Origin of the sequence: Arthrobacter sp. PM3, from assembly GCF_003352915.1 — a bacterium.
Lineage (GTDB): Bacteria > Actinomycetota > Actinomycetes > Actinomycetales > Micrococcaceae > Arthrobacter.
The window spans coordinates 1867371-1920911 of the sequence record NZ_CP022314.1; the positions used below are offsets into that span (position 1 = coordinate 1867371).

General features: G+C 67.1%; 46 protein-coding genes and 1 pseudogene. 23 read left to right on the forward strand and 24 right to left on the reverse strand.

The window, feature by feature from the left end:
* Positions 1-113 precede the first annotated feature (113 nt).
* From CFN17_RS08700 to CFN17_RS08730, 7 genes are all read left to right on the forward strand, one after another.
* A complete protein-coding gene (locus CFN17_RS08700) occupies positions 114-677 on the forward strand; it encodes a DUF6286 domain-containing protein (RefSeq protein ID WP_222612683.1) in 564 nt (187 codons plus the stop codon).
* Positions 674-1285: a hypothetical protein gene (locus tag CFN17_RS08705; RefSeq protein WP_208751008.1), complete on the forward strand. Its 612-nt coding sequence runs from the start codon at positions 674-676 to the stop codon at positions 1283-1285. The genes CFN17_RS08700 and CFN17_RS08705 overlap by 4 nt, the downstream gene beginning before the upstream one ends.
* Positions 1286-1453: 168 nt before the next feature.
* Positions 1454-2737 (forward strand): ABC transporter substrate-binding protein, encoded by a 1284-nt coding sequence (locus CFN17_RS08710; protein ID WP_208751009.1) that lies wholly within the window; start codon positions 1454-1456, stop codon positions 2735-2737.
* A gap of 7 nt (positions 2738-2744) precedes the next feature.
* A complete protein-coding gene (locus CFN17_RS08715) occupies positions 2745-3782 on the forward strand; it encodes a carbohydrate ABC transporter permease (RefSeq protein ID WP_208751010.1) in 1038 nt (345 codons plus the stop codon).
* Positions 3779-4678, forward strand: a complete 900-nt coding sequence (locus CFN17_RS08720) for a carbohydrate ABC transporter permease (protein ID WP_208751011.1) — start codon at positions 3779-3781, stop codon at positions 4676-4678. Before CFN17_RS08715 ends, CFN17_RS08720 begins: the two co-directional genes overlap by 4 nt.
* 26 nt (positions 4679-4704) lie before the next feature.
* Positions 4705-4980: a hypothetical protein gene (locus CFN17_RS08725; protein WP_208751012.1), complete on the forward strand. Its 276-nt coding sequence runs from the start codon at positions 4705-4707 to the stop codon at positions 4978-4980.
* Positions 4981-5075: 95 nt separating this feature from the next.
* Positions 5076-6146: a LacI family DNA-binding transcriptional regulator gene (locus tag CFN17_RS08730; RefSeq protein ID WP_208751013.1), complete on the forward strand. Its 1071-nt coding sequence runs from the start codon at positions 5076-5078 to the stop codon at positions 6144-6146.
* Between the two features lie 3 nt (positions 6147-6149).
* Here the strand turns inward: CFN17_RS08730 and CFN17_RS08735 are convergent, their stop codons facing one another.
* Both CFN17_RS08735 and CFN17_RS08740 read right to left on the reverse strand, forming a co-directional pair.
* The gene (locus CFN17_RS08735; RefSeq protein WP_208751014.1) at positions 6150-7097 is read right to left on the reverse strand and encodes a hypothetical protein; all 948 of its coding nucleotides are present in this window, start codon (positions 7095-7097) and stop codon (positions 6150-6152) included.
* A gap of 31 nt (positions 7098-7128) precedes the next feature.
* A complete protein-coding gene (locus CFN17_RS08740; protein ID WP_208751015.1) occupies positions 7129-7935 on the reverse strand; it encodes an exodeoxyribonuclease III in 807 nt (268 codons plus the stop codon).
* A 132-nt stretch (positions 7936-8067) separates the two neighbouring features.
* Here CFN17_RS08740 and CFN17_RS08745 point away from each other — a divergent pair, with 132 nt between their 5' ends.
* From CFN17_RS08745 to CFN17_RS08760, 4 genes are read left to right on the forward strand one after another with little or no spacing between them, the layout of a single operon-like run.
* On the forward strand, positions 8068-9567 hold the full coding sequence (locus CFN17_RS08745) for a CoA-acylating methylmalonate-semialdehyde dehydrogenase (RefSeq protein WP_208751016.1): 1500 nt from the start codon (positions 8068-8070) through the stop codon (positions 9565-9567).
* Positions 9567-10697 (forward strand): enoyl-CoA hydratase/isomerase family protein, encoded by a 1131-nt coding sequence (locus tag CFN17_RS08750; RefSeq protein ID WP_208751017.1) that lies wholly within the window; start codon positions 9567-9569, stop codon positions 10695-10697. The genes CFN17_RS08745 and CFN17_RS08750 overlap by 1 nt, the downstream gene beginning before the upstream one ends.
* Positions 10690-11652, forward strand: coding sequence for a 3-hydroxyisobutyrate dehydrogenase (gene mmsB / locus CFN17_RS08755; RefSeq protein WP_208751018.1), 963 nt, complete (start codon positions 10690-10692; stop codon positions 11650-11652). The genes CFN17_RS08750 and mmsB overlap by 8 nt, the downstream gene beginning before the upstream one ends.
* Positions 11649-12428 carry an enoyl-CoA hydratase gene (locus CFN17_RS08760; RefSeq protein ID WP_208751019.1) on the forward strand — a complete coding sequence of 260 codons (780 nt, stop codon included), beginning with the start codon at positions 11649-11651 and terminating at the stop codon, positions 12426-12428. Before mmsB ends, CFN17_RS08760 begins: the two co-directional genes overlap by 4 nt.
* On the opposite strand, the gene CFN17_RS08765 is transcribed toward CFN17_RS08760, so the two are convergent.
* The 4 genes from CFN17_RS08765 to CFN17_RS08780 all read right to left on the reverse strand — a co-directional run bounded on the left by CFN17_RS08765 (position 12415) and on the right by CFN17_RS08780 (position 18973).
* Positions 12415-12696 (reverse strand): recombinase family protein, encoded by a 282-nt coding sequence (locus CFN17_RS08765; protein ID WP_315968664.1) that lies wholly within the window; start codon positions 12694-12696, stop codon positions 12415-12417. The genes CFN17_RS08760 and CFN17_RS08765 overlap by 14 nt on opposite strands.
* A 362-nt stretch (positions 12697-13058) precedes the next feature.
* Positions 13059-14000: a UvrD-helicase domain-containing protein gene (locus CFN17_RS08770; protein ID WP_395926680.1), complete on the reverse strand. Its 942-nt coding sequence runs from the start codon at positions 13998-14000 to the stop codon at positions 13059-13061.
* Between the two features lie 130 nt (positions 14001-14130).
* Complete coding sequence (locus tag CFN17_RS08775; protein WP_208751021.1) at positions 14131-15747, reverse strand: ATP-dependent endonuclease; 1617 nt, start codon at positions 15745-15747, stop codon at positions 14131-14133.
* A 1330-nt stretch (positions 15748-17077) separates the two neighbouring features.
* The gene (locus tag CFN17_RS08780) at positions 17078-18973 is read right to left on the reverse strand and encodes a hypothetical protein (RefSeq protein WP_222612665.1); all 1896 of its coding nucleotides are present in this window, start codon (positions 18971-18973) and stop codon (positions 17078-17080) included.
* 170 nt (positions 18974-19143) lie between these two features.
* Between CFN17_RS08780 and CFN17_RS20075 the strand changes: the two genes are divergently transcribed.
* Together CFN17_RS20075 and CFN17_RS08790 are read left to right on the forward strand one after the other, a co-directional pair.
* A complete protein-coding gene (locus CFN17_RS20075; protein ID WP_395926879.1) occupies positions 19144-19389 on the forward strand; it encodes a hypothetical protein in 246 nt (81 codons plus the stop codon).
* Positions 19390-19452: 63 nt separating this feature from the next.
* Positions 19453-20031 carry a hypothetical protein gene (locus tag CFN17_RS08790; protein WP_208751023.1) on the forward strand — a complete coding sequence of 193 codons (579 nt, stop codon included), beginning with the start codon at positions 19453-19455 and terminating at the stop codon, positions 20029-20031.
* On the opposite strand, the gene CFN17_RS08795 is transcribed toward CFN17_RS08790, so the two are convergent.
* On the reverse strand, positions 20024-23197 hold the full coding sequence (locus CFN17_RS08795; RefSeq protein WP_208751024.1) for a bifunctional cytochrome P450/NADPH--P450 reductase: 3174 nt from the start codon (positions 23195-23197) through the stop codon (positions 20024-20026). The genes CFN17_RS08790 and CFN17_RS08795 overlap by 8 nt on opposite strands.
* A 181-nt stretch (positions 23198-23378) precedes the next feature.
* Between CFN17_RS08795 and CFN17_RS08800 the strand changes: the two genes are divergently transcribed.
* From CFN17_RS08800 to CFN17_RS08815, 4 genes are all read left to right on the forward strand, one after another.
* On the forward strand, positions 23379-23810 hold the full coding sequence (locus tag CFN17_RS08800) for an Lrp/AsnC family transcriptional regulator (protein WP_208751025.1): 432 nt from the start codon (positions 23379-23381) through the stop codon (positions 23808-23810).
* A 173-nt stretch (positions 23811-23983) separates the two neighbouring features.
* Positions 23984-25012, forward strand: a complete 1029-nt coding sequence (locus CFN17_RS08805; protein ID WP_208751026.1) for an ornithine cyclodeaminase — start codon at positions 23984-23986, stop codon at positions 25010-25012.
* A gap of 160 nt (positions 25013-25172) precedes the next feature.
* Entirely contained in the window at positions 25173-25451 is a 279-nt protein-coding gene (locus CFN17_RS08810; RefSeq protein WP_208751027.1) for a hypothetical protein, read from the forward strand.
* Positions 25452-25530: 79 nt separating this feature from the next.
* The gene (locus CFN17_RS08815; protein ID WP_208751028.1) at positions 25531-25779 is read left to right on the forward strand and encodes a hypothetical protein; all 249 of its coding nucleotides are present in this window, start codon (positions 25531-25533) and stop codon (positions 25777-25779) included.
* An 11-nt stretch (positions 25780-25790) separates the two neighbouring features.
* Here the strand turns inward: CFN17_RS08815 and CFN17_RS08820 are convergent, their stop codons facing one another.
* Positions 25791-26297: a MarR family winged helix-turn-helix transcriptional regulator gene (locus CFN17_RS08820; RefSeq protein WP_208751029.1), complete on the reverse strand. Its 507-nt coding sequence runs from the start codon at positions 26295-26297 to the stop codon at positions 25791-25793.
* Between the two features lie 2 nt (positions 26298-26299).
* Complete coding sequence (locus CFN17_RS08825; RefSeq protein ID WP_208751030.1) at positions 26300-28042, reverse strand: AMP-binding protein; 1743 nt, start codon at positions 28040-28042, stop codon at positions 26300-26302.
* 268 nt (positions 28043-28310) lie between these two features.
* On the opposite strand from CFN17_RS08825, the gene CFN17_RS08830 reads away from it, so the two are divergent.
* Positions 28311-29444 (forward strand): acyl-CoA dehydrogenase family protein, encoded by a 1134-nt coding sequence (locus CFN17_RS08830; RefSeq protein ID WP_261792453.1) that lies wholly within the window; start codon positions 28311-28313, stop codon positions 29442-29444.
* On the opposite strand, the gene CFN17_RS08835 is transcribed toward CFN17_RS08830, so the two are convergent.
* The 9 genes from CFN17_RS08835 to CFN17_RS08875 form a co-directional block, all read right to left on the reverse strand.
* On the reverse strand, positions 29441-31246 hold the full coding sequence (locus tag CFN17_RS08835; protein ID WP_208751032.1) for a diguanylate cyclase: 1806 nt from the start codon (positions 31244-31246) through the stop codon (positions 29441-29443). The two genes, CFN17_RS08830 and CFN17_RS08835, sit on opposite strands and share 4 nt — an antisense overlap.
* A gap of 74 nt (positions 31247-31320) precedes the next feature.
* Positions 31321-31995, reverse strand: coding sequence for a response regulator (locus tag CFN17_RS08840; protein WP_208751033.1), 675 nt, complete (start codon positions 31993-31995; stop codon positions 31321-31323).
* On the reverse strand, positions 31992-34667 hold the full coding sequence (locus CFN17_RS08845; protein WP_208751034.1) for a DUF4118 domain-containing protein: 2676 nt from the start codon (positions 34665-34667) through the stop codon (positions 31992-31994). The genes CFN17_RS08840 and CFN17_RS08845 overlap by 4 nt, the downstream gene beginning before the upstream one ends.
* A 12-nt stretch (positions 34668-34679) precedes the next feature.
* Entirely contained in the window at positions 34680-35306 is a 627-nt protein-coding gene (gene kdpC, locus CFN17_RS08850; RefSeq protein WP_208751035.1) for a K(+)-transporting ATPase subunit C, read from the reverse strand.
* Positions 35307-35316: 10 nt separating this feature from the next.
* Positions 35317-37455, reverse strand: a complete 2139-nt coding sequence (kdpB, locus tag CFN17_RS08855; protein WP_208751036.1) for a potassium-transporting ATPase subunit KdpB — start codon at positions 37453-37455, stop codon at positions 35317-35319.
* Positions 37452-39119 carry a potassium-transporting ATPase subunit KdpA gene (gene kdpA, locus CFN17_RS08860; RefSeq protein ID WP_208751037.1) on the reverse strand — a complete coding sequence of 556 codons (1668 nt, stop codon included), beginning with the start codon at positions 39117-39119 and terminating at the stop codon, positions 37452-37454. The genes kdpB and kdpA overlap by 4 nt, the downstream gene beginning before the upstream one ends.
* 7 nt (positions 39120-39126) lie before the next feature.
* A complete protein-coding gene (locus CFN17_RS08865; RefSeq protein WP_208751038.1) occupies positions 39127-39225 on the reverse strand; it encodes a potassium-transporting ATPase subunit F in 99 nt (32 codons plus the stop codon).
* 273 nt (positions 39226-39498) lie between these two features.
* Positions 39499-41475: an amino acid transporter gene (locus CFN17_RS08870; protein ID WP_208751039.1), complete on the reverse strand. Its 1977-nt coding sequence runs from the start codon at positions 41473-41475 to the stop codon at positions 39499-39501.
* A gap of 133 nt (positions 41476-41608) precedes the next feature.
* A complete protein-coding gene (locus tag CFN17_RS08875; protein ID WP_208751040.1) occupies positions 41609-42229 on the reverse strand; it encodes a hypothetical protein in 621 nt (206 codons plus the stop codon).
* Positions 42230-42540: 311 nt separating this feature from the next.
* Here CFN17_RS08875 and CFN17_RS08880 point away from each other — a divergent pair, with 311 nt between their 5' ends.
* Entirely contained in the window at positions 42541-44517 is a 1977-nt protein-coding gene (locus CFN17_RS08880) for an amino acid transporter (protein ID WP_208751041.1), read from the forward strand.
* Between the two features lie 147 nt (positions 44518-44664).
* On the opposite strand, the gene CFN17_RS08885 is transcribed toward CFN17_RS08880, so the two are convergent.
* From CFN17_RS08885 to CFN17_RS08910, 6 genes are all read right to left on the reverse strand, one after another.
* Complete coding sequence (locus CFN17_RS08885; RefSeq protein ID WP_009357211.1) at positions 44665-44868, reverse strand: cold-shock protein; 204 nt, start codon at positions 44866-44868, stop codon at positions 44665-44667.
* A 173-nt stretch (positions 44869-45041) separates the two neighbouring features.
* Entirely contained in the window at positions 45042-45989 is a 948-nt protein-coding gene (locus tag CFN17_RS08890) for an alpha/beta fold hydrolase (RefSeq protein WP_208751042.1), read from the reverse strand.
* A 34-nt stretch (positions 45990-46023) separates the two neighbouring features.
* Positions 46024-48759, reverse strand: coding sequence for a PEP/pyruvate-binding domain-containing protein (locus CFN17_RS08895; protein ID WP_208751043.1), 2736 nt, complete (start codon positions 48757-48759; stop codon positions 46024-46026).
* Between the two features lie 122 nt (positions 48760-48881).
* Positions 48882-49199 (reverse strand): hypothetical protein, encoded by a 318-nt coding sequence (locus tag CFN17_RS08900; protein ID WP_208751044.1) that lies wholly within the window; start codon positions 49197-49199, stop codon positions 48882-48884.
* Positions 49200-49368: 169 nt separating this feature from the next.
* A complete protein-coding gene (locus tag CFN17_RS08905; protein WP_208751045.1) occupies positions 49369-50424 on the reverse strand; it encodes a zinc-dependent alcohol dehydrogenase family protein in 1056 nt (351 codons plus the stop codon).
* Positions 50425-50464: 40 nt separating this feature from the next.
* On the reverse strand, positions 50465-51043 hold the full coding sequence (locus CFN17_RS08910) for a TetR/AcrR family transcriptional regulator (protein WP_208751046.1): 579 nt from the start codon (positions 51041-51043) through the stop codon (positions 50465-50467).
* An 83-nt stretch (positions 51044-51126) separates the two neighbouring features.
* Here CFN17_RS08910 and CFN17_RS08915 point away from each other — a divergent pair, with 83 nt between their 5' ends.
* The 4 genes and pseudogenes from CFN17_RS08915 to CFN17_RS08930 form a co-directional block, all read left to right on the forward strand.
* Positions 51127-51528, forward strand: a complete 402-nt coding sequence (locus CFN17_RS08915; protein ID WP_208751047.1) for an MFS transporter — start codon at positions 51127-51129, stop codon at positions 51526-51528.
* Entirely contained in the window at positions 51525-52337 is an 813-nt protein-coding gene (locus tag CFN17_RS08920; RefSeq protein ID WP_208751048.1) for a hypothetical protein, read from the forward strand. Before CFN17_RS08915 ends, CFN17_RS08920 begins: the two co-directional genes overlap by 4 nt.
* Positions 52338-52348: 11 nt before the next feature.
* The gene (locus CFN17_RS08925) at positions 52349-53209 is read left to right on the forward strand and encodes a 3-hydroxyacyl-CoA dehydrogenase family protein (protein WP_208751049.1); all 861 of its coding nucleotides are present in this window, start codon (positions 52349-52351) and stop codon (positions 53207-53209) included.
* A gap of 82 nt (positions 53210-53291) precedes the next feature.
* Positions 53292-53541: pseudogene (locus tag CFN17_RS08930) on the forward strand (IS30 family transposase); the annotation flags it as partial.

Below are 53541 nucleotides of genomic sequence, written 5' to 3' on the forward strand. Positions count from 1 at the left end.
CGTGGAACCCCAGTGCCGCTCCCGGCCCGTCCGACGGGAGTCCGCTCGACGGCGGTGCAGTGCCGCCCGGCGCGGTACCGCCGGAGGCACCGCCGGATTCCGGCTCGGCCGGGATGGCGCGGATCCTCCGGCGGGAGACACATTCATCCAGGGCCGTCGTGTCCGTGATCGCCGCCGCCCTGATCATGCTGGTGTTCGGCTACGCCTTGCTGGAGACCGCGGTCCGGGCGATCGGACAGCCGCCATGGCTGGTGGATCCGCAGACCGCGGCCGAGCGGGTCGTCGCCCTCCCGGCCGGTGTCACGCCGCTTCTGCTCGGCGTCTCGGGCGCGGTGGTGGCCGCGGCCGGAGTGTTCTTCTTCCTCAACGCAGTCCTACCGGGACGGCGGGCCCGCCACCTGCTCCCGGACCGCCGGGCCGCCGTCGTGGTGGACGACGAGGTGATGGCCGCGGCCCTGGCCCGCCGGGCACGGCTGGCCGCCAATGTGACCCAGGGCCAGGTGATGGTGGTGGTGTCGCGGAACCGGGTGGTGGTCAATGTCCGGCCGACCTCCGGTGTGCCGCTGCGCCCGGACGCAGTCCTGGAGGCCGTGCGCAGGGAGCTGCAGGATATGGGTCCCACGCCCACTCCGGACGTGCGGATCAACGTTGCCACGGCAGGGGTGGTGGGAGCATGACCAGCACTCCCCGGGTGCTCAACCGCATCCTGATCGGCCTCCTCGGCCTCGCACTGATCGCCATCGGCGTCCTCCTGATACTGCTGGCGACCGTCCCCGCCGTCGGTGTCTGGTGGCACATCTGGGCAGGCGGGGTGCTGAGCTACTGGCTCGATCTGTTTGAGCGGACGCAGTATCCGGGCCGGCCGGGCAGCTGGCTGTGGCTGGTGATCTGCCTCGCGCAGGTGCTGGTTCTTGCCTTGATGGTCGCGTGGATTGCACAGCAAGGCAAAGGCCGGACCAGCCTGATCGTCACGGAGGAGGACCCCGGCGGCGTGCCGGGCACCATCGGGATCGGCGGCGGTGTGCCGGAGCAGGCCTTGCGTGCGGCCCTTGCCGACCGGCCGGACCTGGCCGGCGTCACTGTGGCCACCTATGAGGTCCGCGGGGAACCTGCCCTGAAAATCCGGGTGGAGCCGCGCCAGGGCGTCGCCCCGCATGCGCTCGCCGCCGAAATCTCCGCGCTCGTGGAGGCCCTCGACGTCGTCATCGGCAAACGCACCCCGGTCCTGATCCATATCGGGTCCGGAACACGGTCGCGGTTCGGCCGGGCCGAACGCGTCCGCTAGACGCAACCGGAGGGCGGCCGCGCCGGCCGTTTAATAAGCCAACTGTCTAATTTGTGTAAAGATTTGATGTAAGCGCTTGCATTCCTCGCTGCATGTTGGCTACTGTGATGGGCGACACACCAACTGTATGGCCGTTTTTCACCGGTACTCAGCGAGGAGCACTCCAGTATGAAAACCCGCAACTTCCTACTTCCCGTCGCCACAGCAGGCATTTTGGCCCTCACCCTTTCGGCCTGTGGCGGCGGAGGTGGCGGCACCACCGGCGGCGGCGACGCCGCTTCGCAGGGCCTCGATGGCCGTGGCCCGATCACGTATGTCCAGGGCAAGGACAACAGCAACGTGGTCCGCCCGCTGATTGAGAAGTGGAACGCCGCGCACCCGAACGAGAAGGTCACCTTCAAGGAGCAGACGGACCAGGCCGATCAGCAGCACGATGATCTCGTCCAGCACTTCCAGGCCAAGGACGCCGGTTACGACGTGGCCAGTGTTGACGTTGTCTGGACCGCCGAATTCGCCGCCAAGGGCTGGCTGCAGCCGCTGAAGGACAAGGCCGCGCTCGACACCTCGGCCATGCTCAAGCCGACCGTTGACGCCGCCTCCTACAAGGGCACGCTGTACGCGGCGCCGGTCTCCTCCGACGGCGGCATCCTGTACTACCGCAAGGATCTGGTGCCGACGCCCCCGAAGACCTGGGACGAGATGATGGGCATGTGCTCGGTNGCNAAGGCCAACAACATGGGCTGCTACTCGGGCCAGTTCAAGAAGTACGAGGGCCTGACGGTCAACGCGTCCGAGGCGATCAACTCCGCCGGCGGCGCCGTGCTGGATGCCAACGGCAAGCCCAGCCTGCTGACCGCGGAAGCGAAGGCCGGCCTGGCGAATCTGACCAAGGCCTACGCCGACGGCAGCATCCCGAAGGAGGCGATCACGTTCCAGGAGGAGGAGAGCCGCCAGGCGTTCCAGGACGGCAAGCTGCTGTTCCTGCGCAACTGGCCCTACGTGTACAACCTGGCCACCACTGAGGGTTCCTCGAAGGTCAAGGACGTCCTGGGCATGACCGCCCTGCCGGGCAAGGACGGCCCGGGCGCCTCGTCCCTGGGCGGGCACAGCGCCGCGATCAGCGTGTACTCGAAGAACAAGGCCACGGCGCTGGACTTCCTGAAGTTCCTCACTTCGGAAGAGAACCAGAAGTTCTTCGCCACGCAGGGTTCCCTCGCTCCGGTGCTCGGGAAGCTCTACGATGACCAGGAGCTCGTCGCCAAGCTGCCGTACCTGCCGGTGCTGAAGACCTCGATCGCGAACGCGGTCCCGCGTCCGGTCACACCGTTCTACCCGGCCGTGACCAAGGCCATCCAGGAAAACGCCTACTCCGCCATCAAGGGTGAGAAGACCGTAGACGCGGCCCTGTCCGACATGCAGAAGTCCATCGAGTCCGCCAGCGCGGGACAGTAGGTCAATCATGGCAACCGAACTGGGCCCGACGTCGGTCAAGGCACCGGCGTCGGGCGGGGCCCCGATCCACCACGGCCCCAAGGGTGTGGGTGAGGACAACCGCATCGCGACGCAGGGGCGCTGGGCAGCCTGGCTGCTGGCGCCGACCATCATCGCCTTGTCCGTGGTGATCGTCTACCCGATCATCACCGCCGTGGTGATGTCGTTCCAGAAGGACGCCGGGCTGGACCCGGCCACGGGTCTGTTCGTCGAAGGCGGTCCGGCCGGCTTCTCGAACTATTACAACTGGCTGTTCCAGCAGTGCCCGGCCCCGGANGGCGGAACCGTNGACTGCCCGCCCGGCACCCTGGGCGCGCAGTTCTGGTCCGCCACCGGCACCACTTTCTTCTTCACCATCGTGACCGTGGGCCTGGAAACGGTCCTCGGGTTCTGGATGGCCGTCATCATGGCACGGGCCTTCCGGGGCCGCAGCCTGGTCCGCGCCGCCGTNCTGGTNCCGTGGGCCATCCCCACCGCCGTGACCGCCAAGCTGTGGCTGTTCATCTTCGCCTTCGAAGGCATCGGCAACAAGCTNTTCAACACCACCATCCTNTGGACCGGCAGCGANTGGCCGGCCCGGTGGGCGGTCATCATCGCCGACGTCTGGAANACCACGCCGTTCATGGCGCTGCTGATCCTCGCCGGCCTGCAGATGATCCCCGCNGANGTNTACGAGGCGGCCAAGGTCGATGGNGCCACGGCCTGGCAGCGGTTCCGGATGATCACCCTGCCGCTGGTCAAGCCGGCCCTGATGGTCGCNATCCTGTTCCGCACCCTGGACGCGCTGCGCATGTTCGACCTGCCCTACATCCTCACCGGCGGGGCGAACAACACCACCACGCTTTCCATCCTGGTCATCAACCAGATCAGGCAGGGCTTCAACGCGGCCGCGGCCCTGTCCACCATCACATTCATCATCATCTTCCTGGTCGCTTTCATCTTCGTCCGCTTCCTNGGAGCGAACGTCGTGGAGCANCAGACCGGGACAGGTAAGGGGAAGAAATGACCGCCGCAACGAGCGCCGCGACCGAACTCCGCGCCGCACAGGACCGGGGGCGCCAGGCGGCCCGGAACCGCGAAAAGTGGGCCCACGCCCGCACCTACCTCAGNGCGGCCGTGATCCTCATCTGGTGTCTGGCCCCGGCCTACTGGATGGTCGTGACCGCGTTCCGCGACGTCGGCTACACCTACGACACCACCCTGGTCCCGACCCACATCACGCTGGACAACTTCAANACAGCCTTCGACACCTCGTTCGGCAACCACTTCGGCCAGGCCCTGCTCAACAGCCTCTTCATCGGCACCGTCGTGACCCTGGTGTCGCTGCTGATCGGCGTGTTCGCCGCGTACGCGCTGGCCCGGCTGAACTTCCGGTTCAAGTACCTCGTGCTCGGCTTCATCCTGGGAGCCTCGATGTTCCCCGGCGTCGCCCTCATCACGCCGCTGTTCCAGCTCTTCACGAACATCGGCTGGATGGGCACCTACCAGGCCCTGATCATCCCGAACATCTCGTTCGTGCTNCCGCTGACCGTCTACACCATGACCTCCTTCTTCCGCGAAATGCCGTGGGAGCTGGAAGAATCGGCCCGGGTGGACGGCTGCACCCAGGGGCAGGCGTTCCGGCGGGTCATCATGCCGCTGGCCGCGCCGGCCATCTTCACCACGGCCATCCTGGCGTTCATCTCCTCCTGGAATGAATTCCTCATCGCCAGCCAGCTCTCCTCCGACGCCACCCAGCCGGTCACCGTGGCCATCGCCAGCTTCGCCGGCGCCCAGCCCAACCAGATCCCGTACACCGCGATCATGGCCGCGGGCACCATCGTGACCATCCCGCTGGTCATCCTGGTCCTGGTGTTCCAGCGCAAGATCGTCGCGGGCCTCACCGCCGGCGCCGTCAAATGACGGCCCCGGCCAGGGAAGACGGCGCCATGACCGGGCAGGTCAACAACAACAACGACAACGACAACCAGGGCCACGTGCCGGCTTCGCGCCGGAAGGTGCGTTCGGGCGAGGACTTCGACATCATCATCGGGTTCATCGGCTTCTGGGCTATGGTGCTGTTGATCATCACCGTGTGGATGGAAGTCACCGCCCAGGACGCCCTCGGCTGGGCCCTCGGGCTCCTGGCAGCACTGCTGGCCCTCTACGGCATGATCAGGCTGCGCCGCAGACTGCCTGGCCGCACCGCCACCCGGCGCCGCTAGGCAGCCGCAGGCAGGACGATTGAACTGCCGCGGGAAGGCGGGACGCAGCATGCCTGCGGCCGGCCTTCCCGCGGACCATCAGCAAGGGGACAGACGTGGCACGGACATCCGAAAGGGCGCAGCGGGGCGGCCACTCCGGCGTCAGCATTGAGGACGTCGCCGCTGCGGCCGGGGTTTCCACGGCCACCGTTTCCCGGGCCGTCCGGGGACTGCCCCGCGTGTCCCCGGCGACGCGGGAGAAAATCCTCGCGATTGCCGAGAACCTTGGATACGTCGCGTCGTCGTCGGCGTCCGGCCTGGCGACGGGCCGGACCAAGACCATCGGCGTGCTGGCCCCGTTCGTCAGCCGCTGGTTCTTCTCCAAGGCCATCGAGGGCGCGGACCGTGAACTGCATGCCCGCCAGTACAACCTCTCGCTCTTCAACCTCGGCGGCCACGGCAGCCACCGTGAACGGCTCTTCAGCAAGACCATGGTCTATAAGCAGATCGACGCCCTGCTGGTGCTCTGTATGGCGCTGACCCATGAGGAGATCGATCACCTCCAGAAGATCGATATTCCGCTGGTGGTCGTGGGCGGCCATGTCGAGGAGTGCCCCTACATCGGCATCGACGACTACGCCGCGGCCGCCACGGCGGTCCGCCACCTGATCGGCCTGGGCCACACGGACATCGCCCTGCTGCACGGCGACGACGAAACCGACCTGAATTTCGACGTCCCCCGGGTCCGGATCCAGGCGTTCCAGGACATCATGCGGGAAGCCGGGTTGCCCGTCCGGCCCGAATGGGACGAGTGGGGCGACTTCACCGTGCGCAGCGGCCAGGAAGCGTTCCGCCGCCTCTGGTCCGCGAACGGCTCCAAGCCCACGGCAATCTTCTGCGCTTCGGACGAAATGGCCATGGGCGTCATTTTCGAAGCCAACGCGGCCGGAGTGCGGGTACCGGAGGACCTGTCGGTGATCGGCATCGACGACCACGACTTCGCCGACGCCATGGGTCTCACCACGGTCGGGCAGCGCCCGGACGAACAGGCCGAGCTCGGCACCAGGATGCTGCTTGACGAGCTCGACGGCATCGCCGGCTCCGTGCAGTCCGCGGTCGCACCGCACCGGCTGATTGTGCGCAGGACGACGGCGCCGCCGGGCCGTGCAGCCGCCCGGCCCGCGTAGCGCTTAGGAGGCGCGGGCCAACTGCCGGATCGGCACCCAACGGGAGGCCAGCCGGCGGTAGGCCGCGGCAGCCCCGGTCATGTCGCCTTCGGCCAGGCATTCGATGCCCAGGCGCACGTCCAGCGGTGAATCGTCGGGGTAGACCTTGTCCGCTACCGCGCCGTAGTCGAGTTCCACGACGGAATCGGGGTGGAAGAGTTCGAGCCACTCCGCGAGCTGGGTCAGGTCCTCGAGCATGTCCAGATCGGGTGCGGCGATGGCCAGGTGCGCCACCGCGTAGCTCACGCGCTCGAGCGCCTTGCCGATACCGGCCCGGATGCGGACCGTAACGATGTGGCCCTCGGATTCGACGACGTCGGTGGGGTCCGATTCCTGGAACAGGCAGAACCAGCTGAACGGAATGCCCCACGTGGACGCCCGGGTGTGGACCCGGCTCACGCCGTCCTGGGCCCGCACCTCATCGATGCGTTCCTGGTGCTTGTCCCGCTGTTCTTCCGGGATCAGGAGCTGGGCCAGCGGCCCGTGAATGCCCTCCATCAGCGCGTTGGCGGCCAGCCCCGCCCGCAGCACCAACTGGCTGGGGCAGTACAGCAGCCGGTCGGCGCCCGCGGCGGCAGCACCGGCACCGGCGGAACCTGTGCCGGACTCCGCGGAGCCGGTGGTCCCGGCGCCATCGTGTCCAGCGCCTCCCGGCGCCAGTTTGGCCGCGGCCGGGACCACGCGCACCAGGTCCGTCCGGCCGGTGGGGAACGGGTCGCCGTCGGAGCGGGTGATGCGGCCCAGGGATGCCAGCAGCTCGGCATTTTCCACGGCCGCGCGGGACGCCTGCCGTGCGCCGGCTGCCTTCAGGGATTCCTGCTGCGCCTCCGGGAACGCCCCGAGGGGTTCGTAGATCCGGAGCGCGGAGGAGAACGGCAGCCCGACCTGGCCGCGGTAAATGTTCCCCGTCATGGGATCACGACGTTTCCCTGGGCGGCAGTCATCAGTCCGCCAGTTCCGCAATCACCGGGGCGTGGTCCGAGGCGCCCTTGCCCTTGCGCTCCTCGCGGTCGATCATCGCGCCGGTCACCCGCGCGGCCAGCGCCGGGGAGGCGAGAATGAAATCGATCCGCATTCCTTCCTTCTTCGGGAAGCGGAGCTGCGTGTAATCCCAGTAGGTGTAGACGCCAGGACCCGGGGTGTGCGGGCGGACGACGTCCTGGAAGCCGGCCTCTTCGAAGGCATGGAAGGCGGCGCGCTCGGGCTCGCTGACGTGGGTCAGGCCCTCGGAGCGGAAGTAGTCGATGTCCCAGACGTCCTCGTCCTGGGGCGCGATATTGAAATCGCCCATCAGTGCGATCTGCGCCTGCGGGTCTTCCTTGACCCAGCTGCCGGCGTGGGTCTTCAGGGTGTCGAGCCAGCTGAGTTTGTACGGCATATGCTCATCGTCCAGGGCCCGGCCATTGGGGACGTAGAGGCTCCAGACCCGGATGCCGCCGCAGGTGGCGCCGATGGCCCGGGCCTCCTGCACCGCGTCCTTACCATTCTTGCCGAACACGGGCTGGTCCAGGAAGGTGCGTTCGACGTCGTCGAGCCCCACCCGGGAAGCGATCGCCACCCCGTTCCACTGGCTCAGTCCGAAGTGGGCCACCTCGTAGCCCATGTTTTCGAACAGCTCCCACGGGAAGTTCTCGTCCTTGCACTTCGTTTCCTGAATGGCCAGGACGTCACAGTCGGTGCGCTGAAGCCAGGCCTCCACGCGGTCGGCGCGGGCGCGGAGCGAGTTCACATTCCAGGTAGCAATCTTCACAGTCCCTAACTTACCGAACTTGGCCACCAGGCGAAGCGGCAGCCGCCTCCCGGTCCTCTGGAAATTAGTAGGAAGTCCGAGTATATTCGGCTGGAGAGATGATCTGGGTCACATGCAAAGGAGCATTAGGTCATGGTTCGAGAGCTATCCCATTACATTGACGGGCAGCGGGTGGACGGCACCTCCGGCCGGTTCAGCGATGTGTACGATCCTTGCACCGGCGAGGTCCAGGCCCGGCTGCCGCTGGCCAGCGCGGAGGAAGTCGGCAATGTCATTGCCAGCGCGGAAAAGGGCCAGCTCGAATGGGCCGCCATGAACCCGCAGCGGCGCGGCCGGATCCTGCTGAAGTTCGTGGACCTGGTCAACGAGAACATGGACGAGCTCGCCACGCTGCTTTCCTCCGAGCACGGCAAGACTTTCCTGGACGCCAAGGGCGACATCCAGCGCGGCATCGAGGTGGTGGAGTTCGCCGCCGGCGCCCCGCACCTGCTCAAGGGCGAGTTCTCCGACAGCGCCGGAGCCGGCATTGACGTGCACTCCATGCGCCAGCCGCTCGGCGTGGTCGCCGGCATCACGCCGTTCAACTTCCCCGCCATGATCCCGCTGTGGAAGTCCGGGCCGGCCCTCGCCGCCGGCAACGCCTTCATCCTCAAGCCCTCCGAACGGGACCCCTCCGTGCCGCTGCGCCTGGCCGAGCTCTTCACCGAGGCAGGCCTGCCGGACGGCGTGTTCAACGTGGTCAACGGCGACAAGACCGCCGTCGATGCGCTGCTGGAGGATCCCCGGGTCCAGGCCATCGGCTTCGTCGGGTCCACGCCCATCGCCCAGTACATTTACGCCACGGCCGCCGCGAACGGCAAACGCGCCCAGTGCTTCGGCGGGGCCAAGAACCACATGGTGATCATGCCGGACGCGGACCTGGACATGGCCGCGGATGCCCTGATCGGGGCCGGCTTCGGCTCCGCGGGGGAGCGCTGCATGGCCATTTCGGTGGCCGTCCCGGTAGGCCGGAAGACCGGCGACGCCCTCGTCGCGAAGCTGCAGGAGCGCATTGCCGGCCTCAAGGTGGGCCACAGCCTCGCCAAGGACTCGGACTTCGGCCCGGTGGTGGCGGCCTCGGCCAAGGAACGGATCGAAGGCTACATCGCCTCCGGCGTGGAGGAAGGCGCCAGCCTGCTTACCGACGGCCGCGGACTGAAGGTCGAGGGCTACGACGGCGGCTTCTGGGTGGGCCCCACCCTGTTCGACAACGTCACCAAGGACATGAAGATCTACAAGGAGGAGATCTTCGGCCCCGTGCTTAGCGTGCTCCGGGCCGAGGACTACGACGAGGCCCTCCGGCTCTGCAGCGAACACGAGTTCGGCAACGGCGTGGCCATCTTCACCCGCGACGGCGACGCCGCCCGCGACTTCGCCAGCCGGGTCCAAGTGGGCATGGTGGGCATCAACGTCCCCATCCCCGTGCCGATCGCCTACTACACCTTCGGCGGCTGGAAGGCGTCCGGGTTCGGCGACCTCAACCAGCACGGCGCCGACGCCTTCCGCTTCTACACCAAGACCAAGACGGTCACCACCCGCTGGCCTTCGGGTATCCGCCAGGGCGCCAGCTTCGTCATGCCGGAAGGCAGCTGATGGCGGCGGAGCCGGCGCGGGGAACGGCCGGCGGGGCAGCGAACGGCGGAGCCGTCAATGACGAGGTCCTGTTTGAACGGCGCGGCAGGCTCGGCATTGTGACCCTCAACCGGCCCAAGGCCGTCAACGCCCTCACTGCAGGGATGGCGGCCGCGATGCTGGACCAGCTGGCGCTCTGGGCGGAGGACGACGCCGTCGCGGCGGTCCTGGTCCGCGGCGCCGGCGACCGGGGCCTCTGCGCCGGCGGCGATATCGTGGCCATCTATCAGGACATGCTCGACGGCGGGGACGCCACGGCGGACTTCTGGGCTGTCGAATACCGGCTCAACCTGTTGATCGCCGACTACCCCAAGCCCTACGTGGCCTTCATGGACGGGCTGGTCCTGGGCGGGGGAGTGGGCATCTCCGCGCACGGCTCGGTACGGATCGTCACCGAACGTACCCGCACCGGCATGCCCGAAACGACCATCGGGTTCGTGCCCGACGTCGGCGGCACCCTGCTGCTCTCCCGCGCACCGGGGGAGACCGGCACGCACGCGGCGCTGACCGGCGCCCACCTGAGCGGTGCGGACGCGCTGTTCCTGGGCCTCGCCGACCACTTCGTGCCCTCGGAGCTGCTGCCGGAGCTGGCGGCGGCGCTTGAGACCGAACCCGCGGAGACCGCCGTCGGACGCTTCACCGCGCCGGCGCCGGCATCTGTCCTCGCGGAACAGCGCGACTGGATCGACGTCTGCTACTCCAGTGACGACGCCGGCGAGATCGTCCGCCGGCTGCGCACTTTTGGGGGAGAAGCAGCCGCCGAGGCCGCCGAGACCATCACGGCGAAATCACCGACGGCCGTGAAAGTGGCGCTCGAATCCCTGCGCCGGGTACGCGGGCTCAGCCTGGCGCAGGCGCTGGAGCAGGAATACCGCGTCGGCGTGCATTTCCTCGCCGGCCCGGATTTCCGCGAAGGGATCCGGGCCCAGGTGGTGGACAAGGACCGCAGCCCCCGTTGGAAGCCCGCCACCCTGGCGGAGGTCACCGGCGACGACGTCGCGGGCTACTTCGCCCCGCTCGGCGGCCGCGAACTGAGGCTCTCTCCGCGGGAGAGGGACGAGGAAAAGGACCAGGAGAAGGACAATGTCTGAAGCAGCATCCTCGGCACCGGCGCCGGCCGAAACAGGCACCATCGCGTTCCTGGGCCTCGGCCACATGGGCGGCCCGATGGCCGTCAACCTGGTCAGAGCCGGCTATGCGGTGACCGGTTTCGACGTCGTGCCCGCCGCGCTGGACGCCGCCCGGGAGCACGGCATCCCGACCGCCGGGACGGCCGCCGAAGCCGCGGCGGGCGCCGGCGTCGTGCTGACCATGCTGCCCAGCGGCCGGCACCTCCTGGACGCCTACCGCGGCACCGACGGTGCCCCCGGCCTGCTGGAGGTGGCCGCCCCGGGGACCATGTTCCTGGACTGTTCCACGATCAACGTGGACGAGGCGCGCGAGGCCGCGGAACTTGCCGTGGCGGCCGGGCACCGTGCCGTCGACGCCCCGGTGTCCGGCGGAGTCGTCGGGGCCGAGGCAGGCACACTGACGTTCATGGTCGGCGCCCTCCCGGAGGATTTCGAGGCCGTCCGGCCGCTGCTGGACGTCATGGGCAAGCGGGTGGTCCACTGCGGCGCCCACGGCGCCGGGCAGGCGGCCAAGATCTGCAACAACATGATCCTGGGCGTCTCCATGATCGCCGTCAGCGAGGCCTTTGTGCTCGGCGAGAAGCTCGGCCTGACCCACCAGGCGCTGTTCGACGTCGCCTCCGCCGCCTCGGGGCAGTGCTGGGCGCTGACCACCAACTGCCCCGTGCCGGGCCCGGTCCCGGCCAGCCCCGCCAACCGGGACTACCAGCCCGGGTTCGCCGGAGCGCTGATGGCCAAGGACCTCAAGTTGGCCCTCAACGCGCTCCAAAGCACCGGCGTCGCGGCCCGGCTCGGCCCGCTCGCCTCGGAAATTTACGATACGTTTGCCGCGGAGGGTGGTGCCGCCCGGGATTTCTCCGGCATCATCACCGATATCCGTGAAAAGTCGGAACACCAGCCGGAGGAACCCGCATGACCGAACAGTACGCGAACATCCTGGTCGAGCGCCGCGGCCGCGTGGGCCTCGTGACCCTCAACCGGCCCGAAGCCCTGAACGCCCTCAACAAGGCCACCATGGACGAGGTCGTACAGGCCGTCACCGTGATGGACACGGACCCGGACGTGGGGGCCGTGGTGGTGACCGGGTCGGCGAAGGCGTTCGCGGCCGGCGCGGACATCAAGGAAATGCAGTCCAAGGGCTACATGGACATGTACGCGGCGGACTGGTTCCGCGGCTGGGAGGACTTCACCCGGCTCCGAATTCCCGTGATCGCCGCCGTGTCCGGCTTCGCCCTGGGCGGCGGCTGTGAACTGGCGATGATGTGCGACTTCATCATCGCAGGGGACAACGCCAAGTTCGGCCAGCCGGAAATCAACCTCGGCGTGCTTCCCGGCATGGGCGGCTCGCAGCGCCTCACGCGCGCCGTAGGAAAGTCCAAAGCCATGGACATGATCCTGACCGGCCGGTTCATGGACGCCGGGGAAGCCGAACGCGCGGGCCTCGTGTCCCGGGTTGTTCCGGCCGCCGACGTCGTCGACGAGGCCCTGAAGGCCGCCGCCGTGATTGCCTCCAAGTCCAAGCCTGTGGCGATGGTGGCCAAGGAAGCCGTGAACGCGGCCTTCGAGACCGGCCTCGCCCAGGGCGTGCTGTTTGAACGGCGTGTGTTCCATTCACTCTTTGCCACCGCGGACCAAAAGGAAGGCATGGCCGCCTTCACCGAGAAGCGGCAGCCGGAGTTCAACCACCGCTGAAGAATGCCGGCCGGAAATGGGGATTTGATCGCTCTGCGGCGGCATTCTGTGATCCCCTGGTGTGGCCGACGGCGCCACCGCCGAGGTTCAGGACGCGTCGGCCCGCAGCCCGGCGGTGCAGTTCGTTAGCGAAGGCGAGCATGTCCAGGGTGTATCGCCAAAGCCGATCCAGCGTCCTCATAACGAGGTTGTCTCCGTCGATCAGCGCCCGGAGTGGGCGATCGAAGTGTGGACGTGAGACCCGCGCCCCGAGCGCGCCGCGATCAATGTAGAGGTCATCGCGTCATATGCCGCCGGCGGCCAGCAGGACCACCTGCTGCCGCGTCGAAACACGTGCGTAGCCGATAAGCCCCGTCATAGGCCTCTCGTATGTGTCTCGTAACTGGCGATGAACACACCGATTCAGCCAGAAAGATTCGAGACATAGTTACGAGAATCGCCAGCCACGGACGACCCCACACCATTCCGCGAAATATGAGAATTGTGCTGCCCCAGCAGTCGCCCGGTCGGTTAGACGTCTCGTATCCCAAGGGTTTCGAGACATTCGTCGTGCCGCGGATTTGGAAGGGACGATACTCAGCGGCCAGTTAGGCCCAGCTGAAGTTCAAATCTCATGACGCTAGGGACGACCTAATCCACCCTCCGCCAATACGGGTGTTGGCTGTCTCCAGCCTCATCGAGTACGAACGCGACGCTCTGCTCAGCACGAGTCACTCCGACGTATAGCTTCGCCGCTGCTAGGTCCTCCAGCGGCGTTCCCCTCTGGAGCAGCCTCTGCATCTTGTCTGTCGGAAAGATCAGCACTCGTTCACGTGTAAGTCCCTTGGCGGCGCCGAAGTTCATAAAATTTAAGTGATCGTGGCTTTTCCAGGAATTGGCACCCCAACGCAGATTCTGCGGGGCGAACCCTTCGACGTACGCCACGACGTCTGCAGTTCGCACGAGAAACACGCCGTCATGGCCTGTAGTGGTCGCATTCAATGACACTGTTTTCGGGAACGCCCAGCCGCTGTCGAAAAGCGAGTCGGCGAACGCGGCGATTTCAGGTCGGCACCGCCACGTTTCCGACCGATGCGTGATGACCAGTCTGCCGGCTGCCTCTTGGCGGCGGAACCAGTTCCACACCTGCATGTTCTTATACTGCTTGTGCTTCCGTTCTAATGGGCTAGTCGCGACGACCGCCTGTCGTACGTCCCCCACCATTGTTAACGGAACGGTGGAGCGCAGCAGAGCATCCAGGACTTCCAAGTCGTACCCGCCCAGGTCCTGCACCTCGTCGATGTAGACATGATCGTAGATGGCTTCCAGTCGGCGTATTGGGAGCGAACGCGATGCCTCGATCAGGAGAGTTGCCAGGTGCGCGGCGTGAACCGCGCGCAGTAGATCTGATTGGGTGAAGTATCGTCCCCGTGCTGTCACAGGCACTCGCTCCTGGTACAGGCTCTTGTCATCGAGGCCGTTAAGGTCCTGGCCCGGAAACAGGAACGGAAGATAAGGGCGGATGAATTGGCCGATGAGGAACGTGAACCATCCAGACACTTCTACGTCGGCGGTCGGATTCGCTTCGGTCACTCGTCGACGTAGTTCTGCCTGATTGTTAAGAGTGAACGTGAGAACGAGGATTCGCTGCCCCTGCGAGGCGGCGGCACACGCCTCGACGATGCTCTGCGTTTTCCGCGATCCCGCCACGGCGAGAACGAGTTCACCTCCGACTGGCATGGATGAACTCCAGGGCTTCGGTGAAATACGAAGGAGGTGTAATGGTCGTTGCTGACGAGAATATCTTTAAGGCCGCGTCGGTCTTGTTATTGCCCATCCAGGTTTCAAGGTTTGCGCGGGGCGTTCCCAAAATGGCCCGTAATGTGGTGGCATCATTGGCGTTTATGACCTGCGGCTCGAGGGTTCGCCCATGTGTGACGTCGCCGAAGAGCAGCACCCGGTCTTCGTTGAGTAGGTCGCCGAGGTCGGTGCGGGCGTCGTCGATTTCGGTCTGGGTACGGCCATCGTTATCGCTGAGGATAACGCAGCGCTTGCCTACGAGTTTCGCCAGTTCCAGGAACCGGCGATGTGACAGCCCGCGCATGGAGAACACCTCGATGCCGTCGTCGATTGGGCGGCAGTGCCACCTATCCCGATAGAACCGTTCAAACAGGATTTCGTCCGATGGCCCCTCGACCAGCACCACCCGTTGAGCCAGAACGAGGCGGAGGGTGTCGAATCCGGGGAGTTTCCGGAAGTATTCAACAGTGTCCCCAGAGAGGTCGACGAATGGTCGGACGTCGCCGTCAGACACGAGTCGGAGCCTGCTGAGACCGAGTCGGTTGAGGACAAAAGAGCTGTGAGTTGAGACGAAGACCTGCTGGTCGTCGTGGCTCAAGGCGTCAATGCGGTCCAGCAGCACGTTCAAGTTTGTGTGTGACAGGTGATTCTCGGGTTCTTCGATCATGACAGCGCCGGCTTCGTTCGCATGGCGGCGCATTGCGAGGACGATCTTCGTCACCGCTTGTTGTCCGTGCCCGGCTAGGAGGAATGGAACGTCGTCAACGTGCGGGATCACGCTGCTGTCCCACGACGTGCGGGACGAGTGGTCCATTGCCAGTGCCACGTGGCCGCCATCGAGGAGCTCGTCGGTGGCTGCGAGTTTCGCGTTGACGTCGCCGAGATGTTCGGCGGTCATATTTTCTTTGACCTTACGGAACGCAGCTGAAACCGCCGCATGTTCCTCGTTGCTGAGGTTATCCCCTATGACCTGTCGCAGGTGATAATCCACCCCTGCCGTTGAGCGGACAGTTCGGGAATCGATGAGGGCGACGGCGAGAGCACGCGGCCGCTGAGTCAGGTGGTTTCCCTGGAACGAACGCCAGTCGACAGTGAAGTACTCCGTCGGTAGCAGTTTCGTTCCGGGTTCAGCGACGTACGCGTCGAATTCGTCCCGGTACTCCGGGTTGAGTCGAATGCGTAGGCGCACGCCGGGAGCGTGATCGCTTGGCTTGTCGAGATCATCGGCGCCGATGAGAGGGGCGAAGTCGGATCGCTCCTGGAGGGTTATCTCGATGAAGATCTCGGGTGGCGGCGGATTCTCCCCCCGAGCACGTGCCGCGAGATACTCTGCCACGGTCTGGGCGTGAAACCAGTACGGGTTCAGTTCCTCGGAGACTGTGCGGCCGTTGATCCGGCCGGTCACTGCCATTCCAATGGCTTCCAGAAGAGTCGACTTCCCTGCCTGATTGTTCCCGACGAGGATGTTGAACGTCGGGTGGGGCCGGAAGTCGAGTGCTCTAAACTTCCGGTAGCCGCGGATGCGGACTCTGGCGATCAAGTGGTTCCCCCAAAAAAAGTGCGTCTTAGTTAGAGAATCGCGAATGTCTCTGCCACGAGTCTGGCATGGCTCACCGACAAGCTTGCGCGGCGCACCGTAAGAGTCATGTGGTGCGTCGAATACAGCAGCCCATTCTGGCGACTACCTACAGCCCGGGAACGTCCTGACAGTCACTGATCTGACCCGGTTGGGCCGCAGTACTGAGACCGCACCGAGGGTTTACTGCCGGCTCATCCGCTCGGGGAGACGGTCGAGAAGAGGCAGCACGTCCGGAAGATCGTGCATTTGGTCGAGCCAAGGCTGCTTCGTCCATGGGAATGGGCTCTGCGGCCGAGCTTCGCCGTCGAGGGCGTCCGCCAGTACGGCTGGGAGCGCGTTGTCATGCGCCACTCCTCACCCACTACCAAGACATTTTCCCTGCACTCTGGGCATGTCGGGGGAAGAACTCCGCGAATCCCCTCGGTTCAGCTCAAAACGCCGTAACTGTCCGCAGCCTGGAATCAAACGTCGTGCGGCACAATGCAAAATTGTCGTTGTCACTGGATATGCTGCGGTGATGGCTTCCTCAAATATATGGCCCAGAGACAATTACAGTGGTGTCGGTGGCGGCCTCTACACCGGAGTTGGCGGCGGTTTATACACAGGCGTGGGGGGCGGTGCCTATTCCGGCGTCGACGGCGGAGCTTATTCCGGCGTGGGCGGCGGAGCCTATACCGGGGTTGGTGGCGGCCTGTATACGGGTGTCGGTGGCGGCCTGTATACGGGTGTCGGTGGCGGCCTCTACACCGGAGTTGGCGGTGGCTTGTATACCGGGGTGGGCGGTGGCCTCTACACCGGGGTTGGTGGAGGTCTCTATGCTGGCCCCGGTGGTGGCCTTTATGCGGGTCCCTGCGACCAGCCTTATCGCAGTAATTGGCCGCCTGCCTTCATTCTTCTGCCGTACATGAGGCAAGTTGGACTCGGAAGCTACGCGGACGTGCTCGAAAGGTACGGCTGGCGCTAACGCTGGGCCCCTCCCCAAAGGATGCTACATTGCTCCGGGTGAACGATCCCCTTAGGGACAACGCGCCTGAACCCGATCCAACTCGAAGTGTCTCGAAACCTTGGCGCCTCAAGAGCCTAGGGTTACGAGACCTCAGGGGTGGGGCAGTTGGGGCACCTTCACCGGGCATTTATCGGGCGCGGTATACGGGCACGTCAGCTCCAGCATCCGTACAGACAGCCTTTAAGTGCTGAGGCGCCGGATGATCGACCGGCTTACGGGCGTGGTGAACTGAGCACCGCCGGTAAGTCGGTCCCCCAATGCAACGCTTGCGGGAGCGGAAGGGGATTACCCCCTCGCAGCGGTTCTTGCGCGCCAGAAGTTTGCAGCATCCTGCCCGCCTTGCATCGCCCGGAACTCATCCGTCCTTGTCACCAAAGCGATGGCGGGAGCTATATCCTCGACGAAGGCCTCAAGCACCAGATTGAGTGCACCGCCGCCTAGAAACTCGGCGTACTCACGTACGGATTGCACAACGGCGAAGCTCGCAGGATTGCCGTGCACCAGTGCGTTGCGCACGCGGCGCCGACGAGCCTCTAAGACCGTGCCCTCGTTCGTGTAGCCGTTGATGAGCGCGGTGTAAGTCGGGTGATCACCAATGCTGGCGAACATGTGGCCAATCCAAGCGCGCTCGTGCTCGAGGAGGCAGAGCGACAGGAAGTCGTCGGCCCGATCAGCGAGAAACAAGATCCAAGGGCGTGTCGCGCGATCGGACATCCACTCGCCCGTCAGCTCGTTGAGCAGCTCATTACGACGGCCTCCGCCGAGTAGGCACATGCCAGCCGCGCGCTGAAGGTTGGCGAGCCAGCTGGCGTGAGCCCACCGCTCGCCTAGGAGCGTGAACAATTCATTCGGGTTCATCGCGGCATGCGCCGCCACGTGTTGAACGACACGGTCCGAGAGCGGAACCACGCTGCTGATGTCTGCCTCCGACGGCTTACGTAGCGCCATGTCTCGACTGAATGGATAATCGGCAGTGGTCTGCACCTGAACTGCCGCAGCCAAGAACCGGGGCAGCTCTTCGCGAGCAAGTGCCTCCGCAAGTCGCGGACCGTGCCGCCCTATTGCCTCAGCAGTCATGCTCGCACCCCAGGTGTCATTTGCGAACCCTGTCCGGTTCCAGACAGCCCGGCGTCCGGAACCCGCGTGCTGCCCTGAGCGAAGGACCGCGTGCTCCGCGAGCTGCGGGCGGATCCCGCCAGAACGGTGGATCGAGACACCCATGATGATGTCGACTATCTCAATGGCTCGCTCCAGCGCACCCGCACCAGTGGTTACACCGAGGTCAACGCGCACAATGGTGTCGACGTCGTCTTCTTCGTCCACTCGCTCCGATATGCGAAAGGTGTGGCCGTGCTGTACCAGCTCCCAGAGTTCCTCTTTATGGTCGAACTCGAATCGGCCCGGCTGGGCGTTCGGAATCGCCCACTGCGCCGCGTAGAACGAGACCCGGCCAGCAGAGAGGTGCACGTGGATGCGTCCTTTATAGCCCAACCAGACCACTGTGGGTTCGACATCGGCCGGCGTCCCCACCAAGGTGCGTGCCTTAGATAGACGATCATCGAGGGGCGTGTCCTTCTCTCCGATCGGAATATCGTCAGGATCACGGCCGTACGCGACGATCGAGATGAGGTCGCGGGCGGTTTGCTCTGCACTCATTCCTCGTCGCTCCACCTGATCAAACAGGAGTTCGGCGATTGGGCGATACTCGCGTCGCACCAAGGTTCGATCCTGTGACACTGCAACGAGATCATCCCAGCTGGCGCGTACTGCTTCGTCCTCGACCAACACTTTCTGAAGATGGGCCGCGGTGCTATCTGCATCAGTCCATACCGCGTCTGTGCGAGTACCAGGAGGATGCTCGAGGACAGCTTTCGAACTTCCAACGAGACGATCAAAGGCCTCATTAAAGGCCGTGAGCGGCCTAGCTATGTGTGCTTTGAGGGATGAGCCAATCGCTTCAATGGATTCTTTCAGGTCGAGCCGCAACGAGTTACGGTTCGGGGCTGGCTTCCAAGCCTCACTCCCGCTCGCCAGCTGAACCCATTCGGAGATCTCACTCACGATGGTTGTAAGCGGAAGGACTGCACTCGATCCGTGGCGAAGGTCAAGAGAGGAGACGAGGGCTTTAAGCCAGTCTGGGTCGTCAGCAGACCAGTGATCGCTGACGTTGTAGTCGGTCATCACAACCTTCTCCTCCTTGGGAGTCCGTGCCCGGTGCGGCGTAGATATGTCTCCATGTCGACTTTCGACTATCGACTATGAAGTAGTACACCATCTGTTACTGGGGCCCGGTGTGCAGTGGCGCCGCTGGCGCACTCCGGACGGCGGCCATCGACCAGGTCGCCGAGCTGGTGCAGGTCCTGAAAAACAATTCCGATTCCCGCCGGGACATCATGTCCGTCTGGAATTTGTTCGAGCTCCAGGAGATGTCGCTGCCGCCGGAACCAAAGCGCCAGCTTTCGGAAACTCGATTTCCGCAATGCCCGGTAAAGAATTCCCTGGCGGGCGGGCCTGCTTCCTCTTCTCAGCGGGCCGGTGTCTCGAAACTTCCGTGTCTCGTATCCCATGCGATGCAAGACAACTCAACGCCTGGTTGAGCGACACTAAGTGATAGCAGAGCGCCGCGACGAAGCTCTGAACTCCGCCGGGAGGAGGAAGCCATGAACACCGGATTCCTGGGCGTCGGCCCGTCGCCGGAGGAGCTCCGTGCCTGGGTTCCGGGCGACCGGCTGGTGCCCGCCCCGGACGTGGTGATGGACCGCGGGTTCGACCTCCCGGCCCCGCCGGCTGCCGTCTGGCCGTGGATCGTCCAGCTGGGCAAGGAACGCTCCGGCTGGTACCTGCCGCGCTGGGCGGAGGCACTGATCCCGGCCGGGCGCCGCGCGCTCCGGACCATTGACCCGGCGTTTCAGGACCTCAAGGCGGGAGACGTCATTGCCGACTGGGGCGGACCGGGGGCCACCTTCGAAATCGCGGCCGTGGACCCGCCGCGGGCGCTGGTCCACCGCTCCCAACGCGGCGCGCTGGCCATCAGCTGGGCGATCGTCCTGCGGCCGGCGCCGGGCGACGGGGCAGGCCAGGCTGGCGGCCCGGGGACCGGAACCAGGGTCCACCTCCGGCTCCGGCTCGCCGGCGTCAAACACCGCCGGTTCGTCAGCATCGGCGGGGGCCTGTTCGACCTCCTGACGATCGCCGGGCTCGCAGCGGGGCTGCGGGAGCGCCTGGGCGGCATCATGTGAAGATGTCCGCCACGTACCTGCCGTGCGTGCGCTCCACCTCGTCCATCCACGCCCCGGCGTCCGCCGCCGACGCGCCGGTCGCCTCCCGGTAGATCCGCACACACGTGTCGCGGACCGCCGGTGCCATGTGCTCGCCGTCGCCGCAGACGTACACCGTGGCGCCCTGCCGGACGAGCCGCACGACGTCGGCCCGGTCCGCCCACAGCCGGTCCTGGACGTACTTTTGGCCGTCTTCGGGGGCCGTGGAAAAGACCGGCCGGAGGTCGAGATTGGCCGCTTCCGCCCACGAGGCCAGCTCCGCGTGGTACAGGAAATCGGTGTCCGGGGCCCGGCAGCCGAAAAACAGCAGCGCCGGCGCCGGCGCCGCACCCTCGGCCTGGGCCCGCAGCGCCCGGTCCTGGACGAACCCGCGGAACGGGGCCAGCCCGGTCCCGGCGCAGACCATGACCAGCGGAACCGTCAGGGATTCCGGCGGGTGGAACGCGGCATTCGACGGGCGGACGGTCACCGCAATCCGGGACCCGGGCCTGGCCTGGGCCAGGAATGTTGAGGAGGCGCCCTCGAAGACGCCGCGGCCCGACCACGCCGGCGCCTGCACGACGGCGAAGGTCAGGGTCGCGTGGTCGGGGCTCCAGAGGGGGGACGAGGAGATGGAGTACCGCCGGGGCGTCAGCTGGGTCAGCATCTGCAGGAACGTGGTGAACGACAGCTGGCAGGACGGGTACGTTTCCAGCAGATCCCGCAGGGAGACGCGCTTGTCCAGGATCTCGGCCGCATGGCGCTCGCGGTCCTGCGCCAGGGCCGCCAGCTCCCTGCGGTGGGCAGGGTCCGCGGTGACGTCGGCCAGGTCCTCAAGCTGGGTGCGTGTGGCCGGGACGGAGAGTTCGACGTAACTGCTCAGCAGCTCGCCCACGGCCACGGGCGTGCCGGTGGGCAGGAACGTGTCCCCGCGCTCCATGCCCAGCAGGACGTGCGAGTCGTAGTCGAGGTTGAACCGGGCCAGGGCGCGCTGGACGAGTTCGCTGGGATTCAGCGGCAGCACGGCCAGGTAGTCGCCGGTCCGGTAGCTCATCCCCTCGGGCAGCGCGATCTCCACATGCCGTTTGGACCGGGCGCCGGGTTTGGTCAGGTCCACCAGTTCCCGGTTCGCCACCACGGTGCCGAGCGCCAACCCGTTCTGGCGCAGCAGCGGGTCCCTGACGTTGCCCACGAACTGGAGCTCAAGCTGCGGCTGTGCGGCCGGCGGGCTGGTCTTCTGCCCGAGCGCCGCGTCCACCGCGGGCCAGAACCCCGCATACCATTCGTCGAAGTCGCCAAAGAAGTCGCCGCGGGCGTTGGCCTCGCCCCTGGCGTAGATCCGCCCGGCCCCGGCGGCGTCGAGCCGCGCGTCGATGGTCTTGGGGACCTCCTGGTAGGTCCGGGCCCAGTCCCTGTTGCCGTTGCCGAAGACCGTGTACCGGACGCCGGCGAGGCTGCCGGGCTGCAGGCTTTCGGTCCAGGCCAGGAACTTCCGGGCATTATCCGGCGGCTGTCCCTCGTAGGAGGAGGACACGATCGTGACGAGCCCCGCCGTCGGGAGCCCGCCGGCTGCCTCGTCGAGCGGGCCGATCGTGGGGCTGTAACCGCGCCGGCCGGCGTCATTGGCAATGCGCTGGGCGAAATCCTTGGACGTGCCGGCGTTGGACCCGTACAGCACACGGATGGGGATGCCGTTGGGGGCGGCGGCCGGCGCCTCGGCCTGCCGGGTGTGTTCGACGGCGGCCGGGACCGCCGTCTCGATCCGCCGGTCCCGCCTGCGCACCTGGATGAACAACCCCTCAGGCTTCATGGTCAGGGTGTGCTTGATCTGCAGCTCATAGCCGGGATCCGCCGACGAAATCTCGAAGCGCTGCAGCAGCTTGGCCAGGAACAGGAGGGCTTCCTGCAGGGCAAAGCCCCGGCCGATGCAGGAACGCTGGCCGTTGCCGAACGGCTTCCAGGCGTTGGCGGGAATGGCCGCGGCGCGTTCCGGTGAGAACCGCGCCGGATCGAAAATCCCGGCGTCGTCTCCCCATGCCGCCTTGTCCCGGTGCAGTTGCGGGAGCAGGACCAGGATGGGCTGGCCGGCGGGGACGTCGTACCGGCCCCCGAGCGTCGTGTCCTCATACGGGGCCACGTTGAACGCGGGCGCGGTCGGCCACAGCCGCAGCGTTTCCTTAAGGATCTGGTCCAGATAGCCTAGCCGGGGCAGGTGCTCCAACCTGGCCGCCTCCGTGCCCAGGACCTCGTCCACCACCGCCTGCGCCCTGGCCAAAACGCCCGGATGGCGCAGCAGCTCGTAGAGCGTGAAGGACAGCAGGCCGCTGGTGGTCTCATGGCCGGCGATCAGGAACGTGACCATCTGGTAGCGGATGTTCTCGTCGGAAAGCCGCTCGCCGGTGACCGGGTCCGCGGCCGTGAGCATGGTGTCGAGGATGTCCTCGTGGCCCGCCGGGCTGGGATTGCGCCGCCGGTCGCTGATGATCTGCTCGGCGACCTCGAACATCAGGGCGTTGTCTTCCTCGAGCTGGTGCCGTCGGCGCAGCATGATCTTGTTCTGCACCGGAAGCCTGCGCGCCCGGTCCCGGGATTCGACCAGGGCCCGGACCATGGCCCCGACGAAGGGGTGCATTTCCTCCCGGTAGAGGCTGTTGAAGCGGTAGCTGAAGGAGCACAGGGCGATCGTGTCCAGCGTCAGGCGCGTGGTGCTGTCCGGCACATCGATCCGGGCCGCGGGGCCCAGCCGCTCCCACTTCAGCAGCAGCTGCTCGGCGATGTCGTCCATCCCGGCGAACATCCGTTTCAGCGCCGCGGGCCCGAACGCGGGCATCAGGATCCGGTGGGCCTTCTGCCAGTTGGGTTCCCGGGTGTCGGCCGTGAACAGGCCATCGCCGGCGAACTGCCGCACCTCCCGGAGGGCGATGCCAAGGACCTTGCCAAAGCGGGATTCGTCACAGACCTCGTTGACCAGTTCCTGGGAGGAGACCGCGACGATGCTGCGGTTGAAGAACTGGATGCGGACAATGGGGCCGTACTGCTCGGCCACCTCGACCAGTCCCAGGACGCCCTTGCTGGAATCGATGTCGGGCAGGTTGCCGACGACCGGCCGCGGTGGAGGCTGCGGGATGGGGACGCTGGATGAAGGCATGGGTCCTCCTAAGCGGTCGCCGATGGACGCCTGTGGCACTGGTTGCTGCCTGACCGGATGAGACCGTCCTGCCTCGATCCACCATACGCCGGACGGATCACGGGCAACATAGGGCAGGGCCGGATGCCCCACCTTGCTTGACGAGGGCGCAAAACCGTGCGGCGCGGCATACATTGTGAGAATGACCGTTCTGGACGACCTTGACCGCAAGCTCCTCGCCGCCCTCCGTGAGGACGGGAGGGCATCGGTGGCGAGCCTCGCGCGCCGGCTGGATGTCGCCCGGGCCACGGTCAACAGCCGGCTGGAACGGCTGGTGTCCTCCGGGACCATCGTCGGCTTCACGGTCCGGGTGCGGGATGAACTGGACCCGCTGGCCATCCGCGCCGTTTCCCTGATCGCCGTGGAAGGCAGGACGACGGACCGGGTCATCCGCCAGCTCCGGGGCTTTCCGGAGATCACGGCCCTGCACACCACCAATGGCGGGTGGGACCTTGTTGCCGAACTCCGCACCGAGAGCCTCGTGGAATTCGACCAGGTCCTGGGCCGGATCCGGGGCGTCGACGGCGTGGTTAACAGCGAAACCAGCCTCCTGCTCAGCTCCGTCCTGCGGTAGGCGTGACGGGGCTGGGACCGGACGACCCCAAGGCTGTTAATCAATCTGTTCAACAAATCTCGTCATTATGCTCAGTTAGCCATCATAAGGCGCACTGTTTGGCAATTGAAGCTGCATATCGCCGGATTCTAGAGTTGTGGCGTTAGCAGCTAACGAGAGAATCAGGGGGCGCAATGACGCGCTTTGTCGATGTCCGCAACATGGTGCGCTGGGCCGCAGGATCCGGGCCGGAGACCATCATTTCCGGCATGATCGGGTACCTCGAGGACGACTTCCGGCGCTGGGAATCATTTGACAAGACTCCCCGGGTGGCGAGCCACACCCCGTTCGGCGTCATTGAGCTCATGCCCACCAGCGACCACGAGACCTACGGGTTCAAGTACGTCAACGGCCACCCGTCCAACCCGGCTCGCGGGTTCCAGACCGTGACGGCGTTCGGCGTCCTGGCCGACGTCCACAATGGCTATCCCACGTTCCTCACCGAGATGACCGTGCTGACCGCTCTGCGCACCGCGGCGACATCCGGCATGGTGGCCAAGCGGCTCGCCCGGCCCGGTTCGAGCGTCATGGCGATGATCGGCAGCGGAAGCCAATCCGAGTTCCAGGCCCTCGCGTTCCGGAGCGCCCTGGGGATTTCCACCCTTCGGGTGTGGGACACGGATCCCGCCGCGCTGAAGAAGTTCGTTGCCAACATGGCCCCGCTGGGCTTCGACATCACCGTCGCCACGTCCGCCGCGGATGCGGTGCGGGGAGCCGACGTCATCACCACCTGCACCGCCGACAAGGCCAACGCCACCATCCTCACCGCGGACCTGATCGAACCGGGCGTCCACATCAATGCCATCGGCGGGGACTGCCCCGGCAAAACCGAGCTTGACCCCGGGATCCTCGGACTGGGCGACGTGTTCGTGGAGTACGCCCCGCAAACCCGGATCGAAGGGGAAATCCAGCACATGCCGGCCGACTTTGTCGTCACGGAGTTCTGGCAGGTCCTGACCGGCAACGCCCCCGGCCGCACCAGCGATGCGCAGGTTACCGTTTTCGACTCGGTCGGCTTTGCCATCGAGGACTTCTCCGCCCTGCGGTTCGTGCGTGACGCCGTTGACGGCACCGAATTTTTTGTCGAAATTGACCTCGTCGCCAGCCCGGAGGACCCGAAGGACCTGTTCGGCCTGGTGGGCGCCCTGTCGCCGGTCGGCTAGGAGACCCGCGCCGTCCGATAACACCCCAGTAACGGCCAGGTGATTAGTGTCCACCCATACCACCTGCATCGGGCAGAACCCGGCATCAGGGCGCGACGTCCTGGGGCCGCCGGCCCCGATGCAGTGGTCACGCTCTACTTATCGATTTGGAGGTTTGACGATGGCGGTTCGAGACGAGGGGTGGGACACGATTGCAGCAAACGGATCCGTGAGCTGGTTCATCCATGGATTCCGAGCCACGGAGTCGGTAGTTTTCAGCATCGTGGTGTTTCCCGGCACGGGGGCCGGCGTACCGTTCCCAGTCGGCCATGCGACGCTTACCCAGGGCGAGTCATTTCAACACGTTGACGGCACTAAGGCATACAAGATCTACATAAAGAACAACGCTGCGTTCAACTCCTGCAATGTCCACATCCTCTCGCAGGTTGAGTCCCTCTAAACACGAGCCGACCACGGCGTACGTGTCATCCAGCAGTGTCGATGCGCGACGACAGAGGCGCACAGGAAAGGACAGCAACATGGCAAAAGTTCGAGCTCTGGTCGTTCACGACGAGCTTGGCCGCATCATCTCCATTGCCCGGCCGGCCAAGGACGCGAAAGTCATCATCTCGTCCCCTGAAGGGCATGCTGTGCTCGAGACCGAGGTCGAGGAGGACATGGTCTACGAGCTCGTCGCCGGCGCGCACCGGGTCGATGCGCAGGCGCAGGCAATCGTCGCCAATGCGCCCGAATCCACGTCCGGCTCCCGCGACCCTCAACAGCAATAGGACTTTATCGTTTAGCCGCTGAAGTCCCCGGCGTTCCGCCGGAAGGTGCCGAGGATCCGGATCAGCTGGTCCACGTCCTGGTCCCCGAAACCGGACTGGCCGAACACCTCGGAGTTCAGCACCGCCGTCGCCCGTTTGGCCAGGGCGCGGCCCTCCGGGGTGAGCTCGATCAGGGTGGTGCGGCCGTCCGTGGGGTGCGGCGAGCGGATGACCAGCCCGGCATCCTGGAGCCGGTCGACGGCGTTGGTGACCGAGGTGGGGTGGACCTGCAGCAGCGCGCTGGCCTTGTTCATGGGCAGCGCGCCGCTGCGGGCGAAACTGAGCAGGGCCAGCAGCTCGTACCGGGCAAACGTGAGCCCGAACGGCTTGAGCACGGCTTCGATCCGGCCCAGCAGGATCTGCTGGGTCCGCATGATCGCGGTGATGGCGGCCATCGGGGCGGCGACGTCGGACCAGCCGTGCCGCTCCCAGTTCAGCCGGGCGTCGGCGATCGGATCCCGCGGCAGCGGCGTTCCCATGCTCAGCCCTGGCCCTTGAGCCCGGGGAAATCGGACTCGGAATACTCGACGCCCAGCCCCTCCGGGACCGCCCCGCCGCCGTGGCGCACTTCCTCGCTGTGCCGCAGTTCCACCCGCCGGATCTTGCCGGAGATCGTCTTGGGCAGTTCGGCGAACTCCAGCCGGCGGATCCGCTTGAACGGGGCCAGATGCTCGCGGCAGTACCGCAGGATGTCCTCGGCCAGTTCGGGGCCGGGCTGGTGCCCGGCGGCCAGGACCACGAACGCCTTCGGCACGGACAGCTTGAGCGGGTCGGGGGAAGGGACGACGGCGGCCTCCGCCACCGCCGGGTGCTCGATCAGGACGCTTTCCAGCTCGAACGGGGACAGCCGGTAATCTGAGGATTTGAAGACGTCATCGCCGCGGCCCACGTAGGTGATGATGCCGCGCTCGTCGCGGCTCGCCATGTCGCCCGTGTGGTAGTAGCCGTCACGGAAAGCCTCCGCCGTTTTCTCCGGATCCCCGTAGTACGCCTTCATGAGGCCCACGGGCCGGGGGTCCAGGCGCAGGCAGAGCTCGCCGTCGTCGGACTCCTCACCCGTGGCGGGGTCCACGAGCACGACGTCGTAGCCCGGCAGCGGCTTGCCCATGGCGCCGATCTTGACCGGCTGGCCCGGGGTGTTGGCGATCTGCACGGTCGATTCGGTCTGCCCGAAGCCGTCGCGGATGGTCTGTCCCCAGGCGCGGTGGACCTGGTCGATCACCTCGGCGTTGAGCGGTTCGCCGGCCGAGACCACCTTCGTGGGCGGGTTCTTGAGCAGGGTGAGGTCTGCCTGAATCAGCATCCGCCACACCGTCGGCGGGGCGCAGAAGCTGGTCACGGATTCACGGTCCATCTGCTCCATCAGCGCCTTGGCATCGAAGCGCTCGTAGTTATAGATGAACACACAGGCCTCGGCGATCCAGGGCGTGAACACGTTGGACCAGGCATGCTTGGCCCAGCCCGGAGACGCCACGTTGAGGTGCACATCGCCCGGTTCCATCCCGATCCAGAACATCGTGGACAGGTGCCCCACCGGGTAGGAGGTGTGCGTGTGCTCCACCAGTTTGGCCTTGGAGGTGGTGCCGGAGGTGAAGTAGAGCAGCAGGGTCTCGTCGGCCCGGGTGGGTGCGTCCGGGGTGAAGTCCGGCGCCGCGGCGGCAGACTCCGAGTACTGCAGGGCGGCCGTGCTCCCTTCGGCGGTGCCGTCGCCGCCGGCGCCGCCGATTTCGATGAGGGTGTAGTCGCCCGCGACGCCGGTGAACTTGGCGAGATTGGCGCTTCCGACGGCGGCCCAGTTCGCGCCGCCGCGCTCCACCCGGTCCTTCAGGTCGGCGGGCCCCATCAGGGTGGTGGTGGGAATCATGACGATGCCCAGCTTGATCCCGGCCAGCATGAGCTCCCAGAGCTCCACCTGGTTGCCGAGCATGATGATCATCCGGTCTCCGCGCCGCACGCCCTTCTCCCGCAGCCAGTTGGCCGCCTGGGACGAGCGCCGGGACAGGTCCGCGAAGCTGCGCCGCGTTGCCGAGCCGTCCTGTTCGACGATCACCAGGGCCGGATTCTCCGCCGTGGCCGGGTCCGCGGCGAGCTGGTCGAACCAGTCCAGCGCGAAGTTGAATTCCTCAAAGCGCGGCCACTGGAATTCGCTACGGGCGGCCTCGTAGTCCCCGCGCAGGGCGAGCAGCCGGTCCCTCGCGGCCCGGAATTCCTCAGTCACGGTCATGGTGCACCTTTCGAAGTCCTCTGGCGCAGCCGTTCCGGGCAGTCCGTGGCGTGGCGCCGTTGCCTGGGATCCCGCCGGACCGGCAAGCCGCCCGCCTAGTGATCCCCGTCACTCTGCAATATACTAGGACATCCAAGGGTTTGGAAGAGCGGCGCCGCTCTGCAGGCGGCGCAGGACGAAGGGATACGTGCCCGTGCCGACACAACGAGGTGCCAGCATCATTGAAGGCGAAACCGCGGCGGCGCCGCCGTTTCCCGACGCCGATCTCATGTACATCGTGGACCTGTTGCCGCCGGATGAACGGCTCCGGTACCAGGAGGTCCGGGACTTCCTGCAGTCCCGGGTCCGGGCCGTGTCGATCGATTACTGGAACCGGGAGGAATTCCCGTTCAGCCTGCTCGCGGAGCTGGGAAAATACGGTCTGGGCGGGCTGCAGAAGGACGGCACCTCGACGCTCTTCAAAGGGCTCATGTATGTCGAAGTGGCCCGCGCCGACGTCTCGCTCTCGGCGCTCGTGGGCATCCATAACGAGTTGATCGTCGGCATGATCGATGAGCTCGGCTCCGCGGAGCAGAAGGCCCGCTGGCTCCCCGGGCTCACCGCCTTCACCAAACTCGGTGCCTTCGCCCTGACCGAACCGGACCACGGCTCGGACATCGCCGGGGGACTGGCTACCACCGCGCGGCTGGAGGACGGCGAATGGGTCATCAACGGCGCCAAGCGCTGGATCGGGGCCGGCACCATTGCGGATTTCGCCCTGGTCTGGGCGCGCGACGTCGCGGACCAGCAGATCAAGGGCTTCATCGTGGAGACGGACCGGGCCGGCTACTCGGCGACGAAGATCGCCAACAAGATCGGCCTGCGGATCATGCAGAACGCTGACATCGTGCTGGATGAGGTCCGTATCCCGGCAGCCAACCTGCTGCCCGGGGCCACCGACTTCGCCAAAGCCAACGACCTCCTGCGCGATTCGCGTGCCTGGGTGGGCTGGCAGGGCGCCGGCATCCAGCTCGCCGCCTTCGACGTCGCGCGCGCCTACGCCCTGGAGCGCCGGCAGTTCGGCAAGGAGCTGGCCCGTTTCCAGCTCATCCAGCAGCAGCTCGCCGAGATCCTGGGCAACGCGACCGCCTCACTGGCCCTCATGACGCAGCTGGCCCGGATCCAGGAAGACGGCAAACTTCAGATGGTCCAGGCCGCGATGGCCAAGTCCACCACGACGCGGCTGGCGCGGGCCTCGGTGGCGATGGGCCGGTCCCTCCTGGGCGGCAACGGGATCAGCAGCGACTACGAGATGGGCAAGCTCTTCGGCGATGCCGAAATCCTCTACACCTATGAGGGCAGCTACGAGATCAATTCCCTGATCGTGGCCCGGGCCGTGACCGGCAAGTCGGCTTTCGTTTAAGCGCTGCGGCCGGCCGTCGAGGCCCCATTTCCGGACTGACCGGCCTGGACGGGGTGGCCATAGCGGGACGTGCGGTTGCGGCCGGCGTTCTTGGCCTCGTAGAGCGCCCGGTCCGCACAGTCCAGGAGGCTGCCGGCCGCGGCGTCGCGCTGGTCGCAGACGCCTGCCGAGATCGTCAGGAAACCGACGTCGCCGAACGGTTCGGACGCGATCGCCTCCCGGGCCCGTTCGGCCGCCAACAGGGCTTCCGCGCCGTCGGTTTCCGGCAGCAGCCACACGAACTCCTCGCCGCCGAAACGGGCAACAATGTCCTGACCCCGGGCGACACTCCGGAGCCGCTCCGCGACGTCTGCCAGAACCGCGTCGCCCATCAGGTGGCCGTAGGTGTCGTTGACCCGCTTGAAGTGGTCGATATCCAGGACGACGGCGCTCAGGGTCGTGCCCCGGCTCCCGGCCAGTGCCAGCTGGTCGGCGAGGTGCCGTTCCAGGGCGCGCCGGTTGGGCAGCCCGCTCAGGGCATCGGTGGTGGCCTGCAGTTCCAGGTCGGTCCGGGCCTCCGTGTTGCCAATGGCGATCTCGACGAGCTCGGCGAACTGGGCCAGCCGCTCCATCATGGCTTCCGTGACCCCCGAACGGGACTTCGAGGTCAGGGTCACCACGCCCCACAGGGTTCCCCGGACCCGGACCGGCGCCGCCGCCGCGGACTGGAAGCCGCCGGCGCGCATCTGCTCGGAGGCCGGACCGCCCTCCGGCCCGTAGACCACGAGGGCGGGCTTGCCGGTCACAGCCACCCGGACGGTGGCGGACTCATCGGTCGGGGCGAAGATGTGGCGGCGGCTCAGTGTCGGCGGCAGCGCGGGCGCCATGGCGACGATTTCCGCGGAGGACGCGCCCGTGAAGCGGACCACCGCGGCGGAGTCCACGTTGAAGAGCTCACGGACAATGGCGGCGACGCGCTCGGCGATGTCAGCGGGGGCGGCGTTGCGGGCGACGGCCGTGGCTATTTCGTGGAGGGCCTCCCACACCTGCTGCTGCTGCAGGCGCTCGGTGACGTCAACGGCCACCACCATGCCGGCCGCGGCCTCGTCGGCGGAGTGGACCGGCCCTGCCTTCAGCCGGTAGGTGCGGTGGCCGATCTGCCGGGTCCACGACACTTCCCGGCCGGCGAGGGCCGCACGGTAGCGTGGCTCGAGCTCGCTCGCGAGATCGCCCCGCAGCACCTCCTGGATGCGGCGGCCCTCAAGTTCCTCCGTGCGGTAGCCGAAAGTCTCCAGCTCCTGGCCTTCGGCGATCAGGTACCGCAGGTCGGCGTCGAACAGGAGCACGAACACGCCCGGCACGCTGCGCGCCAGCGCCCGGTACCGGTCCATGTCCCGCTGCCGGCGCCGGTCCGCGAGTACGCGCTCCGTGATGTCCGTGACCACCACAAAGTAGCCCTGCACCGCGCCGTCGCGGACATCGGGAGTGTAAGTCACGTCGGTGAAGCGCGGCTCGCCCGCGGCATCGGCGAGGGTCCGCTCAAAGTGCTGGGCCTCGCCGGCAAGCACCTGCTCGATCTGCGGCCGGGTGGCTTCGAAAGCCGCATCGCCGATCACGTCCCGGACATGCATGCCGTGCAGCTGCCGCGGTTCCAGGCCGAACCACCTGCAATACGCGTCGTTGGCCAGGCGGCTGCGGAGCTCCTTGTCCCAGTAGCCCACCATGGCCGGGATCCCGTTGAGGACGGCCCGCAGTTCCGCCGGGATCTCCGGCAGCGGCAACGGGCCGGCGTCGTCCCTGTTCAGCGGGCTGCGATTTGTCATTGCCCTAGTATCCATGGCCGGGTTGCCTGGAGGAAAACGGCCGTAGCGGCGACCGGGGCCGGCGCCGGCGGGGCTCAGGGCATGAACCGGTACCCGATGCCGGCCTCGGTGAGCAGGTGGCGCGGATTGGCGGTGTCCGGCTCCAGTTTGCGGCGCAGCTGGGCCATGTAGACCCGAAGGTAGTTCGTCTCCTTGGCGTACGCCGGACCCCAGACTTCCGAGAGTAACTGCTGCTGGGTGATGAGCTTTTCCGGGTTCCGGACCAGCATCTCCAGAATGTGCCATTCGGTCGGCGTGAGCCGTACGTCCTGGCCGTCCCGGATGACGCGGTGCTTGCCGAGGTCCACGGTGAAGGCCTTCGTGGTCACTACAGGTGCCTGCTCCTGGTCAACACTGCGGCGCAACAGGGCGCGGATCCTGGCCAGCAGCTCGTCGAGGCCGAACGGCTTCGTGATGTAGTCGTCCGCGCCGGCGTCGAGTGCTTCCACTTTGTCCTCGGAGCCGTGGCGGGCTGAGAGCACCAGGATCGGGACCTGGCTTGAGGCCCGGAGTTCCCGCAGCACCTTGGTGCCGTCGATGTCCGGCAGGCCGAGATCGAGGATGACCAGGGCCAAGGGGTGCTGGGATGCTGTCAGCAGGGCGGAGCGGCCGTCGGCCGCAGTGGTCACCGAGTAGCCATGGGCCTGCAGCGTGATTCGGAGCGCCCTGAGAAGGTGCGGGTCGTCGTCGACCACCAGGACGGCGGTCATCCGGCATCCGGTCCGGGCACGAGCGGCAGTGCATGGCGGCGCCCCAGGGCCGACTGCGGCTCGAGCGGGGCCTGGGCGCGGCGCGCGTCGAACGGCACGCCTGTGGACAGGGGAAGCCGGATGACCATCGTCAAACCGCCCCCCGGCGTCTCTTCCGCAGCCAGCGTTCCGCCCATCGCTTCGGTGAATCCTTTCGCTACGGCCAGTCCGAGCCCGATCCCGGTGGCCTGCGGTGTGTCATCGAGCCGCTGGAACGGGCGGAACATCTCGACGACACTCTCCGCCGGGACGCCCCGGCCATGGTCGATGATCCGCAGCTCGCCCGCAGGGTGCCCGTCGAGGGTCGCCGGGCTGAGGCCCCCGGCCGTGCCCACCAAGACGATATCCGAGTCCGGGGCGTATTTCACGGCGTTTTCCACGATGTTCGCGATGACGCGTTCCAGCATTCCCGGGTCGGCGTCGATCTCCGGCATATTGGCGGGAAGGTCCACCCGCACCCTGCCCGGCGGGACGGCGCCGAGGGCGCCCGGAATCACCTCGAACCAGCGCACGGGCCTGAGGAGGGGATTGACGGCATCCGAGGTGATCCGGGACATGTCCAGCAGGTTACCCACCAGAATGTCCAGCCGGTCTGAGCATTCCTCGATGGTAGCCAGCAACTCCTTCTCCTCTTCGGGTGTGTAGTGGACGTCGTCGTGGCGCAGGCCGCCTACGGCGAGTTTGATCCCGGCCAGCGGGGTGCGCAGATCGTGGGACACGGCGCGCAGGATGGACGTGCGCATGGTGTTGCTCTCGGCCAGGCGCAGCATTTCCCGGCGGCTGACAACCAGCTGCTGGCGTTCAAGCTGGGCCGCCAGGTGGACGCCGAAGGCCCCCAGCAGGCGCCGGTCACTTGCCGGCAGGATCCGGCCGTAGAGGACCAACCGCGTCGTGGCATCGATCTCCTCGACGTTGTCGCCGGTGGCGGCATCGCCCCGCTCGCTACCGGCAACGGCAGGGATCTCGCCGGCTGCGGCGAGTACCCGCCATGGCCGGCCGCCGGCCGCGATCCCGGCGGCGTCCCCGGCATCGGGCTCCCGGCTGAACAACGCGGTGCCCCGGACCTGGAAAACACCCAGCGCCTGCTCCAGCAGCGCCTGAACGGTGTCCTCCGAGCCGGCGGCGCCGCGGGTCAGGTCACCCAGCGTCGTTGCCTCGGCACGGGCCCGTGCGGCTTCCTTGGAACGGCGGGCTGAAAGGTCGACGACGACGGCAACGGTCGCCGAGACGCCCACGAACACCAGCAGGGCCAGGAAGTTCTGCGGATCGCTGATGGTCAGGTTGCCCACCGGCGGGGTGGAAAAGTAGTTCACCAGCAGACTGCTCCACAGCGCGGCCAGAATGGCAGGCCACAACCCGCCGATCAGGGCCACTGCCACCGAACCTGTGAGCTGGACCAGCATGGCAGCGGCCACGTTCCGTTCCGGATTCAGGAGTGCGAGCAGGAGCTGCAGGATCATCGGGAGGAGCACAGCCAGGACGAATCCCACCGTGACCCTCATCCGGCCCAGGTCCCGCTCCCGGGAAGGACGGGTACCGTGGCCGCCAAGCGGGTGGGAGACCATGTGGACGTCAATGTCGCCCGAATCGCGGACCACCCTGGTCCCGACCCCGCCGCCGAGCAGGTTTCCCATCAGCCCGGCGAATTTTCTGCGCCGGGAGATGCCGACGACGATCTGGGTGGCGTTGACGCTGCGGGCGAAGTCCAGGAGCGCGGCTGCCGGATCCTCGCCGGTCACGATGTGGTAGCTGCCGCCCAGGTCTTGGATCAGGTGGCGCTGGGCCTCCAGCGCCTGGGGCGATTCGCTGGCCACACCATCGGCGGCCCGGACGTGGACCGCCAGCAGGTCACCGCCGTTGACGCGGTTGAGGATCCTTGCTCCCCGGCGGATCAGAACCTCCCCTTCGGCGCCGCCGGTCAGCCCGACTACGATGCGCTCGCGGGCCGGCCAGCTTTCCTCGATGCCCTGTTCGGCCCGGTATCTGGCCAGGCCCTCGTCCACCCGGTCGGCCAGCCACAGGAGCGCGAGCTCCCGCAAGGCAGTGAGGTTGCCGAGCCGGAAGTAGTTCGAGAGGGCGGCATCGATCTTTTCGGGAGCGTAGATCTTGCCGTCGCCCAGACGCTGGCGGAGCAGTTCGGGGGAGATGTCGACGAGATGGATCTGGTCCGCCCGGCGGACGACGTCGTCCGGCACCGTCTCCGCCTGGTGGACGTCGGTGATGGCGCTGACGACGTCGCCCAGGGACGCGAGATGCTGGATATTGACGGTGGTCAGGACGTCGATGCCTGCATCAAGAAGCGCATCGACATCCTGCCAGCGTTTGGGATTGCGGCTGCCCGGGATGTTGGTGTGGGCGTATTCGTCCACGATCGCGGTTTTCGGACTCCGGGCCAGGACGGCGTCGAGGTCCATCTCTTCAAACTCTGTCCCGCGGTAGGGCAGGCGCCGGGGCGGGATGACTTCCAGGCCCTCCAGGAGCGCGCGCGTTTCGCTGCGTCCGTGGTCCATGGCGAACGCGACCACAACGTCCTCGCCGCGCTTGCCCAGACGGTGCGCCTCTTCAAGCATCTCGTAGGTCTTGCCGACCCCGGGTGCAGCCCCCAGGAAGATGCGCAGCGTTCCACGTGCCATGGCGTCATTCTTTCACTTGGACGGCGGCGCCAGCGACGCTTTGGCGGCGGCCACATCGAGGTTCAGGGCCGTCACGTTGACAGCTGGCTGGCCGAGGAAGGCCGCGAGGCCGCTGCTGGTGTGCCGGTCCACCAGCGCCGCGACAGTTCCGGTGCTGAGGCCCTGTGCTGCGGCTACCCGCGGAACTTGAAGCCGGGCGTACGCCGGGGAGATGTCCGGATCCAGTCCCGATCCGCTGGCGGTCACGGCGTCGGCGGGGACCTGGGCCTCGCTGACCCGTTCAGCGGCGGCGACGGCGGCCCGGTTGGCGGTGACGGCGTCGAGCAGTTTCGGGTCGTTGGGGCCGAGGTTGCTGGCCGAGGACGATGCCGGGTCCCATTTCACGGCCGAGGGCCGGGCGTGGAACCACCGCGGATCCTGGGTTCCTGCGTCGTTGGCGGCGACCTGAACGATCAGGGCCGAGGCCGCGGGGTTGCCGGCCGGGTCTTTGATGATGGAGCCGTTGGCCTGGTAGGGGGCGATGAGCTGTCCGGCGCCGAAGACAGCCAGGGGGTAGGCCACGCCGAGGACGAGCGTGGCGAAGAGCAGGAACCGGGCGGCGGTGCCTGCTTGGCGGAGGTAGCCGGTGAGTGTGTTCATGGGGGTGTTCCTAGCCGATCCCGGGGATGAGGGCGATCATGAGGTCGATGATTTTGATGCCGATGAACGGGGCGATGAGCCCGCCGAGCCCGTAGATCAGCAGGTTCCGGCCGAGCGCCTGGTTGGCGGAGACGGCGCGGTATTTGACGCCGCGGAGCGCGAGCGGCACCAAGGCGATGATGATCAGGGCGTTGAAGATCACCGCCGAGAGGATGGCCGAGGACGGCGTCGCGAGTCCCATGATGTTCAGGAGCCCGAGCCCGGGGAATGCAGCGGTGAAGAGGGCCGGGACGATCGCGAAGTACTTGGCGACGTCGTTGGCGACCGAGAAGGTGGTCAGTGCACCCCGGGTGATGAGCAACTGTTTGCCGATGCCGACGATGTTGATGAGCTTGGTGGGATCGGAATCGAGATCCACCATGTTGGCAGCGTCCTTGGCGGCCGGGGTTCCCGAGTTCATGGCGACGCCGACGTCCGCCGCGGCCAGGGCCGGGGCGTCGTTGGTGCCGTCGCCGGTCATGGCCACCAGCCGGCCGGCGGCCTGCTCCTTCTTGATGACCGCGAGCTTGTCCTCCGGGGTTGCTTCGGCGAGGAAGTCATCAACGCCGGCCTCGGCGGCGATCGCCTTGGCGGTGATGGGGTTGTCGCCGGTGATCATCACGGTCCGGATGCCCATTTGCCTCAGTTCGGCGAAGCGGGCGTGCATGCCGGGCTTGACGACATCGGCAAGGTGGATGGCGCCCAGGATGTCTGCCTGGCCGTCCTTGCCCACCTGGGCGACCAGCAGGGGCGTGCCGCCCAGGGCGGAGATTTCCTGGACCCGGTGGTCGACCTCCGCCGGGCAATGCCCGCCGTGCTCGGTCACGAAAGCCGTCACCGTGGAGGCGGCGCCTTTGCGGATCTGCAGCCCGTCAAGGTCGAGCCCGCTCATCCGCGTCGTGGCACTGAAGGGGACCACGGCAAAATCGCTGGAGCTGCGCTCAAGGGTGGCCAGATCTGTCCCGGTCACGCCCTTGTCAGCGGCGAGGTCCACGATGGAGCGCCCCTCAGGGGTTTCGTCGGCCAGGCTGCAGACGCGTGCCGCTTCGATGAGCCGGGTCCTGTCCACGTGGTTGGCGGGGAAGAAATTGACCGCGCGGCGGTTGCCGTAGGTGATGGTCCCGGTCTTGTCCAACAGGAGCGTGGTGATGTCGCCGGCGGTCTCCACGGCCCGGCCGGAGGTGGCCAGCACGTTGTGCTGGACCAGGCGGTCCATGCCGGCGATGCCGATGGCCGGGACGAGCGCCCCGATGGTGGTGGGGATCAGGCAGACCAGCAGGGCCACCAACACGATCGGGGACGGGCTGGCGCCGGCCAGGGCAGCAAACGGGGCCAGGGACATGGTGACGGCCAGGAACACGATGGTCAGGGACACCAGCAGCACGTGCAGGGCGATTTCGTTGGGGGTCTTCTGCCGCACGGCACCCTCGACGAGTTTGATCATCCGGTCGATGAAGGTCTGTCCCGGCTCGGCGGTGATGCGGATGACGATCCGGTCCGAGAGGACCCTCGTGCCGCCCGTGACCGAGGAACGGTCGCCGCCGGATTCGCGGATCACCGGGGCCGATTCGCCGGTGATGGTCGATTCGTCGACGCTGGCCAGGCCTTCGATGATTTCGCCGTCCGAGGGGATGACGTCGCCGGCCTCGCAGATCACGACGTCGCCCCGCCGCAGATCCGTGCCGGGAATGTCTTTGGTGCTGCCGTCGGGCTGCCGGAGCCGGGCCTGGACGCCTTTGCGGCTGGCGCGGAGGCTGTCGGCCTGGGCTTTGCCGCGGCCTTCGGCGATGGACTCGGACAGGGTGCCGAAGAGGACGGTGAGCCACAGCCAGGCCGTGACGGCGATGCCGAACACCGAAGGTCGGTATAGCGAGATCGCGGTGCACAGTGCGGCCCCGACCAGCACGGTGAACATGACCGGGGAATGGATCATCTGCCGCGGGGCAAGTTTCCGGACTGCGAGCGGCAGGGCGGCGGCGACGGACGTGATCGTCAGTTTGGCCGGGGCCTTGGTGTGGTGCTTGTGCTCGCCGGGGGTGCCGAGGGGGTTGCCGTCGGCGTAGGTGGCGGCGGCGAAGTCCGGGGCTGATGCCGTGCTAGACCGGGTCATTTCAGGAGTCCTTCTGCGAGGGGGCCCAGGGCAAGGGCCGGGAAGTAGCTCAGGGCGGTCATGATCACCGTCACGCCGAGCAGCAGGCCGCCGAACAGGAGGCCGTGGGTGGGGACCGTGCCGGCCGAGGCGGGAATCTTGCCCTGACGGGCGAGGGAGCCGGCGAGGGCGAGGACCAGAACAATCGGGAGGAATCGGCCCAGCAGCATCGCCAGGCCCATCATGACCGACAGGAACGGGCCCGAAGTGGTGATGCCGCCGAACGCGGAGCCGTTGTTGTTGGCCCCGGAGGTGAAGGCGTAAAGCACTTCGCTGAACTGATGCGGGCCGGTGGCCGGGGCGTTAGCCATGGCGTCCGGCAACAGGACGGTAATGCCGGCCAGGGCCAGGACCAGGGTCGGGGTGACGAGGATGTACATGGCCGCCAGTTTCATTTCCGTCGGACCGATCTTCTTGCCCAAATACTCCGGGGTACGCCCGACCATCAGCCCGGCGATGAAGACGGAGATGATGGACAGGATCAGCAGGCCGTAGAGCCCGGAGCCGGTTCCGCCGGGGGCCACCTCACCGAGCATCATGTTCACCATCGCGACGCCGCCGGCCAGCGGCGGCAGGGAATCGTGGGCGACGTTGACGGCGCCGGTGGAGGTCAGCGTGGTAGACGTGGCGAAGATCGCGCTGGGCACCGGTCCGAAGCGCTGTTCAAAGCCTTCGCCCAGGCCGCCGGCCGCCGCCGTCGCGGTGCCCTGGCCGAAAGCCACGGCCCATCCCATCAGGGAAACCGATGCCAGCCACAGGGTGCCCATCACCGCGGCCACCGTGTAGCCCTGCCTCTGGTCACCCACCATCCGGCCGAAGGCGTACGGCAGGGCCGAGGGGATGAGCAGGAGCAGGAAGACCTCGAAGAAGCTGATGAGGGCGCTGGGGTTCTCGAACGGGTGGGCGGAGTTGGCGTTGAAGTAGCCGCCGCCGTTGGTCCCGAGTTCCTTGATGGCTTCCTGGGACGCGACCGGGCCGCCCGGAATGCTCTGCTGGATCCCGGCGGCCTGATTGACGACGTCGGTGGGCCAGAAGTTCTGTACGATGCCGCCCAGGACCATCACCACCGCCGCGACGAACGCCAGCGGCAGCAGGACCCGGAACGAAGTCCGGGCCAGGTCCACCCAGAAGTTTCCCAGCCGCTGCGTCCTCGTGCGGGCGATGCCGCGGATGAGGGCGACGACGACGACGATACCGACTGCCGCGGAGAGGAAGTTCTGCACCGCCAGCAGGCACATCTGCACGAAGATGCCCACCGTGGCCTCGGGGGCGTATGTCTGCCAGTTCGTGTTGGTCACGAAGGAAATGGCGGTGTTCATGGCGACCCAGGGATCCACGCCGGGCAGCGAACCGCTGCCCGGCAGGACGCCCTGCAGCCGCTGGAGGCCGAACACGGCCAGGATCGAGACGAGCGAGAACGCCAGGACGCTGCGCAAGTAGACGGGCCAGGTCTGCTCGGTGCCGGCGTCGACCCCGGCGAGCCGGTAGAACAGACGCTCGGGCCGGGATGACGTTGTTCCCTCAAAGACCCGGGCCAGATAGATGCCCAAGGGCTTGTGCACGGCTGCCAGCACGATAAGAAGTGCCGCCACCTGGGCAGCGAAGGATGCGGGATCGAAAGTCATAGCCCGATCACCACTTTTCAGGATGGATCAGGACAACCAGCAGGTAGCCGAAGAGGCACAGCCCGGCCAGCAGCAGAACGAGCCACATCACCGCGTCGGCGCTCATTTGCCGCTCTCCGGCCGCTCATCGGCGCTGCCGACCATTCCGGCCAGGGCGTGGCCGGCCCACATAACGAACCCCATGGACACCATGAGGATTCCGAGAACAGCCAGATCGGCCATTTCAGGTTCCTTTCATCCGCGCCCCGTTTGCGGGGCTACTGAAAGTCAACTCCTCGGCAGGGCGGAATATCGGGTTCCTGATGGTTTCCTAACACCCGCGGGCAGGATCTTGACGCCGTCTTAACGTGCCCTCGCGCAACGGTCCGCCGGAGGACTTTCAGCCGACGTGGACCCAGGGCCGCCGGGTGACGTCGGGTTCGGCCTCGCGCAGCACCTCGCGGGTGACGGGGGCGATTTCGCCTTCGCCGAAGGCCAGGAACCGCAGGAGGTTGCTGACCGGGTTGCCCTCCGTCCAGCGGAAGTAGATGTGCGGCATCAGCCCGGTCACGTCGCGGATGTGCAGCAGCACGGAGGCGATCGTATTGGGGACGACGGGTCCGTGGACTTCCAGGATCTGGTACCCGTGCCGGATGACCCCGCGGACCTCGAGTTCGGTCTCGAAGTCGGAGGAGTCGTCCACGACCACTTCCAGGAACAGAGCCCGGTAGTCCACCGGGAGGTGGCTGACCTCGATCGCGGAGGTCAGCTTGTCCCGGTACGCCTCGGCGCTGAGGCGCAGCGGCTCGTGGGCGATGATCGCGATTGGCCCTTCCACCGTGGAGGACACGAATTCCAGTGCCTCCCGATCCATGTGGACATGGGTGGCGTGGAGCTCGAAGGAGCGCCGGATCCGCGAGAGCAGCGAGATCACGATGATCCCCACGATGAAGAACGCCGCGATCCGGATGCCTTCGGGCCGCTCGAAGATGTTGGCCACCGTGGTGTAGATGAACACGACGGCGATGACGCCGAACCCGATGGTTCGTCTGGGCTGTTTCCCGCGCCGGGCGGACAGCGTGACGGCGACCGCGGCGGACGTCATCAGGACCAGGACGCCGGTGGCGTACGCGCCGCCCTGGGCGTCGACGTCGGCGTCAAAAAGCCAGGTGATCAGGAACCCGACCGCCGTGAACACCAGGACCAGCGGCCGCACGGCCCGCGCCCACCCGGGAGCCATGCCGTACCGGGGCAGGTAGCGCGGGACCAGGTTCAGGAGCCCGGCCATCGCGGAGGCCCCGGCGAACCACAAGATGGCAATGGTGCTGATGTCGTAGACCGTCCCGAACCCGGGTCCCAGGTATTCGTGCGCCAGGTAGGCCAGGGCACGCCCGTTCGCCTGGCCGCCCGGCTGGAATTCCTGCTCCGGGATAAGCACCACGGTGGTGAAGCTGGTCGTGATGAGGAAGGCGCTCATAATGATGGCGGCGGTGGTCAGCAGTTGGCGGGCACCAGCAATCCGGCCCACCGGTTTGTCTTCGGTGTCGCCCGGGCGTCCCTTGATCTGTGGCATCACGGCGACGCCGGTCTCGAAGCCGGACAGGCCCAGGGCCAGTTTGGGGAAAACCAGCAGCGCGATGCCCACCACCATCAGCGGGCTCCCGTGCTGGGTGGTGAGGGCCACCCACCAGTTGTCGACCGCCACCGGGTGGACGATGACTTCGAAGATGCTCGTGATCACCACGATCACGTTCAGCCCGAGGTACAGCCCGACCAGGACGACGGCGACGCCGATCGCCTCCTTGAACCCGCGCAGGAACACCGCGCCGAGCAGGGCCAGCAGGAACAGGGTGACCGGCACGTTCTGGCCCTGCAGCCAGCCTGGAACGAGGGGGTTCTGGATGGCGTGCGCGGTCGCGTCGGCGGCGGAGAGCGTCATGGTGATCATGAAGTCCGTCGCCGCGAACCCCAGCAGGACCAGCACCAGGAGCTTGCCGCCCCAGCGCGGCATCAGCCGCTCGAGCATGGCAATTGAGCCTTCACCGCGGTGGCTTTCACCGGCAACCCTTCGGTAGACGGGCAAGGCACCGAACAGGGTCACAATCACCAGCACCACGGTGGCCAACGGCGAAATCACGCCCGCGGCCAGTGCGGCGATCGCCGGCTGATAACCGAGCGTGGAGAAGTAATCGACGCCTGTCAGGCACATGACCTGCCACCAGTGATGCTTCTTCAGATGCGAGTCGCTCACTGCGCCAGGCCCCTGGTGGATGCCCTTGGCGTCCTGCAGGCCGAACAGCAGCCATCGTCTGAAGTTGTCCCCGGCTCCCGGCCGTGCAGCTGAGGGATCCGCAGGCGGCCTGCTCATCGTGGTCATCTTTGCCTCTCCGCGCGATGCCCACCATCGTGTTAATTGCCGACGATAGCACCGGGGCCGGGAGCGGCTCCCGGCCCGGGGGAGATCTTGACGGATCTTTAACACGGTCCAGGCTCCGGCTGGAGGGCCTGTGTCAGTGAGTTGCGGCGGGAACAGGGATTTCGACGTAAAGGATGAATCCGATCGCTGCCGGCATATACCAGTGCCGGCGGCGCCGTGCAGGCCGGTACAGGTGACCGAATGGATCTGTCACGTGGACATGTGCCAACAGGTCCTGGTGGGCGAGCCGGCGGTCGATGTCCGCCATGCCGGACGGGTGCGATGCGCGGCCATCGATGTCAAGGGACCAGGCGCCCCCGGCCGGGGCCGTTCCGCGCTCCAGGGCGAGGGTTTCGAACAGGTCCGAGACCACTTCGTCCCGGGTGACGGGGTAGAAGCGGCGGAGCCGGTACCCTTCCGGGTGCGTGTCTTGCGCGTCCATCCAGGCGTGGCGGAGCCAGTGGAATTCCACCGGGCCGCGGGAGGGCCCGAGGACCAGGTGGCGGTGCGGATCCAAGGCCAGACGATAGGCGCTGCCGCTGCGGTCGATGATGCAGGCAGCTTCTTCGACGTACTCAAAGGCCGTCATCAGAGCCTGTTCCGACTGGTGATACGAAAACTCCCCGCTGTCATCGACGGCGACGAAATCACGGGTGGGACTGGCTCCGGTGGGAAGACCGGACAGGTCCTCCATGCGCCGGGACGTGGTGTTCATGCTGGCTGACTCCTGTTGGGGATCGGGTGACGGCCACGGTGGCTGCAGCGTCCCCATTTCATGACATCACCGGCGGCGCCCCCGGGAGCGGCCCTTAATGCTTTGCATATGCCGGCGGTCCGCAAATTTGCGTCCCCTTAATGCCGGCGGCTCGTCCCGGAGTGCGGCCGGCGCATGGAGCGCCGTGTTAACGAACGGGGTTGAGAGCGTTAAGGAACCATCAGGATTGTTCGCCCGACGGCCGAGGGGCTTGCAGATACTGATACTGTCGCCGACGGAAGCGGCGCGGAGCGTCGTGTGGAAAGGACAAAATGACGACGCTCAGCCGGCCCCCGGCCGACCCCTCTGCGCTGCGTCCCGGCGCCGGAGACAACTTCAGGAACTGGCTGCTGTTCGGCCTCCAGGACACCAAGGGAACCCATCAGGGTCCCGGGGCCGTGAGCGACAGCCACCTGAAGAAGCACACGTGGTGGCAGGTCATGTGCCTGACGGGCGTGGACTACTTCTCAACCCTCGGTTACCAGCCGGCGATCGCCGCACTGGCCGCCGGCGTGATTTCGCCGCTGGCCACCCTGGTCCTGGTGGCCGTGACGTTGCTGGGCGCCCTGCCGGTGTACCGCCGAGTGGCTGGCGAAAGCCCCCGCGGTGAAGGCTCAATTGCCATGCTCGAGCGGCTCCTGCCGCGCTGGGGCGGGAAACTCCTGGTGCTGGTCCTGCTGGGGTTCGCAGCGACGGACTTCATGATCACCATGACGCTGTCCGCTGCCGACGCGACCGCGCACGCCATCGAGAACCCGTTTGCGCCCGCCTGGATGCAGGGCCAGAACGTCCCGGTCACCCTGTTCCTGCTGGCCCTGCTCGCCGCGGTGTTCCTGCGCGGGTTCAAGGAGGCGATCGGCGTCGCCGTCGTCCTCGTCGGGCTTTACCTCGGGCTGAACGTCATCGTCGTCATCACCACGATCTTCCAGGTCATCGTCCACCCGGTGGCGGTCGACAACTGGTGGGTGGCCCTCACCACCCAGCACGGTAATCCGCTGATGGTGGTGGGGATCGCGCTGCTGGTCTTCCCCAAGCTGGCCCTGGGCCTGTCCGGCTTCGAGACCGGCGTCGCCGTGATGCCGCAGATCCGCGGTCACGCCAACGACACCGAGCAGAACCCCGAAGGCCGGATCAAGGGCGCGCGCCGGCTGCTGACGTCGGCGGCCCTCATCATGAGCGCATTCCTGGTCACCACAAGCTTCACCACCGTGGTGCTCATCCCGGAGCAGGAATTCCAGCCCGGCGGCCAGGCGAACGGGCGTGCCCTGGCCTACCTCGCGCACGAATACCTGGGCGCGGGCTTCGGCACCGTCTACGACATCAGCACCATTGCCATCCTGTGGTTCGCCGGGGCGTCCGCGATGGCCGGGCTTCTGAACCTCGTGCCCCGCTACCTGCCCCGCTACGGCATGGCTCCGGAATGGGCGCGGGCCGTGCGGCCGCTGGTCCTGGTGTTCACGCTTGTGGGGTTTGCCATCACGTGGCTGTTCGACGCCGACGTCGACGCCCAGGGCGGCGCGTACGCCACCGGCGTCCTGGTCCTCATGACCTCCGCGGCCGTTGCCGTGACCTTCTCGGCGCGCAGCAAGCGGCAGCGCAAGCGCAGCATCGGATTCGGGATCATCGCCGTCGTGTTCATCTACACCACGGTGGCCAACATCTTCGAGCGGCCCGAAGGCATCCGGATCGCGGCGTTCTTCATCGTGGGGATCATCGTGATCTCGCTGCTCTCGCGGATCCGGCGCTCCTTCGAGCTCCACGCCACCCACGTGCGCATGGACACCCGGGCCCTGGAATTCCTGGCCGCCAACGAAACCGGTCCGATCGCGCTGATCGCCCACGAGCCGCTGCGGTTGAGCGCCGAGGCGTACCGGGACAAGCTGACCTCCGCGATCGAGGTCAGCCACCTCCCGGTGGACTACCGGGCCTTGTTCCTGGAAGTGGTCGTGGACGACTCCTCCGACTTCGAGACCGAACTCGAGGTCCGCGGGGTCATCCGGCACGGGTACCAGATCCTGGAAGTCCACGGACCCGTCGTCCCCAACACGATCGCCTCCGTGCTGCTGCACATCCGCGACGTGACCGGGCTGATGCCGCACATCTACTTCCGCTGGACGGAGGGCAACCCGGTCAGCAACCTCCTGCGGTTCCTGGCCTTCGGCGAAGGCGAAATCGCCCCCGTCACCCGCGAGGTGCTGCGCGAGGCCGAACCCGACGTCACCCGGCGGCCCTGGGTCCACGTCGGCTGACGCTCCCTCACCTGATGGCTCTCTGGCCGGAACGCTTCCGCAGATAATCCATCCCGAGCACGAACGCCCCTCCGGAGGAAACCTTCGGAGGGGCGTTTGTGGTCTTCGGGGAAGCTTCCCGGCCGGAGGCGGGGCTGTCCGGAGTACTTAGAGCGGGCGGATGTTCTCAGCCTGCGGGCCCTTCGGGCCCTGCGTGACGTCGAATTCAACCTTCTGGTTCTCGTCCAGCGAGCGGTAGCCGCTGGTGGCGATTGCCGAGTAGTGGGCGAAAACGTCGGCCGACCCGTCATCCGGGGCAATGAAGCCAAAACCCTTTTCGGCGTTGAACCATTTAACTGTGCCTGTTGCCATGCCTTTATCCTTCTGAAATGCTGATCTCCGGCGGCCAAGAGGCCAACGGCTGCGGAGACATTCGTCCGCTGTCCCCCAACGTACGGGGCGAAAGCCCCCGGTGCAAGAGCCTGAGGGGGCGTTCGCCCCGGACATTTTGCCCGGGTGGCACCTAGTTGGCACTCAGCCGGTGCTCAGCCGGTACCGTCGTAGAGCGCGATCAGGTCCCGGCTGATCTGGTACGGGGACGTTTCGCTCGGGCTGTGGCCTCCCCGGTAGACCGCGATTTTTGCCCCGATTGACTGGGCGAACAGGCGGTGCAGCGCCAGCGGCCACAGATCGTGTTCCCCGACGGCGACGAACTTCGGCAGCGTCGCCGCAGCCAGGGCGGGCCGGAGGTCGGGGGTGCGCTTCATGAGGCCGATGATGTCGACCACCGAGGCCCGGCGGGTGAGCGCGAACCTGCCCTTTACGAACCGCAGCCGCCGGGGCGCCACCCGGGCAACATTGCTGCGGATGCCCCAGATCATCAGCGTGGTGCCGATCCTGCTGTTGACCCAGCCGCTGAACCAGCCGATAAACCGCAGGCCCCGGAAACACTGCCCGGGCTCGGGCGGACAGCTGATCAGGGTCAGGCTCCGGAACTTCTCGGGCCGGCAGCGGAACGCCAGCTGGGCGACGACGGCCGCGAACGAATATCCCACGACGTGCGCCGGACCGTCCCCGGCGTCGAGCATGGCAAGGAGATCGTCCCGAAAGAGCTCGTAGTCATAGTGCTCCCGTGGCGGAACGAGGTTTTCCGGCCCGGCGTCGGCGGACTCATACTGCCCGGCGATGTCGCAGCTGAGCACGTAATAGCCGGCCGCGGCGAGCTCGGGCAGCATGAGGATGAAGTCCTCCTTGGACCCCGTGGCGCCTGGAATGAGCAGGACGCGCGGGTTGCCGGGATCGCCGCTGGCGATGGTCGCCAGGGTGCCGCTGGGCGCCTTGAACTCACCGCGCACCACTCCGTCCGGCAGGGCGGCCCAGTCAAAGTCCGGCAACGCGGCATCCCGGCGGGCGGCATCATCCACCAGTCCCGAACCGAAACCCTCGGGCTCGGGAACCGGGGTTCCCTGCGTGTTGCTGCCGGCAGACACCATGCACTTAACATAGCCCCTCCAACATGGGCCTCCGTCAGCCGGGGCGGCTCCCGGGTCCTGCGGGCGTTGCCGGGGCGTCCGCCAGCCGCACGGTTCCGGCCGATCCGTCCACGGTCACCCTCTGGCCCGACTGCAGGCGTATTGTCGCGTCCGGCACGCCCACCACGGCCGGGATGCCGTATTCGCGGGCCACCACGGCCCCGTGCGAAATGACCCCGCCCATCTCCATCACCAGGGCGCCGGCGGTCATGAACAGCGGCGTCCAGCCGGGGTCAGTGGATGGTGCCACGAGGATTTCCCCGGGTTCCAGGTGGGCGCCCACCGGGTCCAGGATGACCCGGACCGTTCCGGTGGCACTTCCGGCCGACGCCGGTGTCCCGGCAAGGGAGTCCGAGGCGGGGGACTTCGCCATCACCGCCGCCTCCACATCGGTGCCGTCGGACAGCAGGAGCCGGGGGATCCGGCGCCGGCGCAGTTCGACGTCGTAGAGCCGGCGCCGGTCCGCCGCGAGGCCTTTGAGGTCGGCTCCCCGCAGTCCCACCCTGAGCTCGTCGAAGTCCAGGAAGAACACATCGTCCGCCGCCGCGATCACGCCGGACCGGGCCAGCTCCGCACCGACCGTGTTGAGCTGGCGGTGCATCTCCGCGAGGGCGAGGATGATGTAGAACTTCGGCAGTTCGCGCAGCCCGGACAGCTGCCGGGTCCGGCGCAGGCAGAGCTCCACCGCATGGGCCCGGAGCCGGCCCGTGACCCGGGCCCGTTCCACGAGTTCGCGGATCCTTGCCTCGGCGTGTTCCTCCGCGCGGGCGAACTGCCGGTCGGGGGCCTGTTCGGGGTCCTCCACGTGCAGGTAGTTCGAGATCATGCCGAGGATATGGTCCGGTTTCTCCGACCACCGCGGCATGCCGAGGTCGATCTCGGCCACGGCGCGGTGGCCGTAGCGGTCCAGGAACCCGCGCAGGCCGGTCTGCGCCACGGCGGGCAGGGTGCCGGCCGCGTACCGGGCGGCCAGGTTCTCCGGGCCGTGGGCCAGGAACACTTCCCGTGATGCGGAGTTCGCACCGATCGTGACTGCCAGGTGCCAGAGCTCAAGGTCCATGTCGGTGGTGACGTTGTTCGGCAGTCCCCGCAGCACCGCCTCGAGTTCCCGGGGTGCCGCGATGCCGCGCAACAGCCTGCGCGCGGCGGCGAGCATGAGGTAGCCGACGGCCGGGGCGGGCAACGTGGCCACCATCAGCCCGTCCACCACCCGGTTGGGGATGCGTTGGGCGTGATCGAGCCGGGCAAAGGGGCTGGCCGGCTCCGGCAGGACGAGTTCGGCGTCAAGGCACGTCCGGTAGTCGAAGGCACGGCGCAGTTCTGTTGCCGGCCGCACTGCTGCCCGCAACATGGCTGGAACCAGCCGGACTATCAGGGCCAGGGTGTCCGTGCCTTCGGTACTGCGTGCCGGCGTGCTGCCTGGGCCCGGCTTTCGCGCAGCCGGCGTCGACGCGGCGCCGGGGCGCTTCCGCCGCGTCGTCCGTGCCCGCAAGCCGAACCGGGGATCCTCCAGGAGTGTCGGGAAAACGGCGCCTGACCTTCCGTCCGCCAGCGGGAGCATCCGCAACAGATAGCGGCGGCCGTATTTGCTGTGAACGAAGGGCGTCATGTCCACGTACATGCGCAGGCCCGGGTTGACGAACTGCCACAGCCCCTTGCGGTTCCGCATGGAGCCCAGCACCGAGAGTCCCATGGGCGTCAGTGGCCGGGTCAGGCCCTGGAGCAGGGTGCCGCACAGGTACACCCGGGTACCGGCGGCGGGCTGCGATTCCGCGCCCATTGGCGCCGGGGCCGCCGGGTCCGGCAGCGGATACAAGGTGGTGACGGGCCTCGACTGGGTCACCCAGACCGTGCCCGCGGCGTCGATCACCCATTCCACATCCTGCGGCGCTCCGAACAGCCGCTGGATCCTGTCTCCGAGTGCCGTGAGCTCGCGGACCCGGGTCTCGTCGACGCTCGGCGTCCGGCCGGTTCCGCCCGGCGAGCTGAGCAGGATGCGTCCCGTGGCCGTATCCGTGACGAAATGGTCCGGATTCACGCTGCCGGAGACCACTGCCTGGCCCGGCCCCGTGCTCGCGTCGATGACCGTTTCTGTCCGCGTGCCCGTGACGGGGTTCGCGGTGAACAGCACCCCGGCGGAGGCGGCGGCGACGAGGTCCTGGACGACGACGGCGAGTCCGACGTCGCGGTGGCTGATCCCGTTGGTGGAGCGGTAGGCCACGGCCCGTTCTGTCCACAGCGAGGCCCAGCAGCGCCGGACCGCTTCGACCACGGCATCGGCCCCGGAGATATTGAGGAAGGAGTCCTGGAGCCCGGCGAAGCTGGCGAACGGCAGGTCCTCGGCGGTGGCGGAGGACCTGACCGCCACGGCGGCATCGTGGCCGAGCCCGGCATACGCGGCGCGGACGGCGGCATCGACGTCGGCGGGGATCGGGGCGGTCACGATCAGTTCCCTTGCCTGACGCGCCAGTTCGCCCAGATCCGGCGCAGGCTGGCCCGGAGCCGGTCCCGTTGCGCCGTCCAGCCGGGCCGCAAGGTCCGCCAGTTCCACCGGCGCCGCCTTCCGGTAGGCGACGGTGGTGAGGCAGAAGCCGCGCGGGACGGGGAAGCCTGCCTTCGTGAGGATGCCGAGGTTCAGGGCCTTCCCGCCGACGAGCGGCAGGGGAGCGGAACCGAGTTCGCCAAGGTCCACGACGAGATGTTCCGGCGCCCTGCCCTCTGCAGAACCCATTTCGCTGCTCCCACGTCCTGTGCGCGTTTACAAGCCACGGCCGTCCGCCGGCACTGTGTCTCCCGGCACTGTGTCTCAGGCGTTCTCTCCGGTGCGGCCCCTCTGCCGGTGAGGCTGCGGGCCTATTGGCCGGCGTCGGCGCCGCCGGTGTCCTCCCACATCACATCCAGGTTGCGGAAGACCGGCGGACCGTCGCAGAGCGCGGCCATCTTGGCGGCAAACTCCGAGGTCTCGGGCCGGTTCGAGTTCTCCATGGCCGATTCGTAGGAGTCGAATTCAACGATCGTGTAATAGGTGCCGGGCCGGTCGCGGTCGGCGGTGGCCACGATACGGCCGAACGTCGGGGCCGTGGTCCCCTCGGTTCGCGACGGACGGCCGAGCTGTTCGATTTCCTCGATGCGGGATGACTGGAATTCGATGATCTGCACAAACCTGGCCATGACGGCTCCTCGACGGCGGCGGATGCTGATGCGCTTCACGGTAGACCCTCGTCCCGGCGCGTGCAAGGGCGGGAGCAAGCAGCCGCGCCGGGCGCGGCGCCGGGCCCCGCCCCGGCCGTCGCGCCGCCGCCGTCGGACAATCCCTGGGAGTGTCGGTTACTGCGTTCCCCTAGGGAGTCAGGAGCACCTTGATGGCGCGCCGTTCGTCCATGGCACGGTAGGCCTCGGGCGCATCCTCCAGGGGCATCACCGAGTCGAACACGCGGCCCGGATTGATGGTGCCGTCCAGGACGTCGGCCAGCAGCTCCGGGATGTAGGTCCGGGCCGGGGCCATGCCGCCGGCGATCGAAATGTTGGTATCGAACAGGAACCGTAACGGGGCCTCGGCGCCGCCCGTGGGGACGCCGACGAAGCCGAGGGCCCCGCCCGGGCGCACGCTGTGCAGCGCCTGCTCCATGGATTCCTTGGTGCCCACGCACTCCAGCACAGAGTCGGCCAGCACTCCGCCGAGCAGTTCGCGGACCTTCGCGACGCCGTCGTCCCCGCGCTCGGCGACAATGTCCGTGGCACCGAATTCGCGGGCAATCGCCTGGCGGTCGGCGTGGCGCGACATGGCGATGATCCGTTCCGCGCCGAGGCGCTTGGCGGCGAGCACGCCGCAGAGCCCGACGGCGCCGTCCCCGACCACCACCACCGTGCGGCCGGGACCGGCCTTGGCGGCGAGTGCGGCGTGGTGGCCGGTGGCCATGACGTCGGAGAGCGTGAGCAGGCTGGCCCGGAGGGCTTCGTCAGGCTCCGTGACCCCGGGCACCTTGACCAGCGTGGACTCGGCAAGCGGCACACGGACCGCCTGGCCCTGGCCGCCGTCGATCTTCAGGCCGGAGTCATCCTTGCCGCCCCAGCCGGCCAGACGGTCGCAGGCCACCGTGACACCGTTGCGGCACTGCGGGCACTCGCCGCAGCTGACCACGAACGGTGCGATCACGAAGTCGCCCACCGCGAGGTCTTTGACGTCCGCACCGACGCTTTCGACAGTCCCGATGAATTCGTGTCCGATCGCGGAGGGCTTGTGGGTGGGTTTGACCCCGCGGTAGGGCCACAGGTCCGAGCCGCAGACGCAGGCGGCGGTGACTTTCACGACGACGTCGGTGGGCAGCTGGACCGTGGGGTAGTCGCGGTCTTCGACTCGGATGTCGCCGGGACCGTGGATGATGGTGGCGCGCATGGGGGCTCCTCGCATGGTGGTGGGTGGGCTGGGACCGAGTTTAGTCCTCCCGGGCCGCCCGGGTCCCCTCGCCGCCGAGGAGCCGGGCAATCCTGTCCTGCACGCGCAGGGCCGCGGCGGACTCGTGATTGAACAGGACGCGGTAGATCACCGGCGCCACCACGACGTCGATGATCTCCTGTGCCGCCGGCGGGCTTTCGCCGCGAGTGCGGGCAAGGGTGCGGATTTCTTCGACATGGCCCTGCATGGCGGCGAAGTAGTCCCGGGTCACCGCGCCGTCGGCAAGCATGTCCCGCAACACCTGGCGGCCGAGCGCGGAGGAAAACTCCTCCACATACGGCACGAACCAGGCCTCCATGTCCCCCTGGAGCGAGCCGGTGTCCTCGACCTGTTCCGGCAGCACCCGGTTGGAGGCGACGGCGGCGAGGAGCCTTGGCAGGTCTCCCCAGCGCCGGTAGATCGTGGAGGAGTTCACGCCGGCGCGCTCGGCCACCGCCGGCACCGAAAGCGCCGTCCGGTCACCGCCGTTCTCCTGCAGCAGGGAGCGGACGGCCTCATGCACGGCCTGTTGGACGCGGGCGCTGCGGCCGCCGGGCCGTGGTGTTGCTGTAGCCATCATCACACCAGCTTAATGCGAATTTTCTGCTTTAAGTAGTAATCTCTTAATGCACAGATTGTGCTTTTAGTGAGTGGGGAAAAGTAATGCAGTACACCCGCGCAGCGTTCTGGCTGCATGCGGCTCTCCTGACGGTCTTCATCGGGGCGTCGTCAGCCCCGTCGCCGCTGTACGAGTTTTATGCCCGGGAGTGGGGGCTCGGCCCCGCGGCCGTGACGGTCGTGTTCGCCGTCTACGCGGTGGCAGTGCTGGTGACTCTGCTGATTGTGGGATCCCTTGCCGATCATGTGGGCACTCGCCCGGTCCTGCTGGGAGCCGTGGGGCTCCAGGTCGCCGCCATGATGACGTTCGCCTTCGCGCCGGGGCCGGAGGTCCTCATCGCGGCCCGGGCCCTGCAGGGGATCGCGACGGGCGCGGCCATGGGCGCCGCGGGGCAGCGCTGCTTGCTTTCGAAGGCGCGGGCCGGCGCGGCCGCGGGTCTCTGGTGAACAGTGCGGCCTCCCCGGTGGGACTGTCCGTCGGTGCCCTGGGGTCGGCGTCGCTGGTCCGGTTCCTGCCCGAGCCCACCAAGGCCGTGTACTTCGTGGTTGCAGCACTCCTCCTCGGGCTGGGGGCCACCCTCCTGTGGCTGCCCAGTGCCGGCCGCCGGGCGCCTGGTGCCATCCGTTCGCTGGTTCCGGAGGCGAGGATTCCCCGTTCCGCCCGCCGGACCATGGCCGCCACCATGCCGGTCGCTGCGGCCACCTGGGCGCTCGCAGGCTTCTACCTCTCGCTGGGCCCGGTGCTGGCGCACGCCATGACCAGGGACGGCTCGGTCCTGGTGGGAGGCATGGCGCTGGTCGCCCTGTTCGTGCCCGGCGCCCTGGCGATCGTCGTGGTCCGGCGGTGGCGGGACCGGAGCACCCTGCTCACCGGCGTCCTCGCCTTGATTTCGGGGATTCTGCTCACCGTGCTGGCGGTCCAGCTGGGCTCCGCGCCGCTCTACTTCGCCGGCACGGCCGTGGCCGGTGTCGGGTTCGGCAGCGGCTACTTCGGCGCGATGCGCATGACCCTGCCGTTATGCGGCCCGCACGAGCGCATCGGCATGCTCTCCAGCATCTACGTCATCTGCTACCTCGGCTTCAGCGTCCCGGCCGTGGCGGCGGGGCTCCTGGTCCCGGTCGCCGGAATGAAAAACACCACCCTGATCTACGGTTTGGCCCTTGTGCTTGCCGCCGTCCCTGCCCTTGTATTGATCGCCAAGGGTACCGGCGCGAACCGCTTCAACCTGGCCGCTGCATCGTCAGCCGCCTCCTGAAAGGAACTGACATGACCTACACGCTCCCCGCCAACATCGCGGACCGGCCGATCACCATCGTCGGCGGCGGGACCCTGGGGCGGCGGATCGCCCTGATGCTCTCGCTGCAGGGCGCCGAGGTGCGCGTCTTCGACACGAGCCTTGCCGTGGCCCGGTCTGCCGTCGAATACGTGGCAACGCAGCGCCACCGGGCCGTGAATGAGCTCGGAGGCAGCCAGGCCGTCCGGCTCGCCGCGCAGGACAACCTTACGACGGCGCTCCGCGATGCGTGGCTGGTGGTGGAGGCCGTCCCGGAGAAGCTCGGCCTCAAGCAGGCGCTCTTCGCCGACCTTGACCACCTGGCCGCGCCGGACGCCGTGCTGGCCAGCAACTCTTCGTCGTTCGCTGCTTCCGAATTCATCGGGGGAGTGAGTCACCCGGAACGTGTCCTGAACATGCACTTCTACATGCCGCCGGCTGTGCGTTCGGTGGAACTGATGTCCAGCGGCCACACCGACCCGCGGATCATCGACCTGCTCATGGCTGAGCTGCCCAAGTACGCACTGACTCCGCACGTGGTCCGCAAGGAGAGCACCGGCTTCATCTTCAACAGGATCTGGGCGGCGATCAAGCGGGAATCACTGCTGGTCGTTGCCGAGGGAGTGGCCGAGCCGAAGGACGTGGATGCCTTGTTCGCCGACGTCTTCAAATCCGAAATCACGCCGTTCCGGTTCATGGACGAGGTGGGCCTGGACGTGGTCCTGGACATCGAGAACCACTACTGCGAGGTGGCCGGTGTGGAGAACAAGTCGGCCCCCATGCTGCAGGAGTACATCGACAACGGCTGGCTCGGGGTCAAGAGCGGCCGCGGCTTCTACAACGACTACTCCTGACAGCAACGCGGGGTCACCTACGGCCCATGTCGGCCGCGCAAAATCATACGGTCGTTGCAACATTCTGTTTTTGGAGGTTGCTATGCCGAGTGGTTATCCGGCGCCGGATGCGCTGAAGGATGAGTTCTTTTCACTTCTGCGGCAGGGGGTGTCGGTGAAGGAGGCCTCGGCCCGGATTGGGGTGTGGCGCAGTAATACGCAGCGGTGGCTGGGCAAGACTGGCGGCATGCAGATGCGTATGGGTGTTGATGGAGGCGTTGAGGCGGGCCCGGTGCCCGCTGTCCGGCCGGGGTCCAACCGGCTTGATCTGGTGGACCGGGCGGTGATCATGA

Coding starts and splice junctions, on each gene's coding strand:
- CFN17_RS08700 (WP_222612683.1), top strand. CDS start 114: ATGGCGCGGATCCTCCGGCGGGAGACACATTCATCCAGGGCCGTCGTG.
- CFN17_RS08705 (WP_208751008.1), top strand. CDS start 674: ATGACCAGCACTCCCCGGGTGCTCAACCGCATCCTGATCGGCCTCCTC.
- CFN17_RS08725 (WP_208751012.1), top strand. CDS start 4,705: ATGACCGGGCAGGTCAACAACAACAACGACAACGACAACCAGGGCCAC.
- CFN17_RS08735 (WP_208751014.1), bottom strand. CDS start 7,097: ATGACGGGGAACATTTACCGCGGCCAGGTCGGGCTGCCGTTCTCCTCC.
- CFN17_RS08745 (WP_208751016.1), top strand. CDS start 8,068: ATGGTTCGAGAGCTATCCCATTACATTGACGGGCAGCGGGTGGACGGC.
- CFN17_RS08750 (WP_208751017.1), top strand. CDS start 9,567: ATGGCGGCGGAGCCGGCGCGGGGAACGGCCGGCGGGGCAGCGAACGGC.
- mmsB (WP_208751018.1), top strand. CDS start 10,690: ATGTCTGAAGCAGCATCCTCGGCACCGGCGCCGGCCGAAACAGGCACC.
- CFN17_RS08760 (WP_208751019.1), top strand. CDS start 11,649: ATGACCGAACAGTACGCGAACATCCTGGTCGAGCGCCGCGGCCGCGTG.
- CFN17_RS08780 (WP_222612665.1), bottom strand. CDS start 18,973: ATGACCGACTACAACGTCAGCGATCACTGGTCTGCTGACGACCCAGAC.
- CFN17_RS08790 (WP_208751023.1), top strand. CDS start 19,453: ATGAACACCGGATTCCTGGGCGTCGGCCCGTCGCCGGAGGAGCTCCGT.
- CFN17_RS08795 (WP_208751024.1), bottom strand. CDS start 23,197: ATGCCTTCATCCAGCGTCCCCATCCCGCAGCCTCCACCGCGGCCGGTC.
- CFN17_RS08800 (WP_208751025.1), top strand. CDS start 23,379: ATGACCGTTCTGGACGACCTTGACCGCAAGCTCCTCGCCGCCCTCCGT.
- CFN17_RS08805 (WP_208751026.1), top strand. CDS start 23,984: ATGACGCGCTTTGTCGATGTCCGCAACATGGTGCGCTGGGCCGCAGGA.
- CFN17_RS08810 (WP_208751027.1), top strand. CDS start 25,173: ATGGCGGTTCGAGACGAGGGGTGGGACACGATTGCAGCAAACGGATCC.
- CFN17_RS08815 (WP_208751028.1), top strand. CDS start 25,531: ATGGCAAAAGTTCGAGCTCTGGTCGTTCACGACGAGCTTGGCCGCATC.
- CFN17_RS08820 (WP_208751029.1), bottom strand. CDS start 26,297: ATGGGAACGCCGCTGCCGCGGGATCCGATCGCCGACGCCCGGCTGAAC.
- CFN17_RS08825 (WP_208751030.1), bottom strand. CDS start 28,042: ATGACCGTGACTGAGGAATTCCGGGCCGCGAGGGACCGGCTGCTCGCC.
- CFN17_RS08830 (WP_261792453.1), top strand. CDS start 28,311: ATGTACATCGTGGACCTGTTGCCGCCGGATGAACGGCTCCGGTACCAG.
- CFN17_RS08835 (WP_208751032.1), bottom strand. CDS start 31,246: ATGACAAATCGCAGCCCGCTGAACAGGGACGACGCCGGCCCGTTGCCG.
- CFN17_RS08840 (WP_208751033.1), bottom strand. CDS start 31,995: ATGACCGCCGTCCTGGTGGTCGACGACGACCCGCACCTTCTCAGGGCG.
- CFN17_RS08845 (WP_208751034.1), bottom strand. CDS start 34,667: ATGGCACGTGGAACGCTGCGCATCTTCCTGGGGGCTGCACCCGGGGTC.
- kdpC (WP_208751035.1), bottom strand. CDS start 35,306: ATGAACACACTCACCGGCTACCTCCGCCAAGCAGGCACCGCCGCCCGG.
- kdpB (WP_208751036.1), bottom strand. CDS start 37,455: ATGACCCGGTCTAGCACGGCATCAGCCCCGGACTTCGCCGCCGCCACC.
- kdpA (WP_208751037.1), bottom strand. CDS start 39,119: ATGACTTTCGATCCCGCATCCTTCGCTGCCCAGGTGGCGGCACTTCTT.
- CFN17_RS08865 (WP_208751038.1), bottom strand. CDS start 39,225: ATGAGCGCCGACGCGGTGATGTGGCTCGTTCTGCTGCTGGCCGGGCTG.
- CFN17_RS08870 (WP_208751039.1), bottom strand. CDS start 41,475: ATGACCACGATGAGCAGGCCGCCTGCGGATCCCTCAGCTGCACGGCCG.
- CFN17_RS08875 (WP_208751040.1), bottom strand. CDS start 42,229: ATGAACACCACGTCCCGGCGCATGGAGGACCTGTCCGGTCTTCCCACC.
- CFN17_RS08880 (WP_208751041.1), top strand. CDS start 42,541: ATGACGACGCTCAGCCGGCCCCCGGCCGACCCCTCTGCGCTGCGTCCC.
- CFN17_RS08885 (WP_009357211.1), bottom strand. CDS start 44,868: ATGGCAACAGGCACAGTTAAATGGTTCAACGCCGAAAAGGGTTTTGGC.
- CFN17_RS08890 (WP_208751042.1), bottom strand. CDS start 45,989: ATGGTGTCTGCCGGCAGCAACACGCAGGGAACCCCGGTTCCCGAGCCC.
- CFN17_RS08895 (WP_208751043.1), bottom strand. CDS start 48,759: ATGGGTTCTGCAGAGGGCAGGGCGCCGGAACATCTCGTCGTGGACCTT.
- CFN17_RS08900 (WP_208751044.1), bottom strand. CDS start 49,199: ATGGCCAGGTTTGTGCAGATCATCGAATTCCAGTCATCCCGCATCGAG.
- CFN17_RS08905 (WP_208751045.1), bottom strand. CDS start 50,424: ATGCGCGCCACCATCATCCACGGTCCCGGCGACATCCGAGTCGAAGAC.
- CFN17_RS08910 (WP_208751046.1), bottom strand. CDS start 51,043: ATGATGGCTACAGCAACACCACGGCCCGGCGGCCGCAGCGCCCGCGTC.
- CFN17_RS08915 (WP_208751047.1), top strand. CDS start 51,127: ATGCAGTACACCCGCGCAGCGTTCTGGCTGCATGCGGCTCTCCTGACG.
- CFN17_RS08925 (WP_208751049.1), top strand. CDS start 52,349: ATGACCTACACGCTCCCCGCCAACATCGCGGACCGGCCGATCACCATC.